Annotated in this window: 56 protein-coding genes (2 of these 56 cut by a window edge); 29 read left to right on the top strand and 27 right to left on the bottom strand. The window is 62.2% G+C overall.

From position 1 onward, the window contains the following. Positions 1 to 658: the 3' portion of a HoxN/HupN/NixA family nickel/cobalt transporter gene (locus AC6CH8_RS07320; protein ID WP_498189651.1), read on the top strand. The gene continues 395 nt to the left of window position 1, outside the view; only the last 658 of its 1,053 coding nucleotides appear in the window; its start codon lies off the left edge, out of view; it ends in the stop codon at positions 656 to 658. Between the two features lie 57 nt (positions 659 to 715). On the opposite strand, the gene AC6CH8_RS07325 is transcribed toward AC6CH8_RS07320, so the two are convergent. Continuing rightward, positions 716 to 1,693 carry a serine hydrolase domain-containing protein gene (locus tag AC6CH8_RS07325; protein WP_498189653.1) on the bottom strand — a complete coding sequence of 326 codons (978 nt, stop codon included), beginning with the start codon at positions 1,691 to 1,693 and terminating at the stop codon, positions 716 to 718. A gap of 147 nt (positions 1,694 to 1,840) precedes the next feature. On the opposite strand from AC6CH8_RS07325, the gene AC6CH8_RS07330 reads away from it, so the two are divergent. Together AC6CH8_RS07330 and AC6CH8_RS07335 are read left to right on the top strand one after the other, a co-directional pair. Continuing rightward, complete coding sequence (locus tag AC6CH8_RS07330; protein ID WP_420179727.1) at positions 1,841 to 2,350, top strand: RNA polymerase sigma factor; 510 nt, start codon at positions 1,841 to 1,843, stop codon at positions 2,348 to 2,350. A 5-nt stretch (positions 2,351 to 2,355) separates the two neighbouring features. Next, complete coding sequence (locus AC6CH8_RS07335) at positions 2,356 to 3,360, top strand: hypothetical protein (protein ID WP_498189655.1); 1,005 nt, start codon at positions 2,356 to 2,358, stop codon at positions 3,358 to 3,360. A 67-nt stretch (positions 3,361 to 3,427) separates the two neighbouring features. On the opposite strand, the gene AC6CH8_RS07340 is transcribed toward AC6CH8_RS07335, so the two are convergent. After that, entirely contained in the window at positions 3,428 to 6,217 is a 2,790-nt protein-coding gene (locus AC6CH8_RS07340; RefSeq protein ID WP_498189657.1) for an alpha-amylase family glycosyl hydrolase, read from the bottom strand. A 319-nt stretch (positions 6,218 to 6,536) separates the two neighbouring features. Between AC6CH8_RS07340 and AC6CH8_RS07345 the strand changes: the two genes are divergently transcribed. Further along, complete coding sequence (locus AC6CH8_RS07345) at positions 6,537 to 6,734, top strand: hypothetical protein (protein WP_054808810.1); 198 nt, start codon at positions 6,537 to 6,539, stop codon at positions 6,732 to 6,734. Beyond that, positions 6,731 to 6,961 (top strand): hypothetical protein, encoded by a 231-nt coding sequence (locus tag AC6CH8_RS07350; RefSeq protein ID WP_054808809.1) that lies wholly within the window; start codon positions 6,731 to 6,733, stop codon positions 6,959 to 6,961. Before AC6CH8_RS07345 ends, AC6CH8_RS07350 begins: the two co-directional genes overlap by 4 nt. A gap of 74 nt (positions 6,962 to 7,035) precedes the next feature. On the opposite strand, the gene AC6CH8_RS07355 is transcribed toward AC6CH8_RS07350, so the two are convergent. From AC6CH8_RS07355 to AC6CH8_RS07375, 5 genes are all read right to left on the bottom strand, one after another. After that, positions 7,036 to 8,079, bottom strand: coding sequence for a lactonase family protein (locus AC6CH8_RS07355; RefSeq protein WP_498189660.1), 1,044 nt, complete (start codon positions 8,077 to 8,079; stop codon positions 7,036 to 7,038). Between the two features lie 5 nt (positions 8,080 to 8,084). Continuing rightward, on the bottom strand, positions 8,085 to 8,915 hold the full coding sequence (locus AC6CH8_RS07360; RefSeq protein ID WP_498189662.1) for an aldo/keto reductase: 831 nt from the start codon (positions 8,913 to 8,915) through the stop codon (positions 8,085 to 8,087). Between the two features lie 61 nt (positions 8,916 to 8,976). Beyond that, positions 8,977 to 10,014 (bottom strand): NAD-dependent epimerase/dehydratase family protein, encoded by a 1,038-nt coding sequence (locus tag AC6CH8_RS07365; protein ID WP_498189664.1) that lies wholly within the window; start codon positions 10,012 to 10,014, stop codon positions 8,977 to 8,979. Further along, positions 10,011 to 10,982: an aldo/keto reductase gene (locus tag AC6CH8_RS07370; RefSeq protein WP_091464631.1), complete on the bottom strand. Its 972-nt coding sequence runs from the start codon at positions 10,980 to 10,982 to the stop codon at positions 10,011 to 10,013. Before AC6CH8_RS07370 ends, AC6CH8_RS07365 begins: the two co-directional genes overlap by 4 nt. A gap of 13 nt (positions 10,983 to 10,995) precedes the next feature. Next, on the bottom strand, positions 10,996 to 11,817 hold the full coding sequence (locus AC6CH8_RS07375) for an aldo/keto reductase (protein WP_498189666.1): 822 nt from the start codon (positions 11,815 to 11,817) through the stop codon (positions 10,996 to 10,998). Between the two features lie 186 nt (positions 11,818 to 12,003). Between AC6CH8_RS07375 and AC6CH8_RS07380 the strand changes: the two genes are divergently transcribed. Continuing rightward, positions 12,004 to 12,879 (top strand): helix-turn-helix transcriptional regulator, encoded by an 876-nt coding sequence (locus tag AC6CH8_RS07380; RefSeq protein WP_498189668.1) that lies wholly within the window; start codon positions 12,004 to 12,006, stop codon positions 12,877 to 12,879. 62 nt (positions 12,880 to 12,941) lie between these two features. On the opposite strand, the gene AC6CH8_RS07385 is transcribed toward AC6CH8_RS07380, so the two are convergent. Both AC6CH8_RS07385 and AC6CH8_RS07390 read right to left on the bottom strand, forming a co-directional pair. Next, positions 12,942 to 13,151, bottom strand: a complete 210-nt coding sequence (locus tag AC6CH8_RS07385) for a dodecin (protein WP_011773002.1) — start codon at positions 13,149 to 13,151, stop codon at positions 12,942 to 12,944. A gap of 108 nt (positions 13,152 to 13,259) precedes the next feature. Continuing rightward, positions 13,260 to 14,066 carry an SDR family oxidoreductase gene (locus AC6CH8_RS07390; protein ID WP_498189670.1) on the bottom strand — a complete coding sequence of 269 codons (807 nt, stop codon included), beginning with the start codon at positions 14,064 to 14,066 and terminating at the stop codon, positions 13,260 to 13,262. Between the two features lie 160 nt (positions 14,067 to 14,226). Between AC6CH8_RS07390 and AC6CH8_RS07395 the strand changes: the two genes are divergently transcribed. Then, the gene (locus AC6CH8_RS07395) at positions 14,227 to 14,658 is read left to right on the top strand and encodes a universal stress protein (RefSeq protein WP_054808808.1); all 432 of its coding nucleotides are present in this window, start codon (positions 14,227 to 14,229) and stop codon (positions 14,656 to 14,658) included. A gap of 87 nt (positions 14,659 to 14,745) precedes the next feature. Here AC6CH8_RS07395 and AC6CH8_RS07400 read toward each other — a convergent pair whose 3' ends face one another. From AC6CH8_RS07400 to AC6CH8_RS07440, 9 genes are all read right to left on the bottom strand, one after another. Beyond that, positions 14,746 to 15,324 carry a hypothetical protein gene (locus AC6CH8_RS07400; protein WP_498189672.1) on the bottom strand — a complete coding sequence of 193 codons (579 nt, stop codon included), beginning with the start codon at positions 15,322 to 15,324 and terminating at the stop codon, positions 14,746 to 14,748. Positions 15,325 to 15,396: 72 nt separating this feature from the next. Next, positions 15,397 to 16,542 carry a zinc-dependent alcohol dehydrogenase gene (locus AC6CH8_RS07405; protein ID WP_498189674.1) on the bottom strand — a complete coding sequence of 382 codons (1,146 nt, stop codon included), beginning with the start codon at positions 16,540 to 16,542 and terminating at the stop codon, positions 15,397 to 15,399. Between the two features lie 99 nt (positions 16,543 to 16,641). Next, entirely contained in the window at positions 16,642 to 18,318 is a 1,677-nt protein-coding gene (locus tag AC6CH8_RS07410) for a thiamine pyrophosphate-binding protein (RefSeq protein WP_498189676.1), read from the bottom strand. Then, positions 18,315 to 19,106, bottom strand: coding sequence for a cyclase family protein (locus tag AC6CH8_RS07415; RefSeq protein WP_420179739.1), 792 nt, complete (start codon positions 19,104 to 19,106; stop codon positions 18,315 to 18,317). The genes AC6CH8_RS07410 and AC6CH8_RS07415 overlap by 4 nt, the downstream gene beginning before the upstream one ends. Positions 19,107 to 19,113: 7 nt before the next feature. Beyond that, positions 19,114 to 20,748 carry a phytoene desaturase family protein gene (locus AC6CH8_RS07420; protein ID WP_498189678.1) on the bottom strand — a complete coding sequence of 545 codons (1,635 nt, stop codon included), beginning with the start codon at positions 20,746 to 20,748 and terminating at the stop codon, positions 19,114 to 19,116. A gap of 42 nt (positions 20,749 to 20,790) precedes the next feature. Continuing rightward, positions 20,791 to 22,545, bottom strand: coding sequence for a flavin reductase (locus AC6CH8_RS07425; RefSeq protein WP_498189680.1), 1,755 nt, complete (start codon positions 22,543 to 22,545; stop codon positions 20,791 to 20,793). A 27-nt stretch (positions 22,546 to 22,572) separates the two neighbouring features. After that, complete coding sequence (locus AC6CH8_RS07430) at positions 22,573 to 23,814, bottom strand: styrene monooxygenase/indole monooxygenase family protein (protein WP_498189682.1); 1,242 nt, start codon at positions 23,812 to 23,814, stop codon at positions 22,573 to 22,575. A gap of 44 nt (positions 23,815 to 23,858) precedes the next feature. Further along, entirely contained in the window at positions 23,859 to 24,647 is a 789-nt protein-coding gene (locus AC6CH8_RS07435) for an SDR family oxidoreductase (RefSeq protein ID WP_309073910.1), read from the bottom strand. Between the two features lie 123 nt (positions 24,648 to 24,770). After that, positions 24,771 to 24,920 carry a hypothetical protein gene (locus AC6CH8_RS07440; RefSeq protein WP_420179743.1) on the bottom strand — a complete coding sequence of 50 codons (150 nt, stop codon included), beginning with the start codon at positions 24,918 to 24,920 and terminating at the stop codon, positions 24,771 to 24,773. Between the two features lie 195 nt (positions 24,921 to 25,115). Here AC6CH8_RS07440 and AC6CH8_RS07445 point away from each other — a divergent pair, with 195 nt between their 5' ends. Further along, positions 25,116 to 26,039 carry an AraC family transcriptional regulator gene (locus tag AC6CH8_RS07445; protein ID WP_420179744.1) on the top strand — a complete coding sequence of 308 codons (924 nt, stop codon included), beginning with the start codon at positions 25,116 to 25,118 and terminating at the stop codon, positions 26,037 to 26,039. Positions 26,040 to 26,102: 63 nt separating this feature from the next. Here AC6CH8_RS07445 and AC6CH8_RS07450 read toward each other — a convergent pair whose 3' ends face one another. From AC6CH8_RS07450 to AC6CH8_RS07465, 4 genes are all read right to left on the bottom strand, one after another. Next, the gene (locus AC6CH8_RS07450; protein WP_498189684.1) at positions 26,103 to 27,251 is read right to left on the bottom strand and encodes a Fic family protein; all 1,149 of its coding nucleotides are present in this window, start codon (positions 27,249 to 27,251) and stop codon (positions 26,103 to 26,105) included. Positions 27,252 to 27,388: 137 nt separating this feature from the next. Beyond that, a complete protein-coding gene (locus AC6CH8_RS07455) occupies positions 27,389 to 28,090 on the bottom strand; it encodes a FadR/GntR family transcriptional regulator (RefSeq protein ID WP_498189685.1) in 702 nt (233 codons plus the stop codon). Between the two features lie 74 nt (positions 28,091 to 28,164). After that, entirely contained in the window at positions 28,165 to 28,587 is a 423-nt protein-coding gene (locus AC6CH8_RS07460) for an alpha/beta fold hydrolase (protein WP_498189686.1), read from the bottom strand. After that, a complete protein-coding gene (locus AC6CH8_RS07465; RefSeq protein WP_498189688.1) occupies positions 28,554 to 28,985 on the bottom strand; it encodes an alpha/beta fold hydrolase in 432 nt (143 codons plus the stop codon). Before AC6CH8_RS07465 ends, AC6CH8_RS07460 begins: the two co-directional genes overlap by 34 nt. A gap of 129 nt (positions 28,986 to 29,114) precedes the next feature. Here AC6CH8_RS07465 and AC6CH8_RS07470 point away from each other — a divergent pair, with 129 nt between their 5' ends. The 5 genes from AC6CH8_RS07470 (at position 29,115) to AC6CH8_RS07490 (ending at position 34,441) form a co-directional block, all read left to right on the top strand. Further along, the gene (locus tag AC6CH8_RS07470; protein WP_498189690.1) at positions 29,115 to 30,623 is read left to right on the top strand and encodes a four-carbon acid sugar kinase family protein; all 1,509 of its coding nucleotides are present in this window, start codon (positions 29,115 to 29,117) and stop codon (positions 30,621 to 30,623) included. Positions 30,624 to 30,651: 28 nt separating this feature from the next. After that, the gene (locus AC6CH8_RS07475; RefSeq protein WP_091464645.1) at positions 30,652 to 31,554 is read left to right on the top strand and encodes an NAD(P)-dependent oxidoreductase; all 903 of its coding nucleotides are present in this window, start codon (positions 30,652 to 30,654) and stop codon (positions 31,552 to 31,554) included. 101 nt (positions 31,555 to 31,655) lie between these two features. Then, complete coding sequence (locus tag AC6CH8_RS07480; RefSeq protein WP_498189692.1) at positions 31,656 to 33,122, top strand: GntP family transporter; 1,467 nt, start codon at positions 31,656 to 31,658, stop codon at positions 33,120 to 33,122. Then, positions 33,122 to 33,997, top strand: a complete 876-nt coding sequence (locus tag AC6CH8_RS07485; RefSeq protein ID WP_498189694.1) for a class II fructose-bisphosphate aldolase — start codon at positions 33,122 to 33,124, stop codon at positions 33,995 to 33,997. The genes AC6CH8_RS07480 and AC6CH8_RS07485 overlap by 1 nt, the downstream gene beginning before the upstream one ends. A gap of 51 nt (positions 33,998 to 34,048) precedes the next feature. Continuing rightward, positions 34,049 to 34,441, top strand: a complete 393-nt coding sequence (locus AC6CH8_RS07490) for a DUF1304 domain-containing protein (protein WP_498189696.1) — start codon at positions 34,049 to 34,051, stop codon at positions 34,439 to 34,441. A gap of 24 nt (positions 34,442 to 34,465) precedes the next feature. Here AC6CH8_RS07490 and AC6CH8_RS07495 read toward each other — a convergent pair whose 3' ends face one another. Beyond that, positions 34,466 to 34,885, bottom strand: a complete 420-nt coding sequence (locus AC6CH8_RS07495; RefSeq protein WP_420179752.1) for a VOC family protein — start codon at positions 34,883 to 34,885, stop codon at positions 34,466 to 34,468. Between the two features lie 153 nt (positions 34,886 to 35,038). Between AC6CH8_RS07495 and AC6CH8_RS07500 the strand changes: the two genes are divergently transcribed. Together AC6CH8_RS07500 and AC6CH8_RS07505 are read left to right on the top strand one after the other, a co-directional pair. Next, positions 35,039 to 36,394 carry an acyltransferase family protein gene (locus AC6CH8_RS07500; protein WP_498189698.1) on the top strand — a complete coding sequence of 452 codons (1,356 nt, stop codon included), beginning with the start codon at positions 35,039 to 35,041 and terminating at the stop codon, positions 36,392 to 36,394. Further along, a complete protein-coding gene (locus AC6CH8_RS07505; protein ID WP_476113546.1) occupies positions 36,391 to 36,747 on the top strand; it encodes a GNAT family N-acetyltransferase in 357 nt (118 codons plus the stop codon). The genes AC6CH8_RS07500 and AC6CH8_RS07505 overlap by 4 nt, the downstream gene beginning before the upstream one ends. Before the next feature lie 33 nt (positions 36,748 to 36,780). Here AC6CH8_RS07505 and AC6CH8_RS07510 read toward each other — a convergent pair whose 3' ends face one another. After that, positions 36,781 to 37,158 (bottom strand): hypothetical protein, encoded by a 378-nt coding sequence (locus AC6CH8_RS07510; RefSeq protein ID WP_474660104.1) that lies wholly within the window; start codon positions 37,156 to 37,158, stop codon positions 36,781 to 36,783. Between the two features lie 288 nt (positions 37,159 to 37,446). On the opposite strand from AC6CH8_RS07510, the gene AC6CH8_RS07515 reads away from it, so the two are divergent. From AC6CH8_RS07515 to AC6CH8_RS07565, 11 genes are all read left to right on the top strand, one after another. Then, positions 37,447 to 39,009, top strand: a complete 1,563-nt coding sequence (locus AC6CH8_RS07515; protein WP_498189701.1) for a pyridoxal phosphate-dependent decarboxylase family protein — start codon at positions 37,447 to 37,449, stop codon at positions 39,007 to 39,009. Continuing rightward, a complete protein-coding gene (locus AC6CH8_RS07520; RefSeq protein ID WP_498189703.1) occupies positions 39,006 to 40,346 on the top strand; it encodes a lysine N(6)-hydroxylase/L-ornithine N(5)-oxygenase family protein in 1,341 nt (446 codons plus the stop codon). The genes AC6CH8_RS07515 and AC6CH8_RS07520 overlap by 4 nt, the downstream gene beginning before the upstream one ends. Next, positions 40,343 to 40,933: a GNAT family N-acetyltransferase gene (locus tag AC6CH8_RS07525; protein WP_454809141.1), complete on the top strand. Its 591-nt coding sequence runs from the start codon at positions 40,343 to 40,345 to the stop codon at positions 40,931 to 40,933. Before AC6CH8_RS07520 ends, AC6CH8_RS07525 begins: the two co-directional genes overlap by 4 nt. After that, positions 40,930 to 42,771, top strand: a complete 1,842-nt coding sequence (locus AC6CH8_RS07530; protein ID WP_498189705.1) for an IucA/IucC family protein — start codon at positions 40,930 to 40,932, stop codon at positions 42,769 to 42,771. The genes AC6CH8_RS07525 and AC6CH8_RS07530 overlap by 4 nt, the downstream gene beginning before the upstream one ends. A gap of 186 nt (positions 42,772 to 42,957) precedes the next feature. Beyond that, positions 42,958 to 44,001, top strand: coding sequence for a LacI family DNA-binding transcriptional regulator (locus AC6CH8_RS07535; protein WP_498189706.1), 1,044 nt, complete (start codon positions 42,958 to 42,960; stop codon positions 43,999 to 44,001). Further along, positions 43,998 to 44,981: an ABC transporter permease gene (locus AC6CH8_RS07540; protein WP_256870471.1), complete on the top strand. Its 984-nt coding sequence runs from the start codon at positions 43,998 to 44,000 to the stop codon at positions 44,979 to 44,981. Before AC6CH8_RS07535 ends, AC6CH8_RS07540 begins: the two co-directional genes overlap by 4 nt. A 7-nt stretch (positions 44,982 to 44,988) precedes the next feature. After that, positions 44,989 to 45,948, top strand: coding sequence for a carbohydrate ABC transporter permease (locus AC6CH8_RS07545; RefSeq protein WP_498189709.1), 960 nt, complete (start codon positions 44,989 to 44,991; stop codon positions 45,946 to 45,948). A gap of 76 nt (positions 45,949 to 46,024) precedes the next feature. Then, complete coding sequence (locus AC6CH8_RS07550) at positions 46,025 to 47,632, top strand: ABC transporter substrate-binding protein (RefSeq protein WP_498189710.1); 1,608 nt, start codon at positions 46,025 to 46,027, stop codon at positions 47,630 to 47,632. Positions 47,633 to 47,752: 120 nt separating this feature from the next. Beyond that, positions 47,753 to 49,261, top strand: coding sequence for a glycoside hydrolase family 32 protein (locus AC6CH8_RS07555; protein ID WP_498189712.1), 1,509 nt, complete (start codon positions 47,753 to 47,755; stop codon positions 49,259 to 49,261). Between the two features lie 116 nt (positions 49,262 to 49,377). Then, complete coding sequence (locus tag AC6CH8_RS07560) at positions 49,378 to 50,157, top strand: SDR family NAD(P)-dependent oxidoreductase (RefSeq protein ID WP_454809150.1); 780 nt, start codon at positions 49,378 to 49,380, stop codon at positions 50,155 to 50,157. A 53-nt stretch (positions 50,158 to 50,210) separates the two neighbouring features. After that, positions 50,211 to 50,642, top strand: coding sequence for a hypothetical protein (locus AC6CH8_RS07565; RefSeq protein ID WP_498189714.1), 432 nt, complete (start codon positions 50,211 to 50,213; stop codon positions 50,640 to 50,642). 37 nt (positions 50,643 to 50,679) lie between these two features. On the opposite strand, the gene AC6CH8_RS07570 is transcribed toward AC6CH8_RS07565, so the two are convergent. Next, on the bottom strand, positions 50,680 to 51,738 hold the full coding sequence (locus AC6CH8_RS07570; RefSeq protein WP_498189716.1) for an FUSC family protein: 1,059 nt from the start codon (positions 51,736 to 51,738) through the stop codon (positions 50,680 to 50,682). A 134-nt stretch (positions 51,739 to 51,872) separates the two neighbouring features. Here AC6CH8_RS07570 and AC6CH8_RS07575 point away from each other — a divergent pair, with 134 nt between their 5' ends. Together AC6CH8_RS07575 and AC6CH8_RS07580 are read left to right on the top strand one after the other, a co-directional pair. Then, a complete protein-coding gene (locus tag AC6CH8_RS07575) occupies positions 51,873 to 52,343 on the top strand; it encodes an SRPBCC family protein (RefSeq protein ID WP_498189718.1) in 471 nt (156 codons plus the stop codon). Continuing rightward, complete coding sequence (locus AC6CH8_RS07580) at positions 52,340 to 52,855, top strand: GNAT family N-acetyltransferase (protein WP_498189720.1); 516 nt, start codon at positions 52,340 to 52,342, stop codon at positions 52,853 to 52,855. Before AC6CH8_RS07575 ends, AC6CH8_RS07580 begins: the two co-directional genes overlap by 4 nt. A gap of 14 nt (positions 52,856 to 52,869) precedes the next feature. On the opposite strand, the gene AC6CH8_RS07585 is transcribed toward AC6CH8_RS07580, so the two are convergent. Beyond that, positions 52,870 to 53,271: a VOC family protein gene (locus AC6CH8_RS07585; protein WP_178992925.1), complete on the bottom strand. Its 402-nt coding sequence runs from the start codon at positions 53,269 to 53,271 to the stop codon at positions 52,870 to 52,872. A 73-nt stretch (positions 53,272 to 53,344) separates the two neighbouring features. Continuing rightward, positions 53,345 to 54,265 (bottom strand): DMT family transporter, encoded by a 921-nt coding sequence (locus AC6CH8_RS07590; protein ID WP_498189722.1) that lies wholly within the window; start codon positions 54,263 to 54,265, stop codon positions 53,345 to 53,347. On the opposite strand from AC6CH8_RS07590, the gene AC6CH8_RS07595 reads away from it, so the two are divergent. Continuing rightward, on the top strand, positions 54,264 to 55,497 hold the 5' portion of the coding sequence (locus tag AC6CH8_RS07595) for an aminotransferase-like domain-containing protein (protein WP_091464687.1). The gene runs 182 nt beyond the window's last position; the window shows 1,234 of its 1,416 coding nt (coding positions 1-1,234); the start codon lies at positions 54,264 to 54,266; its stop codon lies beyond the right edge, outside the window. The two genes, AC6CH8_RS07590 and AC6CH8_RS07595, sit on opposite strands and share 2 nt — an antisense overlap.

The following is a 55,497-nucleotide window of genomic DNA, read 5'->3' on the forward strand; positions in this document are numbered from 1 at the left end:
GGCGTTGGGCCTGATCGGCAGTGGTGTTTCCGGGCTGTTCCTGCTGGCTATGGGCTTGTTCAACGGCTCGGCGTTCGTTCGCGCCACGAGCGTCTACCGTCAGGTGCGGCGCGGAAGCGAGGCCCGTCCCGAAGACCTTGAAGCGAAAGGCTTCGTAGCCCGGTTGCTCGCCAAACCGCTGTCCAAGGTGGAGCGACCACGGAACATCTACGTGATCGGTTTCCTGTTCGGGCTCGGGTTCGACACTGCCACCACGATCGGGCTGCTGGTCATCACCACGACGGCGTCACTCGCCGGGGTCTCGCCGCTTGCCTTGATGGCCCTTCCGCTCGCCTTTACCGCCGCCATGACCCTGTGCGATTCCGTCAACGGCGTGGCCATGATGAAGATGTATAAATCGGCCATCCACAACCCGAGACGGAAGCTCGGATTCAACGCCGTGATTACCGGCATCTCAGCAGTCTCGGCGCTGTTCATCGCAGTGATCACCCTGGGGGGATTCGTCAACGCTGCCTTTGAGTTGGAGGACCCCCTCACCACGTGGCTTGGCAGCATTGACCTTGGCGACGCCGGCTTGATCCTGGTGGGGCTATTCGTGATCGTTTGGGCGGTGTCCGCGGTGCGTGGGCGCGTAACACGGCCAGCGACGCCCAACTGAGTCGCAGTACAGCGCGTTTAGAGCCCTCAAAACGCGCTGTACTGCGACTCACTTGGGTTAGGAAGCTGCCACCGCGTTGAAGAGCTCGTTCGTGTCCACACCGCGGTCCGGGGTGTCCAGCACGTTGGTCAGGAACACAACGCAGCGATCCTGCTCCGGGAACATCCACCACTCCGTTCCGGACCAGCCCGGGTGCCCATAAATCCCCTGCGCGAAAAGCTCGGACTCATTGGCGGGCATCTGGAATCCCAGTCCTGTGTGGCGGAGCGGCTGCGGCCGGGTGGTGATGTGGGAAACCTCCCTGGTTCGGGGCCTCCGCATGGCAGCCAGCGTTGCGGGCCGAACAGCTTTTCCGGAATTCCGAAGGAGCTCAGTACCAAGATTGAGGAGATCCGTGGCCGTACCGAACAGGCCGGCTCCGGGATGCCTGTTCTTGTACATTGCCTGGACATCAAGGCCCGCAGTGTCGGTGCCGTGGACGGTGTGCGGGTTGGACTCCGTGTTAAACGTAAGGCCGTGTGCCCCGGTGTCAGTTGCCAAGGCCAGGAGCTGATCCTCGAACGGGCGTCCGTCGGCCCATTCGGCCATTGCCGCTGCGCCCTCGAAAGCGAGGTTGCAGTACTGGACCAGAGAGCCGGAGTAAAAGGCTTGCCCCGCTGAGGTGAGCGCCTCGCGGAGGGGAGTGCCGTCGTCGAGCGCTGGGTCGGAAATTCCGGAACGGTGGCTGAGCAGCTGCTCAAGGGTCACGGTGTCCGTGCGGCCGACGCCAAAGCCCGGCAGCGCGTCACCGAGCGAAGCTGCAAGCGCAAGTTTCCCCAACTCAACCTGTCGCATGACCGTGAGTGCACTGATCGGCTTGGTGACCGAGAACAGCGCGAAGTGGTCGTCGGCTGTGGCATGCCTGCCGCCGTCGGACCCGAAGGCCACAATGTCCTCAATGCCGTGGCTCGAAGCGACGCCCAGAACCGCTACCGGCACACGGTTGTGGGTTACCTGCTTGCGGGCCCAGTCTGCAGCGGGTCCTGTTTCCACCATGGTTGTTTACGCCTTCGTTCGGGGACTGTGCATCGAATCTATCGTGCGGCGCGGCAAACCTTGCCACCCCGTGTAACCCTGGCCGCCCAGCCGGAAACTATACAAGTATCCTGCAGTTCAGGGCTCTAATTATCAGGGGGAACAATCGTGCTTTCAGAGCGCGAATTGGCGTTCATCGCCATTCACAAAGACAGCTACCCATCCGTTTTCAAGTTCGTCTGCCGACGGGTTGAATCCGCGGAAGTAGCTGAAGAGATCGCGGCCGACGTGTTCCGGGTCGTATGGCAAAAATGGACCGACGATTCCCGCCCGGACCTCCCGTACCTCTTGACGGTTGCACGGAACCTGGTGGGAAATGCGTACAGGAGCCGTGACAGGCGCCTGGCGCTACAGGAAAAGCTGCGGACGACGGCGGTCCAACGGTTTGGTGACGACTCTGAGAACGTTGCTGTCCAGGACGCGATGGAACGCCTGCGCGAGAAGGACCGCGACATTTTGCAGATGGCGTACTGGGACGGTTTGGGGAGCGCCGATATAGCGAAAGTGCTGCAGTGCAGCGAATCGGCGGCTAAAGTCCGCCTTCACCGGGCACGGACAGCCTTCAGAAAACAACTGCCTGCAGGGGCCGAATCGACTACACAGAAGATGGGGGTCTGAAGACAATGGATCCGATCAAGAACCAGATATCAGCAATTGACCCGCTCACTATCGATCCAGTGGCGGAACCCAACGGCGAAGAAGCGCTCCACAAAATTCTGTCGGGCACCACGGTGTTCAGCGACAGCTGCCCGTTCGCTTCAGTGACGTCCCTGGAACAGCGCAGGCGACGCAAAGCCCAGATTGCCGGGGGACTGTTGCTCGGCGCTGCTGCCGTTACAGCGGGAGTGCTTGTGGCCGCCAACTTTGGCTCGATTAACACCGCGCCAGCGCCTGCCGTCACGGTTACCTCCACAGAAGCGACACCGACACCCAGCGTTTCGGTAACCCCAACGCCCACTCCCACGCCCTCAACTGCGCCGTCGGCAACGCCCACAGTGGCCGCGCCGATCATCACCCCGCCTGTTGCTCCTACGGTTCCGGCGGTCGCGCCAACAACTGCTCCGACGAAGCCGCCCGTTCCCGCTGCTACTTCCCAGACCTACACCTTCCCCGACGGACACATCTCCTTCACCTACCCGGTGGGCTGGACCGTCCGCCCGGAGCAAGGGCCTTCCGCGGGTGCCACCATCTTGGACAGCACCGGTGCCGAGGTTGCCTTTATGAACAGCGGCTTCTACGGCGACGGAACCGGTGGCCCTGTTACCAGGACGGTGTATGACCGCGCAGTGGTGCCAAGTCTCACGGACACATCCGGCAATCCCGTGGAGTTCGGCTTCGCGGCCAATCAGGCCAGGTATGTTCCTTACGGAGCACCCGCGGATAGTGCCCCGGTGCTTGATCCGCCGAGCTACTTCATGGACCTGCGGATTGCTTCCGAACTCCAGCCCGGTGAGACAGGGTCAGGATCCAACCAGATCCTGATGCCCAACGGGTACATGTCCGCACGTGTCATCTTCGACGTCAACGAGCAGCCAGCCTTCGCTACGCCGGAAGCTGCCAAGGCGTGGATGGGCAGCGCCCAGTATGGCCAGCTCAAGTCCATGCTCATGAGCGTGAGCTACAAATAAGCCCATCTGGGTAGCAGTTGAGGCCGTTCTGACAGCTCAAAACGGCCTCAACTGCTACCTACTTGGGTTAGCGGACGGTGACCAGATGGCTGGCGGGGTCGTACCGGAAGGTGACCGGTCCGCCGTCGTGCTTCAACGCGATGTTGCTGCCGTTCGGGGCTCCGGCCAGGCCGTAGTTCTCGGCCCATGAGCCGTTGATGGCGGCCTTGAACTCGTAACTTCCTGCGGCGAGATCGGGCACAGTGAGCTTCCAGAGTCCATCAGCGGCATCCAATGCCAGCTGGGCCTGGGCGCAGTCCGGCATCCAATCACCCGCGCAGCCGATCTCGGAGTTCAGGCTTCCCGGCACGGAGACCGCCGCTGGCTGCTGGCCCGGAACCGCTGCGCTGATCACGTTGGTGGCGTGGTCGTACAGGAACGTGACAGCGCCGCCAGCGTGCTGGAACACCACGTTGGGTCCGTCCAACTCGCCACCCGCACCGTAGTTTTCGTCCCAGGTTCCGTTAAGCGCAGCCTTGAACTCGTAGCTGCCCGCCGGCAGGTTGGGGACGTTCAGTTGCCACAACCGATGCGTCGGCTCGTAGCTCATGAGCGCTTGCTCGCAGCCCGGCTGCCAGTCCTCGGTGCAACCCAGTTCGGTGTTGAGGCTGCCAGCGACGGTGACAGTTTCGGGTTGGGTTGGTTCTCCCACGACGCCGCTCTTCGGCTCGCTCGTCGACGTCTGCCCGCGGTTGTCCAACACCACTGCGCGATACTCCACTGAGGACCCCGCCTCCACGGACGATACGTCGTGGAACACCTGGTAGGGCGCGTTGTCGTCGGTGCCGATCGGAGCCCACTCGCCGCCGGCCGTACGCGCCTGGAAGGTGACCTCGTAGAACGAGTTACCGTCGACGTCGGCCGTCACCTTCAGGCGGCTGGCGTCACCAGCTGCGGTGACCGGCTTCTTAAGCACGACGCCGGGTGCTGCCTTGGATTTGGCAAGTCGCCCCGCTGCTTCGTAAACCACAGCCGAAAGCGGCGGGACGGTGACGGCCAGGTTTGCCTGGGAGTCGGTCCTGGCGTGCTTGGCGGCGTCACCGTAGATCAGCTTGAACGGCTGCTTGGCTTCGTACGTGGGGATCGCCGCGGTCTGGGCGGTCTCGCTGTTGTTTACGGCAACGATGTACTCGCGCTGGTCCTTGGCGTCGATGCGGGAGAAGGCGTAGATCCCTGCACCATCCGCTGCGTAGCGGTTCTGCTGGGCACCGCTACGGAGCGTTGGATGCTCAGCCGTGAGGGCCGCGAGTTCGCTGATCTTTTTATACAGCGGGTGTTGGGTGTCGAAGTTGTCCGTGGCGTGGGTGGAGCTGGTGCCCAAGAGATCGTCATCCAGGTATTCCTGGACCTTGCTCGCGAACATCGTCTGCCGTGAATCCTGGTCCCCGCCGGCACCGGTGAAGCCCTGCTCGTCGCCGTAATAGATCACGGGGTTGCCGCGCGAGAAGTACATCAACTCATGGGCGAGCTCGTCGCGTTCCACCAGTTCGCCCTCGGTTGCTCCCACGTTGTCCTGGGCAATGAAGGTGCCGATGCGGCCCATGTCATGGTTGCCCAGGAAAGTAGGCAGTTGGTAGACGTTGGAGTCGGCATCCGTGTACCAGTCATCCCCATTGAAGAAGTCCGCCAGGCCGGTTGCCTTGCTGCTCTGGGACGCGAAGCTCCGGGCCGCTCCTTGGAAGCCGAAGTCCAGCACCGCCTGCATCTGGTTCTTGGTGGTGAACTTGGACGTGATGCTCTTGGAAGTGTCGAAGACCTCGCCGAACATGAAGAACTCGTCCTTGCCTTGTTCCTTGGCATAGCTGAGAACCTGGGGTCCGAACTGCTGCCAGAATTCGTCGTTGACGTGCTTCATGGTGTCGATGCGGAAGCCGTCGATCCCGAAGTCGCGGATCCACGTTTTATAGACGTCCATCATCCCGTTCACCACTTTCGGGTTCTCGGTGAACAGGTCGTCCAGCCCAAAGAAGTCGCCGTAGAGGGAGTCCTCACCGGCAAAGTTCGTGTTGCCGCGGTTGTGATAGAGCGTGGGGTCGTTCAGCCAGGACGGAACCTTGACGTCCTTCTCTGCCTCGGGGACCACTGGCGTGTACGGGAAGGACGTCGCCGGATCCAGCGTGGGGAAGTCCTGCGTCCCGGCATAGTCGCGGTCATCGAAGACCTCCCCGGCAGCGGTCAGATAGGGTTCCGCTTCCTTGGAAATGTAGGGAGCCGAGGCGGTCTCCTCATACTGGATCACGTCCGCGGTGTGGTTGGTGATGATGTCGAAGTACACCTTCATGCCACGGGCGTGTGCGGCATCGATGAGGGTCTTCAACTCGGCGTTGGTGCCCAAGTGGGGGTCGATCTGGGTGAAGTCCGTGACCCAGTATCCGTGGTAGCCGGCCGAACTGTTCGCCAGGGTGCCGTCACCCTGGACCGCCTTGTTCTTGAAGCTCGGTGTGAGCCACAGGGAATTGGTGCCCAGCCCTTGAATGTAGTCCAGCTGGTCCTGGAGGCCCTTCAAGTCGCCGCCGTTGAAGAAGCCTTTGCGGGTGGGGTCAAAGCCGGACACCATCGGATCGGTACCCAGCCCGCCGTCGTCGTTGGTCTTGGTGCCGTTGTTGAAGCGGTCGGCCATGACGAAGTAGAAGTTCTGGTCGCTGACACCGCCTCGGATTGAGTGCTGGGCGGCCGGATCGGGTGTGCTGGCTGGTGCGGCACCTGCGGGGAGGACGGCCGAGGCGGTGAGTGCCGCCGTCGTCAGCACAATTGCTGCGATTCGGCCGAGTGGTGGGCGCTGGGGGCAGAGGTGGTGTCTATTGCTGCGAGATAACAAGTGATGGAACCTTCCGCTAAGCGACGGTGCTGTGGGACAAGGATGCTGTGTGGCACGTCACAACTGTAAGCGCTTCCGTGATCTCATGCCATAGATAGCAGGCATTTCGGATTGCGACGGACTGCTTCGGGTTCCGTTTGTTGGAAGCGCTTGCACAGTTTCTAGCTGAAATTGCGCGGAATTTTCACTGTGCCTCTGCATGGCTCTGACAGGAAACGCTATGCACTTGCCCATAACCAAGACCGCGTGACTTGCATAGGGTTGAAGAGATCTGCTTCACAAAACGCCCCCGATCTACCTCCAAGGATGAGTTTCAACGATGAAGAGCATCGCCCTCCTGCGCGAACGAGCCACCCGCGTCATGCCTACCGGATCCCACTGCCCGGCGTCAGGCCTGTGGAGCCCGGAATCCGATCCCGATGCCGTTCAGGTTTTCGCGGAAGGCCACATCCTGCCGGCGCACAATGGCGTACCCACTGTGTGGCGCCGCCGCACTGCCGCTGAAGTGTCGGCATGACCAGCACCATCCTGAACAGGCCCGCCGATTACCGCCACGTACCGGCGGCAGAGTGGACTGAACTCAGCTCCGGCGATCCCGTGTGGATCTACGACGTGGCGTGGGGTGCCGGGACCGGCCGCGTGGATGATGTTTCGAAGCACCAGGAATTGCTCTGGGTCATCCTTGAACCGACCGGTCGCAGGCTCATCTGCGGAACGGACGACGTCGAGGTCTGGACCGTCTAAATAGACTCGCCGAGGTGGCATTTAATACCAATGTCTGAGCGGATCATACGTATTAAATGCCATCTCGGCGGTAGTTAAACGGCGGGAATCAGCACGCTCGGAGAGCCCGTCTCCACCCGACTCACAACGCCGTCCGGCAGCCCGGTTTCACGGTTCAGTTTGAAGCTCACGACGTCGTCCGAGCCTTCGTTGGCTACGTACAGCCAGCCTTCGCGGACCAGGTGGTGGCGCGGCCACTCGCCGCCGCACGGCACCTCCGCGAGGGGCTCCAGCTCAGCCCCGCCGTGGGACACCTTCAAAACACAAATGCGGTTGGATCCCCGCACGCCCACGTATGCGAAGCGGCCATCGGGCGAGAGCGCAATCTCCGCGCCGGCGTCGCCCTCTTTTGCCCCTGCTGCACTCGCCGGAACCATGGTGGTCAGCTCGTATGTGCCGTCCGGTTCCATCCGTAGGGCGGCTACTTCCACGGAATATTCGGTGTCCACAAAGACTGTTCCGCTGTGATGGCGGGCCATATGCCGGGGCCCGGAGCCCGCCGGCAGGATTACCTGGTGATCCAACTGCAGGCCCTCGCCCGGCGAGTACTGCCACACCCTGACCAGATCATGCCCCAAGTCTGTGGTCATGACACGGCCGTCCGGGAGCATCAGGCTTGAATGCGCCCGACTCGGGCGCGGCTCGTCCGGAGACGTTGAAGTGTGGGGATCGACGGCGGCTGCCGCACTCGTGCGCGAGGTGATGGCGCCGTCGTCGTCCAGTTCGTACAAGATCACTTGGCCGTCACCCCAACAGGTGGCCACAATAAAGCGTCCCTGCGGATCGGCGGCTACGTGGCAGGTCGCTTCGCCTGCGGGCCAGGGATCGCCAAAAGCCTCCAGCCCAGCATCCCCCGTCCGGCGATACGCGCGTACGGTCTTGCCTTCCTCGGCTACGGCGTAGACCACCGGGAGTGAAGGGTGCAGTGCAAGGAACGATGGTGAGTTGGCGGCAGTCGCCAAACCAAGGGACGTCAGCTGACCGTCATCATCGGCCGAAAGTGCGACGATGCCCTCGCCGTTGCCATTCCTGTCGGCTGTGTACGAACCAACCCAGATGAGCGTCTTTTGAGTAGCCATGGTGATCAGTGCCCCTGTACGTCTGAGTCCACACCGGCGTCCGGTCCGGCGTCGAGGGTTTGCAGCTTGATGAGGTCGTCGTGGTCCAGTTCGAAGTCGAAAATGTCCAGGTTCTCTTTCATGCGCTGCGGATTTGCGGTTTTGGGTATGGCCACCAAGCCCTGCTGGATGTGCCAGCGGAGGACCACCTGGCCCGGCGTCTTGCCGTACTTATTGCCGATGCCGGCCAACACTGGCGCGTTCAAGAGGTCGGTGCTGGCACCCAGCGGGCTGTACGACTCGGTGATGATGCCATTCGCTTCGTTGAAAGCCCGGGCGGCGGGCCGCGGGATGGAGGGGCTGACCTGGATCTGGTTGACCGCAGGAACAATATTAGTCTCCCTGAACAGCTGGTCCAGGTGGGAGGGCTTGAAGTTGGAAACACCAATGGACCGTGCTTTGCCGGAGGCCTGCAGTTCCTCGAAGGTCTTCCACGTGGACACGAACTCACCGCGGCGGGGGAGCGGCCAGTGGATCAAAAGGAGATCGACATACTCCAGCCCCAAGCGCTCCAACGAGCCGTCCAGCCCTGCCACGGCTTTGCCGGAACCTTGGAATTCCCCGTCCAATTTGGTGGTGATGAAGAGTTCTTCGCGATTCACCCCGCAGGCCCGGATGCCGTTGCCCACGCCCTTCTCGTTGCCATACTTCTTCGCGGTGTCCACGTGCCGGTAGCCGTGAGATACCGCCTCCACCACGGCATCGGCAACCTGGACATCATTCAACGGCCACGTGCCGAGCCCCAGTTGCGGGATCTTGTGGCCGTCGTTGAGTTCAATGAGCGGGGCAATTGTCATGCGCGTGATCTCCTTTGGGTCTGTTGCTGTTCTACGCTTGCCGCTTGCTGCTTGGCAACAGCTACCGCCGCGACCATTCATGGAACCGATCACTCAACTCCATAAAATCCTCGCTCACTATCTGCAGCTCAGGGTGGGCGTCGTGCCACGCGACGATCTCCCTGGCGCCGTCCGCGAACGGAATCGTGGCCCTGTAATCAGGGACGAGCGCCTTGATTTTAGAGTTGTCGAACACCACGGAGTGCGAGCGGTCGCCCAACAGATTGGGGCCGAGCTCGGAGCTGTGGGCTGCGATGGTGTCCGAAGAAACATGGAACAGTTCCGGTTCCTCCACCCCGGCCGCACGCGCAAACAAGCGGTAGATCTGGTTCCACGGCAGGAACTCGTCCGAGGTAATCGTGTAGCTCTCACCCACGGCTTGCGGCCTGCCCAGAAGACCGACGAACGCCTTGGCGAAGTCCCGGCTGTGGGTCAGTGTCCAGAGAGACGTTCCATCGCCGTGCACCATGATCGGCATTCCGGCCCGCATCCGGTGGATGTCGGTCCAACCGCCCACCATGGCGATCTTGGTCCGGTCGTAAGTGTGGGATGGCCGCACTACGGTCAGCGGGAAATCCTGCTCACGGTAGGCCTCGAATAGCAGCTCCTCGCAAGCGATCTTGTCCCGCGAGTACTGCCAGAACGGGTTCTTCAGCGGCGTCGATTCCAGAATCGGCAGCGTCGTGGGTGGCTTCTGGTAAGCCGAAGCGGAACTGATGAAAACGTACTGTCCGGTCCGCCCACGGAACATTTCCAACCCGGCCCGCGCCTGATCCGGTGTGTACGAGATGAAGTCCGCGACGGCGTCGAACTCTCTTCCTTGAAGTACCTCGCGCACGGCGGCGGCGTCCCGGACGTCCGCATGGAGTACTTCCGCGCCTTCCGGCACCGGCCTGCCGGCCGACCTTCCCCTGTTGAGGATGGTCAGCCGGTGGCCCAATGCGACGGCGCGTTCAGCCGCCGCCGCACTGATAACCCCGGTCCCGCCGATGAACAGGAAGTTCCGAGGCGAGACGGTGTCCGCCGCCGGTCCGAGGGCGTCGGGGAGGGAACTGCTCACCAGGCGTAGTCCTCGGGGGCAGTGCGGTGACCCGGGAAGATGTCGTCGAGGCGCTTGAGGGCGTCCTCGTTCAGGGTGACGTCCAGGGCGCGGATAGCGGCATCGAGCTGTTCCTGGGTTCGGGGCCCCACGATCGGGGCTGTCACCGCAGGCTGGTGAAGCAGCCACGCCAGCGCTACATCTCCGGGGGCGTGGCCCAACTCATCCGCAAAATCCTCGTACTGGCGGATCTGTTCCTCATGCTTCTTGAGGGTCTCAAGCGCCCGGCCCTCGGCACGGCGAACACCCTGCTCTTCCTTCTTCAGCACACCACCAAGGAGCCCACCCTGCAGCGGGGACCAGGGGATCAGGCCCAGACCGTATTGCTGTGCAGCCGGAATGACTTCAAGCTCAACTTCGCGCCTGAACAGGTTGTAGATGGACTGCTCGCTGACCAGTCCCGTGTAGTTCCTCCTCCGGGCGGCTTCCTGGGCTTGGGCGATGTGCCAACCAGCAAAGTTGCTGCTGCCCGAGTACAGGATCTTGCCCTGCTGGACAGCTACCTCGATAGCCTGCCAGATCTCGTCCCACGGCGTATCCCGATCGATGTGGTGGAACTGGTAAATGTCGATGTAATCCGTCTGCAGCCGCTTCAGGCTCGCATCGAGTGCGCGGCGGATATTGAGCGCCGACAGCTTGGACTCGTTGGGGCGGTCCGTCATGGTGCCATACAACTTGGTGGCCAGGACGGTGCGCTCGCGGCGCTCGCCGCCCTTCGCGAACCATCGGCCGATGATTTCCTCGGTCCAGCCGCGGTGCCCGGTTCCTCCGTACACGTTGGCGGTGTCGAAGAAGTTGATGCCGGAATCCAGTGCGGAGTCCATGATCGAGTGGGCTGTCGCTTCATCCGTCTGCGGACCGAAGTTCATGGTGCCCAGGCAAAGACGTGAAACTTTCAGGCCCGAACGGCCCAGATGCGTGTACTGCATGTTTGTCCTTTTCTTAGAGCTGGGTGAAAGCAGCGACGGCGGGATCGGACCCTATGCGGGCGCCCGCCTCAAGTGCCGTAATGGCTGCCAGTTCGGATTCGGTGAGGGTGAGATCGGCGGCGCCGAAGTTCTCGCGCATCCTCTTCGAGTCCGCGGACTTGGGGATCACAATCGTCCCCTGGGCGAGATGCCAGGCCAGAATCACCTGTGCAGGGGTAGTGCCGTGGGCAGCAGCCACCAGGGCCACCTGCTCGGAGTTCAGGTCCTTGCCCTGGCCCAGCGGGCTGTAGGCCTCCACTGCGATGCTGAGGTCGCGGCACTTGTTGGCCAGTTCGCCCTGCTGGTATGTGGGATGGACTTCAATCTGGTTTACGGCGGGAACCACATCCACTTCTTTTAGCAACGTGTCCAAGTGGTCCGAGAGGAAGTTGGAGATGCCGATGGCCCGGACCTGCTTGTCCTGGTACAGCTTCTCCATTTCCTTCCATGCCTGCGTGTAGAGGCCCTGCGACGGGACAGGCCAGTGGATCAGGTACAGGTCGATAACGTCAAGGCCCAAGGCGTCGCGGCTGCGCTGGAAGGCATCATGGGCCTCTCCTTGCTCCCCGTTGCGGAGCTTGGTGGTGATGAAGAGTTCTTCACGGGGAATGCCCGAGGCCGCGACGGCAGCGCCGACTCCTGCCTCGTTGCGGTAGGCAGCCGCGGTGTCGATATGGCGGTAGCCGGCTTCCAGGGCGTCTTCCACTACCTTCTGCGTTTCCTCAGCTGGTACTTGGAAGACCCCGAATCCGAGCTGGGGGATGGTGACGCCGTTGTTCAATGTCAGCTCTGGCATGACGGTCTCCTTCGACGGAATGGTTATGGTGGTGACACTCCAGAAAGCGTTTTCGGAGGCTCTGTACTGAGCCTATGCACTTTTGGTGGCAGAGTCAGCAATCCAACCTGATCCTGTTTTTCCTAGGTCTGGTAGTCCTACCCAAAATGGTGGTCTTTCACACGCCCCGAACGGCAGAATGGACGGATGGGTCAAAGCGCCGAGTTCGGTAAATTCCTCAAGGTCATGCGTGCCCGCCTCTCACCCGAGGACGCTGGAGCGCAAGAGTCCAGCGGTGCCCGCAGGGTGCCCGGACTCCGTCGCGAAGAAGTTGCCCGACTCTCCGGAGTGAGCACCGACTACTACACCCGTCTGGAACAGGGACGCAACATCCACCCATCCAAGGCGGTCCTCGACTCTGTTGCCCGCGCACTGCGACTTGACGCGGGGGAGCAGGCGCACATGATGGACCTGCTGGAGCACTGTGCGGGTTCTGCAGTCAACCCCGGCCCCGTGCAGAAGGTGAGGCCCGGGCTCCGGCAGCTGCTCGACGCCGTAGGCGATGTTCCGGCCATGGTGCTGGGCAGGCGCGCCGATGTCCTGGCCGGAAACCGGATGGCTCACCTGCTTTTCACCGACTTCACTGCGCTGCCTGCCGCGGAGCGAAACCTGACGCGCTGGATCATTCTGGACCCGTCCGCCGGGGCATTGTTCAGGGACTGGAAAACCGTGGCTGCTGAAGCCGTGGGCGCCCTCCGGATGGACGTGGGCCGGCACCCGAACGATCTGCAGACCAACCAACTCGTGGGCGAGCTTGCCGTACACAGCGAGCATTTCCGGCAGTGGTGGGCCGGGCACAGGGTGGCATCGCGATCCGCTGGAACTGTTCGCCTGCACCACCCGATTGTGGGTGACCTGGAACTGAACTTTGAGACGCTAAGTCTCCCGGACGACCACGACCAGATGCTGAGGGTCTATTCCGCGAAGGCCGGTTCGCCGTCGTCGGACGCTTTGACGCTGCTGAGCTTCGGTGAGGCGGCCGCCGTGCCCGAACCCGAACCCGCCCGCCGAGACGACAGTTAACGCCCATGTTTTCGGAAAACATGGGCGTCAACTGCCATCTCGCGGGGTGGGTAGAGGGGTGATCAGCGCTCCAGGCGGAAACCAAGCTTGATGGTGACCTGCCAGTCGGCCACGGCGCCGTCCTCAAGGTGGCCGCGGATTTCCTTGACCTCAAACCAGTCCAGGTTCCGCAGGGTCTGGGAGGCTGTTGCGATGCCATTCTTGATCGCGTCGTCAACGCCTTCGGTGGAAGTTCCTACAATTTCGGAAACGCTATATGTGTGGCCAGCCATGGTGCTCCTCATCAACGTCTTACGAATCTCTGGAAAATCAGGCCCGCCAGGCAGGCCGTCCATGCAGACTAGCCCACGGATCACCGTGCGGCCAGAGTCTGCAGGGGCTTAGCTTTCGCGCCAGTCGTTGCTGGTGATGTGTGAACCTGCCTGTGGTCCCATCTGCAACATTCCGCCGTCCACCGGCCACGAAGCACCGTTGACGTAGCTGGAATCCGGTGATGCCAGGAAGGCGATGACGGCGGCGATTTCCCGGGCATCGCCGGGGCGTCCCAGCGGAACTCCTGGCCGTTCCTTCTGAGTGGGATCCTCGTCCTCCTGGCCTGTCATGGGAGTAGCGATTTCGCCCGGCGCCACGTTGTTGGCAGTGATGCCGTGCTCAGCGAGTTCCAGGGCCATGGTTTTGATGAGGCCACCCAAGCCGTGCTTGGACGCGTCATACGCCGAGGCTCCAACCCTTGGTTGGAACTCATGGACGCTGGTGACCGCGATGATCCGCCCACCGCGGCCGGCCCGCACCATACGCTTGGCTGCTGTCTGCATTGCCACGAAAGCCCCGTTGAGGTTGGTGTCCAAGGTGGACATCCACGTGTCGTAGTCCAGCTCAAGGAACTTTGTGCCGTCGCCGGTTCCGGAGTTGTTGACGAAGACGTCCACGCCGCCAAGTTCCTCAGCGAGCTTGTCGATGGCCACGGCCGTTCCCCGGACATCCGTGGTGTCCAGTTGGTGGACCACAGCTTTCCGGCCCAGGCCGCGGACCTCCTCCGCGGTTTCCTCAGCTCCCTGCTGGTCCGAGTGCCAGGTGATTCCTACGTCCATGCCGGCCTTGGCCAACGCCACCGCAGTGGCCTTTCCGATGCCGGAATCCGATCCCGTGACGATGGCGGTCTGCGGGGAAAATGGTGCGTCGCTCATTGTCTTGCCTTTCGGTCGTGTGATCGCTCCGATACTTAATCACTACCCAGTGATTCCGGCCGTAAACACTCCCGGCGCAAAAGGGTCATCCCGGCGGATGGGGATGGAGTGTAGATTTCTTGCAGCAGCACCCAGTGAATCCCCACAACCAGGAGTACTCATGTCAGAAGTTATTGTGGTCGGCGTTGACAGCAGCGAGACGGCCAAGCGCGCAGCAGTGGCAGCAGCGAAGCTCGCCACCGCCCTCGGCGCCGAACTGCACGTGATCAGCGGCTTCTCCGATGACCGCATTGAAGAATTCGGCAGCGGCAGCGACCGCATCACCGTCTCCTCCGCGGACTCCGCAGAATACGTGGCCCGCAAGGTTTCCGAAGAGCTGGACGTTCCCGCCGGCAACATCAAGTACTTCGCAGCCCGCGGCACACCTGCCAACGCCCTCATCAACTACGCCGAGACCAACAACGCCTCGCTGATCGTGGTGGGCAACAAGCGCATGAAGGGCCTCGGCCGCGTACTCGGCAGCATCGCCAACAGCGTGGCGCACGGTGCTCCCTGCGACGTGTACATCGTGAACACGGACGTCGACGCATAACCAACCCATGTAGGTAGCAGCAGATGCCGTTTTGAGCGCTCAGAACGGCATGTGCTGCTACTCAGTTGTGGCTGTCACCCGGTTGGGTTAGCGGCGGGTTGTCCGGGCAGCTTTGGCGACGCTCTTGAGAACAAGGACGACGCCGGTCCCCACCAGGAGCCACGGCCCCGCCACGATGATGGGGTCCATCCACTGGTGCTTGGTGTCTGCGCGCTTCCTGCCCCACCGCGAAGCCATGCCGTGGTTCTTGAACTCGCTCAGCACGCCGGTTTCCGTGATCGGGTTGTCCGGGTGCAGCGTGCCAAATGACCGCAGGTGGCTCTCCCAAGCGTCGACTCGGTCACCTGCGATCAGGAGCAGCCAGTGCGCTGCCCGTCCTTCGCTGTATTTGTAAGCGTACTTCCGGATGGCTCCCGAGACGCCCTTCGGTGGGGTGGATGTTCCGAAAACCGGTGTCAGGAACTTGTGCTCAATAGAGCGTTCCCGTGGCCACTTTTCCTCCTGGCGCTCCGGAAAGTCCCAATGCGCCCCAGTGATAATCCCGCGCTGCTCGCGTGGAAAAGCAGGCCGATCCTTGGGGTCCAGGTCCACGCCCCAGCCCGGGATTTTAGCCCGGAGCTCCTCGGGCGTCGGCCTTGGTTGGGGCCGTTCTGCTGTGTACGGCATGATGTTCCTCCTTGCTATGCCTGATCCAGCTGGCACTAGGCTTATTCAGCTGGCGCTAAGCCTGATCAGCGTCTAGGCGGCCGTGGTCACGATCGGCTTGATGCAGTCATCCAGCTTGGCCGAGAAGATGTGGTAACCCTCGGCGATGTGTTCCAGCGGAATCCGATGGGTAATGATGTCGCTGGGCTTCAGGTAGCCGTTCTGGACATGCTCGAACAGTCGGGGCCACTGCCTCTTGACCGGGCACTGGTTCATCCGCAGCGTCAGCCCCTTGTTCATGGCATCGCCAAACTTCACTGCACTGAACATCGGGCCATAGGCACCCACCACCGACACCGTTCCGCCTTTACGGACGGAATCGATGGCCCAGTTCAACGCAACAGGAGAACCGCCCTGCAGCTTGAATTTCGACGACGTGATGTGTTGGGTCAGGTTGCCGTCAGCTTCAGCCCCGACGGCGTCAATCACCACATCAGCGCCAAGGTGATCCGTGGCCTTCTTCATCTCCACCACAATGTCGTCGTATTCGGTGAAGTTGTATGTTTCCGCGTGGGCAAACGTCCGGGCCTTCTCCAGCCGATACTCGAGATGGTCGATGACAATGACCCTGCCCGCACCCATCAACCAGGACGACTTCGCCGCGTAAAGCCCAACGGGCCCCGCACCAAAAACCACCACCGTGTCGCCCTGTTCGATATCACCCAATTGGGCTCCGAAGTAGCCAGTGGGGAGGGCATCAGTGAGCATCACCGCGTCTTCCTGATCCATCCATTCGGGAATTTTGGTGGGTCCGACGTCGGCGAACGGCACGCGCACGAACTCCGCCTGGCCGCCATCGTAACCACCGGTGGTGTGGGAGTAACCGTAAATGCCGCCCACCGCCGTCGCATTTGGGTTGACGTTGTGGCAGTTGGAATACAGGCCACGGGCGCAGAAGTAGCAGGATCCGCAGTAGATGTTGAAGGGCACCATCACGCGGTCCCCGACGCTCAGGTTCTCCACCGACGAGCCAACCTCATGGACCTCTCCCACGAATTCATGCCCGAAGGTCATCCCCACCCGCGTATCCGGCATCATGCCGTGATACAGGTGCAGGTCTGAGCCGCAGATCGCGGCTCCGGTTACCCGGACGATAGCGTCATTTGGATGCTCAATCCGGGGGATATCTTTTTCTTCGACCCTGATTTTATAAGGGCCGCGGTACACCATCGCTCGCATTTTCGCCGCCTCCAACAGCTAGCTGTCGATACAGGTAAAAATGCTAAGCCTCCTTATTATGCGTGTCCAGTTCTTTTTCAAGTTGGGAGAGCGCGGTGCCTAATGGCCTTGAAAGGCCTCAGCCAGCCACCACGAGCCGCCGTCGGAGGCTATCTTCGCGTCGATGACCAGTGGCCGGTCCTGTGTCCCGGCTCGGTAAGCGGCGATCCATGGGTGCACGGCTTCCAAGTCCGCTACGGTCCGCACGGTCACACCCTCAGCTCCGAATCCGCGGGCGATGGCGGCGATGTCGGTATCGGGGAACACGACGCTGGAAAGCTCTGCTTCCGTGTGCTCCGAAGCGAAGTGGTGGACCTCGGCTCCGTAGGCGGCGTCGTTGTAGACGATGCACACCAGCGGGAGTTTCAGCCTTGCGGCGGTCTCCAGCTCGCTGATGCCCATGAGGAATCCGCCGTCACCTGCACCGAGGACCGGCAAGCGGTTCGGCTGGGCAAGTGCTGCGCCGATGACCGTGTACAGTCCGAGCCCGATGGCTTGGAAGGCTTGGGTGAAGCAGAACCCGAATTCGTCCGGCACGGCGAGGTATTGGCTTGGGTAGCCCATGAAGTTGCCCGAATCGACCGCCACGATCCTTTCGGCCGGGAGCAGGGTGTCGAGTTCGCGGGTGAGGACGCGTGGATCAATGGAGGTCGCCGTGGACAAGTCTTCAGTCTCCACGTCCCGCCACCGCGAACCCTGTTTGATGGCCAGCGCGTTGGCTTCGGTGCGGTACTTTTCCGCCGGCTCGGGCTCCACGGAGCGCAGCACCTCCAAAGCATCAACTGCAGTCAGCGCCGAATCGCCAAGCACTCCCAGCGAGATGGGCCGGTTCGCGCCGAGGGCTGAATCTTCGACGTCGATCTGCACCACTTTGGTGCCCGGAGAGATCAGCCGGCCATGTCGCATGGTCCACATGTTCAACGCGCAACCCCATCCCACAATCAGGTCCGCACCGCTGATGAGCTCCGCCGTAGTCGGCGATGAGAAACCGCCCGAAATACCCAGATTGTGGGAGTCGCCGTTGAACAGCCCACTGGCCACAGCCGACGTCGCCACCAGCGCCCCGGCATGGTGTGCGAGTTCCAGGATCTCGTCCCGTGCACCGCGCCCGCCGCGTCCGGCGACGAACACAGGCCGTTCCGCGGCCGCTATCAGCGCCACCAACTGCTCTATGGCCGAAGCGTCCGGGCGCACCTTCAACGGTTCAGGCACGACGACGGCACTCACCTCGTCCGCGGCGGCTCCGCTTTGAACGTCCAGCGGCAAGCTCAACACCACGGTGCGGCGTTCATTCACCGCAGTCCGGAAGGCCCTGACGGTGTCCGCGACGGCTGTTGCGGGGGAGTGGATGCGTTCGGCCACGGCTCCGACACTGCGGGCCAGGGCGTCCTGGTCGATCTTGAAGTTGGACCGGATGGCCGCGGCCTGGGTATCGGCGGTCAGCACGATCATCGGCGTCCGGCTCTTCGCTGCCTCACCGATGCCGGTGATGGCGTTGCTCAGCCCGCAGCCTTGATGCGTGGTGACCACCCCAACTTTCCCGGACATCCGGGAGTACGCGTCGGCCATGGTCGCCGCACCGCCCTCGTGCCGGGTGGCCGTGAACGGGATGCCCTCGGCCATGAGAGTGCCGGTGACATCGAAGTTGCCGCTGCCCACCACCCCAAAAACGTGCCCGACGCCGAGCTTCGCCAGCGTCCTGCCCACCAACGTGGAGACCCGCACTTGCCCGCTCATGCCTTCTCCACCGCGCCCTTTTCCACCAGCGCGTACACGCGGCTCGGGCTGCCCGTCCCGCCGACGATCGGCAACGGAGCAACTACCAACGTCGCACCGGTGACGGGGAGTCGGTCCACGTTCCGGAGCGACGTCACGCCGTACTTGTCCGCGCCGAGCAGGAACGAGTGGACGGGGAACATCGGATCCAGGGCGCCTGCCTGTCCGGCGTCGATGCCCACGGTTTCCACACCGAATCCACTGATCGAGGCGTTTCCGGCGAGCCACTTGGCACCTGCGGCAGAGACGCCGGGAGTGTGGGGTCCGGCGTCGTCCGCGTTGACGAAAGCGGCAGCGTCAGCGCCTCGGGCCGCCCAACCAGTTCGGAAGATCACCCAGCAGTTCTCCGGGAACGCGCCGTGCTCTTGCTGCCACTGCTCAAAATGTTCCGGTTCTAAGAGGAAATCAGGGTCATCCGCTACCTCGAGCGACTTGTCGATCACTACAATCGGGCCCACCAGTCGGTGTGGTTCGATCTGGTCCACCGACTTGCCGTCCTTGCCCGTAATCCAGTGGACCGGGGCGTCCAAGTGCGTCCCGGCGTGTTCGCCCACGGTGACGTCGTTCCACGCCCAGGCCGGACCGGCGTCGTCGAAATTGCTCACCGGCGAAACGGACAACCCCACCGTGTTCGCGAACGGCTGCGGCAGGTTCAGGATGGGGGTTTCGGAGCTCAGGGGCGTTGTGAGGTCGATGATTTCCACCGAACCACTCGAGAGGGCTGCAGTGAGCCCGGCCAGAACAGACATTGTTCTCCTATCGCTTGCTTGGTTTCAGTGCTGATTGAATACGGGAAAATCGTGAGGGTTTCGCGGTCAATTTCCGCGCAACCAGATGTCCGGAACCGCCGGAAAGCCCGGGACCGGGATGGGTTGAAGCGCCGATGTGCCACAGCCCTTGGGCGGCAGTCCGGTGTCCGGCGGCGGAGGGGAAGGGCCGCCACAGCAGGTTTTGGAAGAGCTCCGCGGAGCCGCCATACGGGTCGCCGTCGACGGCGTTGGGGTTCGCGGACAACAGGTCCGTGGGGGCAAGGATGTCTGAAGCAAGAACAGTAGCCCGGGTTCCCGGGGCGAACTGCTCCAACCGGTCCAGGACCCGTTCCAGATATCCCTGCTTCAGTTCGTGGGTCCAACCTTCGGCAACCGACAATTGGCCCGCCGCGTCCCCCACGGGAGAGAACGGCACTTCCTGCAACTGCAGCCACAGCGTTGCCTTGCCCTCCGGAGCCCGCGACGGATCCAGTACGCACTGCTGTCCCACCACCACGGTGGGTTCGCTGGGCAACAGGTCGGCTTCGGCCTGGGCGCAGGCAATTCCCGTGCTGTCCGAGCCGTTGCTGATGTGAACCAGCGGAACGCTGTTGAGCCTGGGATCGAGCCACTCGACAGGACGGTCCAGGGCCAGGTGGATCTGCATGGCCCCGCGGCCGTTTTGGTAGCGTTCAGCGGCTTCGGCAGTACCGGCCGGTGGCTGGCGAAGGAGTTGGGTGTAGAGGGCCTGGGGCGATACGTTCGCGAGCACCGTGTCTGCGGTGACCACACCTTGCGATGTCTGCACTCCGGCCACGGCACCGGATGAGTCCACCAGGATCTCGTCGGCCTCCGCACCCAGCATGATCCGGACGCCGTTGTCCCTGAGCAAAGACTCAAAGGCAGCCACAAACTGCGAGGCGCCGCCCTTCACAACAGGAAGCCCGAAGCCGTGCATGCTCATGGCCATGACCGGGAGCATGACGCCACCGGTGGCTTGGTCCGGGCCTAGTCCTGCGTGCAGGAGCCAGGGAGACCACAGCTGGTCCGCTTCCCACCCGTCAAAGCGGCTGCGGGTGTAATTCCGGCCGCTCATCACGGAATCCCGGACAAAGGCCTCCGTCCCTGAGAAACGCCCGCGTCCCACGGCTCCGAAGGCAATCTTCGCCACCTCCCCAAACGACCGAAGTTCCGCCCCGAAAGCCCCGAACACGGTTCCGGCATTCCGCCCAAGATCATCCAGCATGGCCATATAGGCGGCTTGATCGCGAGAGGCCTTGAACGCAGCAGCCGTCTCGGCCGGGTCCCTGTGTGCGATGACCACGCGGTGGGCTCCGGTAGCAGGATCCGCAGCAACGCTGGCCGTCACTGGGCCGGAAGTGTTGCAGTACTCCAGACCCCGGCGGTGCAGTTCTTCTCCCAACGCCGAGTAGGCACCACCGGACACAAACAAAGGGTGCCAGGAGGAGAAGGTGTCGTGGATGAAACCCGGGAGGGTACGCTCCGCGGATTGGATGAACCCACCCAACCTATCCGAGCGCTCAATGATGCACACGCGCTTCCCTGCCAAGGCCAGCTCGGCTGCCGCGACCAGCGAATTGATGCCTGAGCCTATGATCGCGACGTCAAGGGGATGGTCCATATCCGTTCCTTTCAGAAGTGCACAGAAGTCAAAAGGGAGTGCTTAGAAATCCGGATGGCTGGCAGTGGCGTGGTATTTTCCGCCGTGGAACACCAGGGGAGCGCCGTCTTGGTGGTTGTAGCTTTCCACCTCACCCACGTAGATGACATGGTCCCCGGCATCATGTCGCGCAACGGTGCGGCACTGGAATGTTGCTACTGCACCCTCCAGTAGCGGAACACCGGCGATGCCGTCAGCTGTTTCCACGCCGGCGAACTTGTCCGTGGCGGGCGTGGCGAACTGGCGGGACAGGACGTGCTGGTCACTCGCCAGGATGTTGATGGCAAAATGCGTTGCGTCCTCGAAATCGCCCAGGCTGGGGGCGCGTTTGCTGGGGCACCAGAGCACCAGCGGCGGATCCATGGACACTGACGTGAAGGAATTCGCGGTCATGCCCACTTTTCGGCCGTCCGCAGCCACAGTGGTAACCACCGTGACGCCCGTGGCGAACTGACCCAACGCACCCCTGAAGTCCCTCACATCGAAGGCAGCAGCATCGTCCTCTTTCCGGGCCTGCATGAAGTCAGCGGCCGCGGTGGGATCGAACCACCAAGGGTATGACGTCCGGGGGTCATCGAAGCCGCTGACGATGCTTGCCGCCAGTGCCGGATGGTCAGCGGCTTCACGGAGGAGCGTCTTCTGATGATCGCGGCGTGGCTTCAGGAGATCGTTGGTCCACTCCACCGCCCATTGCCCCCAGCCGCGCCAAAATTCGTCGAAGGTGCGCTCCATCCAGGCACGGTCAAAAGGCTGCTGGCCTCGGCGAACTATCGAATCAAGGTAGTACTTCGCGGCCAGGGTGGCGTTGTTGGAACCCTGCCCGGTGAGGGGATCGTTGAGGACCACGGCGTCACCGAGCCCGAACACCAGCTTCCCGTTGCCGAGTTCCCCGACGGCGGACCTCACGGTGGGCGTGATGCGCCCCAGGAGCGTCGCGCCGCTGTCGGTCAGCTCCGCGGTGGCAAAGTTTTCTGCCTCGTGCGGGAAATGTTCTCGCAGGATTTCCAGCGAACGCTCGAGCTGCTCTTCGGGGGTTCCGACGTCGGTCCAGCGGTCCATGGGGCCGCCCACCACGCCCTCGAACACCATCATGCGGCAGGGGCCCGATACGGTCAGGCCCGGGAACGTGAAGAATTCGCCGACGCCGGGGGCCATGGACATGCGGATGGCGTCGCCCGCGCTGCCGGTACCGGCAGCGGACGAGCCGGCGGAAGCACCGTCGTCGGACGTGACGTAGTTCAGGGCCAGTACCCGCTGCGGCCGGTCGAAGGGCGACTTGGCCTTGTCCCGAGGGAAGATCTGGCCGATCTCGCCCTTGCCGGTGCTCACAATGACCAGCTCGTAGTCATGGGCGAGTTCTTCGAGCATGCGCGGTGTGACTTTCTCAATGCGGAAGTCACCACCGGCTGCAACAAATGTTTCGATCCAGAGGGCACTTTTGATGCGCTGGTCAATGGACCGGGCGGGACCGTCCAGGGGTGCTTCCCATTCGATGGGTTCATCAGCATCCACACGTAGCCGGATTGAGGTGATGCCAGGGACGGATCCGGATTCGTAGAATTCGGTGAGCGCCGTTCCCATGTGGGCTTCGGCGTCGAGGGCGGTGGAGAACATGCACTGGCTGGACATGACCTTGCCGGTGCGGATCTGGGCAGCGGAACGGTCGGACAGAAGCGTCACCGCGTAGCCGTCACGTTGCAGGCCCAAGGCCAGCTGGGCGCCGGATTCGCCGGCCCCCACGATTGCTATCTTTCGCATGGTTGAGTCCTTATTAGCAGGGTCGTGCTACGAAACTTTGGCGGCAGACAGGTCCGCGAGGTAGCTCGCGGCTTTATCCGGATACATAAACCACTCCTGGAATTCCGGTGGGTGGTTGAAGCCGTTGGCGAAGCGATGAGCGATAGCCGGCTCGCTGTTCGCAGCCCCCAAGAGCTCGAGGACATGGGGCGGAGGCGGAGCCAGGAGGGCATTCGTCCAGTGTGCAACGTGCTGCGCGTAATCCCAATAGCGCTCAAAAGTGGCCTGCATAAAGTTTGCATCGTAGGCTCCACCGCCGTACCGAGTGATGCTGTCCAAGTACGACGCCGCGCATTTGCTCGCGTTGTTGGAACCCTGCCCCGTGATCGGATCGTTCAAAACCACGACGTCGGCCAGGCCAAGTACCTGCCGGCCGCTCGGCAAGGTGGCAATTGGGTGGCGGACGGTGGGCGCAAACCTGCCCTGGAGAACGCCGTTGGGATCAGTGAGTTCCACATCAGTGGCGCGCTCTGCTTCCCACGGCAGGAAGGCCTTGAGGATGTTCTTGGAGTTTTCCAAATGCTCCTCGGGTGAGAGTCCCTTCCAAGAGTCCATTGGCCCGCCCGGAACCCCTTCGAAGACCATGATTTCGCAGGGGCCGGTGGTGGTGAGCGCCGGGAAGACGAAGTACTCGCCAACGCCGGGGATCAGGTTGAACGAGACCGCCGAGTAGTCCTCGCGCGGCTTCAAGCCCTTCACGTAGGTTAAGGCCAGGGCGCGCTGCGGTGCATCGTAGGTGCTGCGGTTCGCGTCACGGGTGAACAGTTGCGCGATCTCGCCCTTGCCGGCGGCCACAATCACCAGGTCCGAGTTCTGCGTGTACTTCTCCAGCTCGGCTACCCCCGCGTCTTCGAAGACGAGCTCTCCGCCGCGTGCTGTGAACTCCTCCATGAACCGCGGGAACTTCACGCGCTGGTCGATCGACTTGGCGTGGTTATCCAGGCGTGAGGCCCAGCTGATGGCTTTCTCACCCGGCAGTTCGGGGTGGGGGATGGTGAACGAAATGCCGTCCACGGTGGGAGCATCGGGCCAGAAGTCCAAGCCGAGCGCCCGCTCGTGCTCCAAGGCGTTGTGGAAGATGCACTGGCTGGAGGCAACCTTGCCTTCGTGAATCTCTTCCGGTGTGCGGTTGGAAATGGTGGTCACTTGGTAGCCGGCGTCCAGCAGTCCGATGCCGAGCTGCAGCCCGGACTGGCCGGCACCGACGATGGTGATGTGGCGTTGCGTCATGGCGTTGCCTTTCTCTGTGGTGGAAGTTGTTCTGAAGCTTGGCGTTAGTTTGCTGCGAGCAGGGGAATGGTCTCTTCGGCGCGTTCCGGGCCCAAGGCGGAATAGCCGCCGTCGACGGCCCAATCTGCGCCGGTCACGAAACTTGCTTGGTCGCTGGCGAGGAACGCGACGACGTCACCCACCTCGTGGGGGCGGCCGACCCGCTTGAGTGCGTGGAAGGGGGCCGCCACGGAGTCTGTCTTTTCGAGGTTCCCGTTGCTGAGTGAGTCCATGATGTTGCTCCAGACCCAGCCGGGGCTGACGGAATTCACGCGGATACCGTCTTCTGCGAAGTCCACGGCCATGCTCCGGGTGACTTGCACCAGCGCGGCTTTGCTCGCCGGGTATAACCAGCGGCCGGTTTGGGCTACTGAGCTGGAGATTGAGGTGAAGTTGATGATGGCGCCGTGCCCGGAGGCCTTCAGGTGGGGGCGGGCTGCGTTGCTGGCCACCACTGCGCTGACGAGGTTGACGTTGAGTGCCTCGAGCCAGTCGGCGCGCCCGGAGGCAGCGCCGTCGTCCTTGTAGGTGCAGGCAAGGTTCACCAGGATGTCGAGGCTTCCGTGCGCGGCGACGGTTGCGCTGACCAGCCGATTCACGGCGTGGTCATCGGTGATGTCAGTGTGGGAGTAGTGGATGCCTTCGCCCAGTCCGGTGGTAAGTGATTCGCCGTCGGGATCTATGTCCGCAACCACCACCGCGGCGCCAGCGTCCCGCAGCGCGGCCACCACGCCCTGCCCGACCTTGGTTGCACCGCCGGTAACGATTGCCGTCCTGCCCTGAAGTCCTGACATGGTCCAAGCCTTTCCCGTACTTGTCACGTTGTGAAAATATGACGTGCGTCATAGTTCTTCTAGAAACGACTCTAGGCAGTCGCTGAAATCCGGACTATCCATTTGGCGCAAGGGCCATCCGAATTACGCAGGGTCTTCCTCTTCTTCGTGCCAACCAACCCAAGCCGCGGAGGTGAGTTGAGCGTTCTTGGCTTGAAGTTCCGCCGCCCAGAGTTCGAAGTGGTTTTCATCCCACTCCTCCCGCCGGTGGTGCACGAGCTCGATGTTCTTCACTGGTCCTCACCTCGCTTTCGGCGCTGTTATGGTGATGTGAGCTGAGTCATACTTGTCCTAAGGGCGACTCTAGGCGGCCGATGAAATCCGGAATATCCACGTGGCGCGAGGATCATCCGAAAAGCGCAAAACTGTGGAGTAGGTGCCGAAATGGTGAAGATTCTTCCTCGTGATGTTTTGCGGGGACGGCCAACAATGGCCACAACTGACGTGGACGAAGCACACGCCAAGATCGCTGAGCTGTTCTGCAGCCATGAGCTCGCGCCACGCACCCGGACGTCGTCAGTGGACATGAAACTGCGCTCCTTGCATCGGGGCGATGTGGGGATCGAGTTCCTGGACTACGGCGCGGATGTTCGGATTGAGCCCGAGGGCCTTCAGGACTTCCATCTGGTGCAGATCCCGCTGGCAGGACACGCTTCCATGCAAGTAGGTGCGAACACCGTGGAATCCAGTCCGCGTATGGCCACGGTTCCGCCCATCGACCGGCCCTTTTCCATGAGTTGGGACGGCGGAAGTCCGCACCTGATTGTCTACGTGAGGCGTTCGGCGCTTGAACGGGTGGCCGAGCAGTTGTACGGCGACAGCGCTGTGGACCTTGGCTACGGCATGGACCTCTCAGGTGGAGCGGGCCGCGCGTTCCTGAGGTCCGTCGTCGAACTTCATGACGACATGATCAGTCAGCCCGCCTCCAGTGCCCCCGCGTTCGTTCAGGGGCTGCTGGCGGACAGCATGGTGTCCCGACTGCTGATGGCGATGCAACCGCCCGGCGGGGAAGCGCGAAACGCGGAAGCGGAGGGTCGGTTGGTCCGCGAGTGCAGGGAGCTGCTGGAGCGGCACGCCTTTGAAGAACTCACGGTGCCGGACATCGCCGAGTGCTTGGGTGTTTCGGTGCGGACTCTCCAAACCGCGCTCAGGGCGGAAGCCGGTGCGACGCCGTCGGAGTTGTTGCGGAGTATCCGGCTGGATCGCGCCCGCGAGATGCTCCTGGAGGCGAGTCCGCGGGAGCAGAGCGTCACGGCAATCGCGGAGTTGTGCGGCTTCACGCATCAAGGGCGCTTCTCCGCCCTGTATCTGAAGACTTTCGGCGAGCTCCCGTCGGAGAGCCTGCGCCGCTGAGGCAAGACATTGAGATCTACTATTGTGCGTTCAGATGCACAATAGTAGATCTGCCGGTGCGGACTATTCTGTATCGCGCAGAATGCGCGGGAGGAATCCCAGCCGGTCCAATTCCCGAACCAGGAGGGGCGTTAGTTCGCTCGGGGCGAGTCGAAGCCGGTAGGATCTCTTTCCTTTCGCCACCGGTTCTATGACTCCGCGCTCCAACAGTTTTCGAATGTCCTGGCTTCGAGTCGCGGGTGAACCCGTGAATGCTGAACTAAGGTCTGCGGCCTTCACTTCAACTTTGCGGGCGATGATTTTTAAAGCGAAGGCTTCTTCCGCTGTGAAGCGCGATGACGCAAGGCCTCTTTCGATTGCAGGAACTAAAAGACCTTCTGTAACGAAGTCCTTATCGCCGAGTTTCACCAACCTGCTTAGGTCCGTCAGTAGACCTTCCAGGACATAAGTCGACCAGCGAATGAGAGATTCAGGTTCGAGGGAGTCGGCATCTTCGAGCCGCTCGTAGTAGAGGTCGCGATTCTCCCCAAATACTGCCGTTGGGTTTAGAGCCCTGTATCCGGCGGTGTCGGAAAACCCCTGCCGTCGCATGGCTGCGTACGTCAGGAGTCTCCCGACTCGACCGTTGCCATTCCCGAAAGGATGAATCCAGACGAACCGACGGTGGGCGAGGGCGATCTTGAGCAGTTCATAGTTCTGAGCTACATCCGCATTGATGAAGTCCAGGAGTGCCGTCATATCACCGTGCACGCTCCCATGCGGTGGTGGCCGGTGCGACGAGCCGCTGATGGTGACATCGGCGAGTCTATAAGCGCCAGGAGTGCGGTCCCCTTCGCGTTTCAAGCCGGCAACGGAGATGCGGTGCAGCTCCCGGACAAAACCATGCGTTAGTGCCGTCCCCCGGTCAATGGCGGAGTCGACGAAGGCTGTTGCTTCTTGGAGCTGGACGATTTCTTGGACCCCGTCGTCCGGCATGACGTCAATCCGATTCGCGTGTTGAACACCGGCAACCGCATCGACAATTGAGGTGCGATTGCCTTCGATGCGTGCGCTCATGATGCTCGACAACAATTGAAACAGCGTGCGGAGCTGCGTGAAGACCTCGGGAGGGGTGGTTCCATCCCCTAAATCTGCGCGAACCCGTTCAAGCTGGATGATGGCTCTCGCCAACGGAGACCTAAAGGGAAACTCGGGAAACTCAAGTGGTCTCACGCGCAGAATTTTCGGACGGCACTGGCAACAATTAAGAGCATGATGCGAATCTGCCCTAAAAATCAAGGATTCCAACTGTCCGCACCCATGCAAGATTTAAATTCATTGTGCCTAACAATTAAGGCGTTCTCTACCTGCTACGCCTCCAGCACGTACGTCTTCAGGTCGTCCAGGGTCTGCTGCATGTGCGCATCCATGGCGAGCCGTGCCTCGTTGGGATTGCGCGACTCCAAGGCAGCCGCGATCTTCCGGTGGTGGCCGATCGCGTGTTCCTGGATTTCCGGGAACGCCGAGGTCTCGGTGCGCCTGGCCTCGAGGACCCGGTGCAGCGGCTCGAAGAGCACGGCGACAAAGACGTTGCCTGAGGCGTGAAGGATCACGTCGTGGAAGGCAAGGTCGGCTTCCACGAAGGCGCCGAGATCATTGGTTTCGTGAGCGGCCTGCATCTTTTCCACATGCTCTTTGAGGGCCGTCAGTTCATCATCGGAGATGCGCTCCGCGGCCAGCTCGCATGCGCCGGTTTCAAGCATGCGACGCAGTTCGATCAGCTGGATCGCGGCAGCCGCATCCTTGGTTCCCTCTGAGGCCGCGCGCAAAACGGCTTCCAGCGACGCCCATTGGTTGAGGGGGTTGACGAAGGTTCCGCGGCCGCGTTCAACACTAAGTATCCGCTGCGCCTCGAGGGTTTTCATGGCCTCGCGCACAGTCATCCGGCTCACCTCGTGTTTGGCGCTGAGCTCCAGCTCTCCAGGGACTACCGTTCCGGGCGGAAACTCGCCCGCGATGATCCGGTCCAGCAACTCGTCAGCGACGACGCCGACCAGCGACTTGCGTGCCATGTATCCCCGTTTCCTATACTTCAGACCGCCCGGCTCCCCGTGTATTTCCCTCGGACGGGCGGTTGTCAGACATCTTACGCTGGCGGTGGCCAGCTTGTTTTCCAAAACCCGGTTAGCGCCGTGGCGCATTTTTCCGGCTGTTCCCAGTGGACGTTATGGCCAGCGCCGAGGATGGCGCTTAGCTGCCGATTCGGGCTTTCGTCCACGAATGCGCGCATTTGCTCCATGGGCCGCACCCGGTCATCGGTGCCGGCTATCACCAGCATTGGCGCGTGGACCCGCCCGGGCACTGAAGGTTCGACGCCGGTCATGGCAGCTACGGCGCTGGCGGACAGAATCGGGAACGGCGCATCAAACCCTGTGCTGAGCCGCGACATGTCGGCTGCGGACAGTTCCCCGTACCAAGCATTCATGAGCTTCGCTACGGTCTCGGGATCAAAAAATCCCTGATCCAGTTGCGAGCTCAGCAGCTTCTTGAACCCCTGATTCTGCGGCACGGGCGCCATGCCCACCAAGGTGCCATGCCCACCAAGGTTATGGTGGCCACCAGTTCGGGGCGGGCTGCCGCAAGTGTCAACGAAACACTGCCTCCCATGGAATGCCCCACCAGGTGCACCGGTCCGCTGTTCCTGACTTCAATGGCTGCCGCTACCGAACCGGCCACCGAGTCCAGCGTCCACGGGAAGTCCGGTGGCACTTCTTCGCCAGGGTGGTAGCCCGGGAGGTCGAAAATCCAGACCGTCCGGCCGGCGTCGAGCAGTTTTTTCGCAAGTGGTTCCCAGTACACAGAGCCGGAGGCCCAACCGTGGATCAGTGCCACGGGAACCGCCTCACCTGCGGAAACGGTGGGCGCGAGGACGTTCACGAACGGGAGCGCAACAACACTGTCAGCCATGCCCCCAGCCTAGTGATGCACAGCACCTTGCGCGCGGTAGGGCCGTGTGTCACACTAATTCAAATGTTAGATGTCTGACATCTTACATTCACCAAACCGCTACAGAGATTTCCCACGATGGAGTGCACAGTGACCCTTGAAGCCGACGTTCTGGCCGCTTTCCCGGCGGAAGTCCAGATTCCTGCTCAGTTGGTTGCCGACGCCGTTGCGGCGTCCTCGGCAACGTCTCCCCGCGTCCTGGTAGTCCTCGACGACGACCCCACGGGAACGCAGTCCGTTGCGGATCTCGCCGTGCTAACCCAGTGGGACGTCGCAGATTTCGCATGGGCCTTCACCCACATCCGGCAGAACCAGACCAAACCTGCCGTGTACGTCCTCACCAATACCCGCAGTCTGGACCCGGCCGAAGCCGCAGCCCGAAACGAGGAAATCGTCCGCAATGCCCTGGTCGCGGCCGCCGGAAATGTGAGGCTCGGTTTTGTCAGTCGCAGTGACTCCACCCTCCGTGGCCACTACCCCTTGGAGCCCGACGTCATTGCAGCCACCGTGGCTGCCGAGACCGGTGAAGCCACCGACGGCGTGGTGATCGTTCCCGCATTCCCCGACGCCGGCCGAGTCACCATCGGCGGCGTGCACTATATGCGGGGCACCGGTGAAGACGCAGGCACACTCACCCCCGTGGCCGAGACGGAATTCGCCAAGGACGCAAGCTTCGGCTTCAAGAACTCCGAGATGGCCAAGTACGTGGAGGAGAAGTCGCGGGGCCGGTTCCCTGCAGGCGATGTGATCGTGCTTGACCTCAACATCATCCGCGCCGGCGCCTCCGCGCAGGACCCCACCATCTCAGCGAAGGCCATCGCCGACGCCCTTGAGTCCGCCACCAACTCCACGCCGATCGTGGCCGACATCGTCACCGAGAATGATTTCCGCGCCTTGGCCCTGGGCCTCGAAGAAGCCGAGCGCCGCGGCAAGAAGCTCCTGTACCGTGTGGGCCCGCCCTTCGTGAGGGGCCGCATCGGCCAGGAGATCCGCACCGCGTTGACCTCCCAGGAGGCTTTTGCAGGCAACACTCCCTCCACGGCCGGCGGCCTGATCGTGGTCGGCTCGCACGTCGGCGTCACCACCCGTCAGCTCAACGCCCTGACCGCAGAACACAGCTCGGCACGGACCATTGAGATCGACGTCGAGAAACTCATTGCCGGGACCGAAAGTGCGGGCGAAAGCGAGGCCGAGGCCTACATCGCAACGGTCGTGTCCGACGTCGTCGACGCACTTCGCAAGGGTGACGTCATCGTCCACACCAGCCGCCTGCTCATCAAGACCGACGACGCCGCAGCAAGCCTGAAGATCGCACGCACCGTCTCGGCGGCCGTCGTCGCAGTTGTGAACCGGACGCTGAAGACCTTCCCGCCGCGGTTTGTCATCGCGAAGGGCGGCATCACGTCCTCGGACGTCGCCGCGCACGGGCTGGAAATCCGCCATGCAATTGTCCGCGGCCCCATGCTGCCGGGCATCGTCTCGCTCTGGGAGCCGGTGGACGGCCCCGCCAAGGGCATTCCGTACATCGTTTTCGCGGGCAACGTCGGCGACGACCAATCCCTGACTGAGGTCACCCGCAAGCTCAGCGCCACTTTCTAGAACCCCAAGAAATTCAATGGAGAACACCATGACCAGCAGCAACTACACCGTCACCGTCCTGGGCCTGGGCGCCATGGGCCTGCCCATGGCTACCCGGCTCGCGTCCGAGCTGACTGTCCACGGCTTTGATATCGCCGAGCCCCGCTTGGAACTCGCCGCAGAAGCCGGCATCAAGACCTTTGCTTCTGCACGCGAGGCATCGGACGGCGCCGACGCGCTGCTCTTGGCCGTCCGCAACGGCGAGCAGCTCAACGACGTCCTTTTCGGCGAGAACGGCGTGGCTTCGGTACTGAAGCCGGGCGCCGTCGTGATCCTCGGCAGCACCGTTGGTACTGAAGCCATCCCTGCCACGGTGGAAAAGCTTGCGGAATACGGTGTGGCCCTGGTGGATGCGCCGCTGTCCGGCGGCCCGAAGCGTGCCGGCGAAGGCGATCTGCTGATCGTTGTCGGGGCGGAGCCCGAAGCACTTGAAAAGGCGCGTCCTGCCTTGGAACTGCTGGCCTCCACCCTGAGCATCGTGGGCGACAAGCCCGGCGACGGCCAGGCCCTCAAGACCGTCAACCAGCTCCTCTGCGGTGTCCACATCGCCGCTGCTGCCGAGGCCATGGCTCTTGCCGACGCCCTGGGACTCGATCAGGCCAAGACCCTCGCCGCCCTCGAAGCCGGAGCCGCCGGATCCTTCATGCTTTCAAACCGTGGCCCGCGCATCCTCGAGGCCTACTCCGAAGACGGCGCCGAGGTACTCAGCCGCTTGGACATCTTCGTCAAGGACATGGGCATCGTGGGTAAGGCAACCCGGGCCGCCGGTCTTGCCGCACCCGTTGCCGCTGCTGCCGAGCAGCTTTACCTTCTCGGCCAGGCCCAGGGCCTCGCCGCCGCCGACGACTCCGCCGTCATCAAGGTTGTTGCGCCCGCAAAGCGCACCGCCTAAGCACCCCACCAGAACGCGCGACGACGGCGATCCCCCCTTCGCCGTCGCCGCCACCTCCCGCCGGTCTTCTCTAGACTGGTATGTCAAAGGAGACACCCCCAATGAATCCCCTCAATAACTCTTTGATGGTTCAGATGGCGGACGCCCCCGCCATCAAGCCCGCAGTGGAGCTGGGCACACCTCTGCTGCTGACCATCGCCGCAGCGGGCATCGCCCTGTTGCTGGTGCTGATCATCCGCTTCAAAATCCAGGCTTTTGTTGCCCTGCTTGCCGTCAGCATCCTGGTGGGCGTCGCCGCGCAGACTCCGCTCAAGGACATCTTCACTGTTGTGACCACGGGCGTTGGCAGCACCATGGGCAAGGTCGCATTGCTGATCGCCCTTGGCGCCATCCTCGGCCGCATGATTGAAGTTTCCGGCGGCGTGCAGTCGCTGGCCACCCACTTCACTGAGAAGCTCGGCGCCAAACGCGTTGCCATTGCGCTGACGGCCGTCGGCTTCCTCGTGGCGATCCCCGTGTTCTTCGAGGTGGGCGTGATCGTCCTCGTTCCCATTGTTTACGCGTTCGCGAAGATCGCTAACGTACACCCGATCAAGTTCGGCCTGCCCATGGCCGGCATCATGCTGTCCATTCACGTGGCCGTCCCGCCGCACCCGGGCATCGTTGCCGGCGCCGGCGTGTTCGGTGCGGACATTGGACTCATCACCCTGATCTCACTGATCATCTGCGTGCCGCTTGGCTTCCTGTCCTACTGGGTTGCCAGCATCATGAACCGAAAAGAGTACGAACTGCTTCCAGGCGTCAAGCAGCAAGTGGACGAGTTCGGTTCCGAATCACTGGTCCACGTTGGCCATGACGGCCCCGGTGCGCACGCCATCGCTCCTCCGCGGCCTGGTCTGATCATGTTCCTGATCGCCGCTCCCATCGTCCAGATCCTCCTCGGCACCGTGGGAACGCTGACCCTCCCCAAGGACAACTACTGGTACGGCGTGGCCGCCTTTGTCGGCAACCCGTTCTTCGCACTCCTGGTGGCTGTGGCTCTATCGTTCTTCCTGCTCGCCGTCCGCCGCAACTGGTCCCTCAAGGAAACCGGCGAGATTTTCGAAGGCGCACTTCCTCCCATCGCTTCCATCCTCATGGTGGTGGCCGCTGGTGGTGTGTTCGGTGAAGTCCTCCGTGCATCCGGAATCGGCGCAGCTCTGTCCCACACTTTGGATAGCCTCGGCCTGCCGGTCATCGTGCTCGGCTTCATCATCTCCCTGGCACTGCGCGCCGCCCAGGGTTCTGCCACTGTCGCAATCGTGACGACGACTGGCCTGCTTACCTCTGCCGTGATGGAAGGTGGCTACACGCCGGCCCAGATCGCGGTAATCGTCATTGCCATTGGCTTCGGTTCATTGGGCCTTTCCCACGTGACCGACGCCGGGTTCTGGACGGTCGTCCGCTACTACGGCCTCACAGTGTCTGACGGCCTGAAGACCTGGACCGTCCTCACCACTATCCTGGGCCTGGCCGGCTTCGCGTTGACTTACGTTGCCTGGATCCTGGTGGGAGGTTTGGCCCACTGATGCGCGCCAACCTCGACCATGTGGTCAACACTGCCCTGGCCTCCGGCTCGGCTGTTCCGGCCTTCACCTGCTACGACTTCACCACAGCGCTGGCTGTTGTTGGCGCAGCGGAGGAAGCCCGGCTCGGCGTGATCCTGCTCGTCGCTCCGAAGACCGCGTCCACGCCTAACGGACTGCGCCTCATCGCGGCCCTTCGCGGCCTGGCCAACGACGCCAGCGTCCCGGTTTCGGTGCAGTTGGACCACGCCTCCGATCTCAGGGTCATCCTGGAATCCGTGGCGGCCGGTGCGGATGCGGTGCTCGCTGACGGTTCATCATTGCCCTACGAGGACAACATCGCCCTCGTCCGTGAAGTCCGTGCGGCGCTGGACGCGGCAGGCGCTGCCGACGTCGTGATTGAGGCGGAGTTGGGCGGCCTTGCGGGCGACGAGGACAAGGCGTTCGGTGCCGAAAGTTCAGCGCACGACGCCGGAGCGTCCGTTTCGGGACTCACCAACCCGGCACAGGTGGCCGACTTTGTGGAGCGCACGGGTGCCCAGCTACTGGCTGTGGCCGTGGGCAACGTGCATGGGAAGTACAAGGGCGAACCAAACATCCGTTGGGACGTACTGCAGGAAGTCGCTGCCAAGACAGAGGTGCCGCTGGTGCTCCACGGCGCCTCCGGCATTCCGGCCGACGAACTAGCGAAGGCTCCCTCCATGCAGGTGGGCAAGGTCAACTTCAACACGGAACTGCGCACAGGCATTCTGTCGATGCTGGAGTCGCAAACCCCAGCCCACCGCGCCGATGGCGAGAATCTTCAGGGTTTGCTGGCCCAGTGGAATGGCTCGGCTTCAGCTTTTGCGGGCGCCACACTGGAGTTGCTCAGCGCCTGACGGGCCGCGCGACAACCAAGTCCGGCAACACAGGGAGGCTAGGATCAAAACATGATCCTGGCCTCCCTGATTTTCGCAACGATTGCAGCCTTGCTCCACGTCTATATCTTCACCATGGAGTCCATTACCTGGACAAAGCCCAAAACCTGGAAGACATTCAGCATCACCTCCCAGGCCGACGCGGAAACCACCAAACCGCTCGCGTACAACCAAGGTTTTTACAACCTCTTCCTGGCCATCGGCGCACTGATCGGCATTATTGCAGTGGCTATGGGTGCGCCCCAAGTGGGCTGGACCCTTGTCTTCAGCAGCTGCGGTTCCATGCTCCTGGCCGCCCTCGTGCTCGCAGCAAGCGGCAAGAAGTACCTCCGCGCAGCTACCCTCCAAGGCACCATGCCGCTTCTCGCCGTCGTTCTTGGCGTGCTGGCAGTGACGCTGGGCTAAGCCAAGATGGCCTAAGCCAATGGGCTAGGACTCCGGCGGACCATCCTGGGCCGCGGCGTCGTCCATCCACACAACTTCCCAGTGGTGCCCGTCCAGGTCGCGGAACGCGCGGCTGTACATGAATCCCATGTCCATAGGGTCGTAAGTTTCGGAACCGCCGGCTTCAAGTGCCTTGGCCGCCAGTGCATCTACGTCCTCACGGCTGTCGGCAGAAATGGCGACAATTGCCGCCGTCGAGTTCTGCGTGTCCGCGATGGGCTGCTTGGTGAATTCGCTGAACTTGGCGTGGGTCAGAAGCATTGCGTAGATCGTGTCGCTGAAGACCACGCAGGCCGCAGTTTCATCGGTGAAGTTCGGGTTGATGGAGTAGCCAAGGGCCGTGTAGAAGGCCTTGGATGCCTCGAGGTCGCTGACGGGCAGGTTCACGAAAATCGACGTAGTCATGGGTCTGATCCTGCCGGTGTTTCGGCGGCTCGTCCAGAGCCAATCTCGGGTTTGTGGATAACGGCTGGGTACTCGCCCGGCCTGCTGGCCCAAGCCCTCGCGCGGGCGGACAATGGAGTCAGCACGCAGGCGCGTGCCATTGTAGGGAGAACCATGGAGATGGACGCGCATCCTCCCGCCAGCCAGGAAAGGGCTGTGCAACGGGACCCGGCGATCGACCTTGTCCGCTTCACCTGCCTGCTCCTGGTCGTCGCGGCGCACTGCATGATGGTCAGCCCTGTCCTGCACAAGGATGGCACTGTCACTACCCTGAACGTGCTTATGGAGCAAAGCTGGTTCACCCCTGTGGCATGGGGGCTCATGATTGTGCCCCTGTTCTTCGTCCTGGGCGGCGTGACCGGGCTGCAATCGTGGCGGCGCCTGAAAGCGCACGGCGGCAACGGGTTCGACTTCGCCCAGTTACGGCTCCTGCGACTGGTCCGCCCGGCCATGGCTGTGCTGGCCGTCATGTGGGGAGGGCTATGGGTCGCGCTGCTGCTTGGTGTCCACCCGGCAGTCATCCAGTTAATGACTGCCGGGGCCGCGATGCCCCTGTGGTTCCTGGCGGCCTACCTCACGGCCCAACTCAGCATCCCGCTCATGGCCCGGCTTCACGAACGCGTGCCTCTGCTGACTTTCGCTGTGCTGGTGGCACTGATCATCACGGTGGATTCCCTCCGCGGCGCTGTTCCCGTCGTGGCGTTTGCAAACATGATCTTCGTATGGTGCGCTGTCCAGCAACTGGGATTCCTCATGGCCGATGGCTTCTTCGAGAAACGTAGTCGCAGCTGGCTTCTTGGTGCCGTGGTTTCCAGCAACCTTCTGCTGGGATTGGTGACCGGCGTGGCCGTGTATCCGGGGAACATGGTGGTAAACCTGAATCCGCCCAATTTTTGCCTGCTTCTCTTGGGCATTTCCCAGGTGGCGACGCTTCAACTGCTCCACAAGGGCATTCGGTGGATCGCGGACCTCCGATGGGTCCAGGTAGTCATAGCTGTAACGGGGCGGCGTTCCATGACCGTCTATCTGTGGCACCTTCCACTGCTGGTGGGCATGTCCGGGTTGCTGTTGCTCACCGATGTGCCCCAGCCATTCGCAGGGACTGCAGAGTGGTGGTGGGCGCGGATTCCGGTCTTCTTCGCTGTGCTGACTCTGCTGGTCCCGGTGGTGTGGCTTTTTGGTCGTTTGGAGAACCGTCCGACGGCGGCCAGCCATGCGCGGGGACCGTCACGTACCGCTGTGGTGACCGCCGCCGTCGTGGTTTTGGTCCCGCTGGCGGACGCCGCCTTCAACGGATTGACCCTTGCCCTGTTGGGTGGGGGAGCGGCGTGCTTTGCCCTTTCGGTCCTCTTGCTTGGCAGGGTTCCGACGCCGGTGCTGACGCGGCCCACGCAGGAAGGCGCGGAATTCCGCGGGGGGCGGTGGCGCACGTTGCCAGAGCCGGATTTACGTGCCAATCTCGAAACATGACCGAGTACACGGATTCACTGGCAGAGTCGTTCCGAGCTGGCGTCACCACGGTGCGCAACGACAAATTTCACCGCTATGAGCTGCACGTGGACGGTGAGCTGGCCGTGGTCTCCCAGTTCATGGACAAGCCCGGTCATATTGATTTCATTCACACTGAAACGAAACCCGGGTTCAACGGCCAAGGCCTCGCAAAAGTACTGGCGCACTTTGCGTTGGATGACGTGGTGGCCTCCGGAAAGCGCATCATCCCGCATTGCCCGTACATCGCCGCGTACCTGACGAAGCACGAGGGCTACGAGCAGGACGTCGACTGGCCCGCGGAAAAGCCCGTGGGCGAACCCGAGAACGAGTAACTTGCCGTTCCCTTCCCTGGGGAAACCGGTTCGCTAGGGAAGCAGGGTCCGCTTTCTTTGCCATTGCACTGCATGCCACAAGAGCAAGGCGGCAGTGATCAGCAACGCAGCCAGGATTGCATAGGGTGCGTTGGAGAGCATGATGAAGTTTATTTGGGCTGTCTGGGCTGATTCGGCGGACTGAGCTTGCGCAGTGCTCACTATCGCGCTGGCCGCCGTCGTTAGGGCCCATAGTCCAAACCATGCCAAACCGGCGTCCAGGGCCCACAAGGCAATGATGAATGGGTTGAGCTGGACCCGCTTGCGTTCCGGGCCCGCGGTCTCCGGCACGTGGGGGCTGACGGCGGGCTGGGTGTTGCCATGCTCGTCGATTTCGCGGAAGCCGATTCGCTCGTGGGCGTGGTCCTTCATGTGGTCCCCCAACCGTGGGCAGCGGATAGTCCTAGCACTCTACCCCCTGGAGACCGGAAGACAGCAGGTCGTGCACACACGGCCCAGCGAAGCCTTCGGTCCCGAAAAGAGTGCCATATTTTGCACCCAAAGCGGTCCCGAAGAAAAGTCAATGACGTATATCCGCGCGGCGCAGCCACGAGAAACCGCCTTCTCGGCGAAATACATCACAAAAGTTTGACGGAAAGGATTACCTAAGTAAGGCTTACCTTGCTAACAAGCGCCCCAACGCAATGGAAGGAAGCTGACGTGACGTCACCTAGTGTCGAAGAGCGGATCGCTCAGGAGCAGGATTTTGGCTCCAAAGTGGAACTGGCCCTCGCTGCCACAAACCAGCTGTTCAACGCACGAAATTCACCCAGTTACGTCGCTCAGGTTCTCCAGGGGGTCAATGCGGTCTCAACCAAAGTCCAGCGGACAGCCCAGCCGTTCACCGGCGTCGGGCATGCCGAACTGAAGGCCAAGGTTGGTGCGGTGGATCTTGAACGCCCGCTTCCGGACACGACTGCGGCGTTGGAAGAGCTCGATGAGCTCTACCTCAAGGACGCCATCTACTTCCACGATTCCCGCTACGCGGCGCACCTCAACTGCCCGGTTGTCATTCCGGCCCTGGTAGGTGAAGCAGTGCTCTCGGCGGTGAACTCCTCCATGGACACTTGGGACCAGAGCGCCGGTGCCACCATGATCGAGCGCCGCCTTATCGATTGGACGGCGGAACGCATCGGCTTCACGGAAGACGCCGATGGCGTATTCACGTCCGGTGGCAGCCAGTCCAACTTCCAGGCTCTGCTGATCGCCCGGAATCATGCCGTAGCCAAGCTGCGGGCCGCGAATGGGGACGCGCGCCTGCCGCACCTGCTTGACCGCCTCCGGATCTTCACGTCCGTGGACAGCCACTTCAGCATCCAGAAGTCCGCTTCAATGCTGGGCCTGGGCTTCGATGCCGTCGTCGCAGTGCCCACCACCGAGGACCACCGCATGGACCCCACCGCCCTCGCGGCTGCTTTGGCGGAAGCTCACGACGCCGGACTGGTGCCGATGGCGGTTGTGGCCACCGCCGGGACAACGGACTTCGGTTCGGTTGACCCATTGTCCGAAATGGCAGCGTTGGTTCGCGCCTACGATTCGTGGCTGCACGTGGACGGCGCCTACGGTGGAGGGCTCATCGTTTCCGGCAGGCACCGTCACCTCCTGGACGGGATCCACCTGGCGGATTCCGTCACAGTGGACTTCCACAAGACCTTCTTCCAGCCCGTCAGCTCCAGCGCAGTCCTGGTCCGCAACGGCTCCATGATGGGGCATGTCACCTACTACGCGGACTACCTGAACCCGGAGAGCGCGGCAAAGGCAGAGATCCCCAACCAGGTGGATAAGAGCATCCAGACCACCCGCCGCTTCGATGCCCTGAAGCTGTGGCTGACCCTCCGCATCATGGGTGCAGACGCCATCGGCGCACTCTTTGACGAAGCGATCGACCTCGCCGCCCGGGTGGGAACCTTGCTGGCTGATGACGCTGAGTTCGAGCTCGCTGCCCCACCCCAGCTGAGCACCTTGGTTTTCCGCTACCGCCCAGTGGTTGACGGCGCAGCCCTCGATGAAGATGCTGCAGACGTTCTCAACCCGGCTATCCGCGCCGCGATCTTCGCTTCCGGCCAGGCCGTTGTTGCCGGCACCAAAGTGGCTGGCCGCCACTACCTCAAATTCACCCTCCTCAACGCCGAGGCGAGCCTGAGGGACATCCAGGAAATCATCGAACTTATCCGCCGGACGGGCGACAACCTGTTGGCGAACACCACGGAGGCCGCAGCGTGAGCACCCAAGACAACGGCAAGATTTACGACGTCGCAGGCATCGGCGTCGGGCCTTTCAACCTGGGCTTGGCCGCGCTGAGCGAGCCCGTGGAAAACCTCGACTGCGTTTTCCTGGACCGCCGCGAGTCCTTCGACTGGCACCCCGGCATGATGTTGGAGCCGGCGCACCTGCAGGTCCCGTTCATGGCGGACCTCGTAACGCTCGCCGACCCGACGTCGCCGTTCTCGTTCTTGAACTTCCTGAAGCAGACCGGGCGCTTGTACCGTTTCTATATCCGCGAGAACTTCTACCCGCTGCGTGCCGAGTACAACCAGTATTGCCAGTGGGTGGCCGGACAGCTTGAGTCCGTGCGTTTTAGCACGGATGTGCTGGATGTGACATACGACGGTGTGTACCGCCTTTCGGTACAGGGGCCGGAGGGTGCTGAGGTGCTTCGCGCCCGCAAGCTGGTCCTGGGCACCGGGACTTCTCCGTATGTCCCGGACTCCTGTGCAGGAATAGTGGACGCCGGTGGACTTGTCCTCCACAATGCCGATTACCTGTCGAGGAAGAGTGAGCTGCAGTCCAAGCGCAGCATTACCATCGTGGGCAGCGGCCAGAGTGCCGCGGAACTTTACTACGAGTTGCTGCAGGAAATCGATGTCTACGGTTACCAGCTCAACTGGGTCACTCGTTCGGGCCGTTTCTTCCCGCTTGAGTACACCAAGCTCACTCTGGAGATGACCTCGCCGGAGTACGTTGACTACTTCCACTCGCTCCCGGGCGAGCAGCGTGATTCGCTGATCAAGAGCCAGAAGAACCTGTACAAGGGCATCAACTCGGACCTGATCGACGACATCTACGATCTCCTTTACACCAAGAGCCTCTCCGGAATGGTGGACACCCAACTGCACACGCACTCCTCCCTCGCCGCTGCAGAGTGGGATGCCACCACCGGCACCCATACACTCCGGTTGCACCACGAGGAACACGGGCAGGGCTACTCCTTGGAATCCGAAGCCGTGGTCCTCGCCACCGGCTACACGTACAAGGAGCCCGCCTTCCTGGCAGGCATCCAGGATCGGATCCGTCGTGACGCCAAGGGCCGCTTCGACGTCGAGCGCAATTACGGAACCGGCGTTGAACCCGGCGAAATCTTCGTCCAGAACGCTGAGCTGCACACGCACGGCTTCGTCACCCCGGACCTCGGCATGGCCGCCTACCGGAACTCCTGCATCCTGCGTGAAATCACCGGCCGTGAGGTCTACCCGATCGAGCGCAGCATCGCGTTCCAGCAGTTCGGCGCTCCGGCTCCCGTGACTGTTGCCGTCCCCGAAACCGCTGGAGCCACCGTATGAGCTTCACGTTCCGGCCCGTTGATCCCTTAGCGGACGCACCCCTCCTCCACAGCTGGGTCAGCCAAGAATATGCGCGGTTCTGGGGCATGGTTTCGGCCACCGGGCAGGACGTTGTGGAGGAGTACTCGAGGATCGCTGAGTCCGGCCATCACCAAGCGTTCCTGGGGCTCGACGACGGAGTCCCCGCCTTCCTGATGGAGCGGTACCGACCGGAGTCATCGCCGTTGGCGGACGTTTACGAGGTCCAACGCGGTGACGTCGGCATGCACCTTCTGGTGGCGCCGCCCAACGGGGAGCCGCAGCCTGGTTTCACCACCGCCGTCATGCAGTCCGTCATGACGGAACTCTTCGATGACCCGGCAACCCGGCGTGTCGTCGTCGAGCCTGACGCCCGCAACCACAAGATCCATGTCCTGAACGAGAAAGTGGGCTTCCGGCCGCACGGCGTGGTGACCCTTCCCGCCGTCGACCCTGCCGAAGACCACAAGCAGGGGCTGCTCAGCTTCTGCACCCGCGAGGATTTCCTGGCGACCCTGACCCCAATTCTGGCCGCGCCTGCCGCGGCGACCAGAGGAGAATCCCTGTGACCACAACTGCCGACAACGCGACTATCACCGCCGTTGATTCCGTATCGCACCTGACCCCCGAGCGCTGGGCCATCGCCAACCGGCACTTGGTCCGCAAAGCGATCGCTGAGTTCTCACACGAGCGCATCCTGGTGCCGGAAGTGATCCGCGTGGAGGAAGCCGGCGTCAGTCTGTACAAGGTAGTGAGCGATGACGCTGCTACTGAATACCGCTTCCGCGCCCGGTTGCTGCAACTGGAACACTGGTCCGTATCCGCGGAATCCATCGTTCGGATGCGGGACGGTGAAGAGCTCCCTGTGGATGCCTTGGACTTCATTGCCGAGTTCCATGAGGCACTGGCAATCCGCCAGGAAATGCTGCCTGTGTACCTCGAGGAAATCAGCAGCACGCTGGCCAGCCACGCCTATAAGCAGGGCAAGCCGTTTAGCTCGGCCCAATTGGCTGCGGGCATCACCGGTGGCACTGACCGCGCCGCTGACTTCCAAGCCATTGAGCACAGCATGACCGAGGGCCACCCGTGCTTCGTGGCCAACAACGGCCGGCTTGGGTTCGGGATCGCCGACTACCATGCATTTGCACCGGAAACCGGCGCAGCCATAAAGCTGCAGTGGATCGCCGTGCATCGCAGCAAGGCGGTATTCACCTCCAGCGCGGGGCTGGATTACCGGACGCACTTCGAGGCCGAACTTGGGCCCGCGACTCTTGCGTGGTTCAACGCGGAACTGTCCGCATCCGGCCTGGATCCGGAGGACTACCTCCTCATGCCCGTCCATCCGTGGCAGTGGGACAACAAGCTCACGGTGACGTTCGCGGCAGAAATCGCCCAACGCCACATCGTGAACCTTGGCACCGGTGAAGATTCGTACCAAGCGCAGCAGTCCATCCGTACTTTCTTCAACACCGACTACCCGGAAAAGGCCTACGTCAAGACGGCCATGTCTGTGCTGAACATGGGCTTCATGCGTGGTCTTTCTCCGCAGTACATGAAGGCAACGCCAGCTATCAACGACTGGTTGCAGGAATTGATCGGCAATGACCGGGAGCTCCAGGACCGGGGCCTGGCCATGATCCGTGAAACCGCGGCCATCGGCTACCACAACCACTACTACGAGGCTGCTTCGGCCAAGGGGTCCCCTTATCGGAAGATGCTCTCGGCCCTGTGGAGGGAAAGTCCGTTGCCGTTGCTCAAGGACGGGCAGCAGCTGGCCACCATGGCGTCTTTGCTGCATGTGGACTCCTCCGGAGAGTCGGTGGTGTCTACCCTGATTCAGCGCTCCGGCCTGGCACCCACCGAGTGGCTTGGCCGCTACTTCGAGGCCTACCTCGTGCCGCTGGTCCATTGCCTCTACCAGTACGAGCTCGCTTTCATGCCGCACGGCGAGAACGTCATCCTGATCCTCGAAAACGGTGTGCCCGTCCGGGCGATCATGAAGGACATCGCCGAGGAAATCGTGGTCATGGGGGACCGGCTGGAACTCCCGGAGGAGGTCTCCCGCGTCAAGGCTGAGATCCCTGCCGAGGAAATGGTCCTGGCCATCTTCACGGACGTGTTCGACTGCATCTTCCGCTTCCTCGGAGCCATCCTTGTGGAGGACGGGACGCTGCGCGAGGACGAGTTCTGGGGAACTGCGGCCGCAGTGTTGCGGGAATATCAGCAGCGCCACCCGGAGCTTGCAGAACAGTTCGCCATGCACGATCTCTTTGCTCCGGACTTCGAGCTTTCCTGCCTCAACCGCCTGCAGCTCCGGAACAACCAGCAAATGCTCGACATCTCTGATCCCTCCGGCGGGCTCCAGATGGCGGGCCGCTTGGCGAACCCCTTGGCCAAGTTCGCCTAATCGGTTCCGCCGAGGTGGCAGTTAATACCAATCCTGCTCGCAGACATGGGTATGAACTGTCACCTCGGCAGAGCGGGTGCTTCCTAACCCTTGACACTCCAACGTGACGCGGGATACATTTAGGCGCGTTATACGAATAACTAATACGAATAACCCGTATGTTGGAACGGCCCAAGGAGGTGCCCCATGGCTAAGTCGAAGCCGCATTCCAAGCCGACCATGCACGACGTTGCTGCTGCTGCCGGTGTTTCGCAAGCCACTGTCTCCCTGGTGCTGAACTCAGCGGGCGGGTCGCGGTTTTCCGACGAGACCCGACGCAAGGTCAAAGATGCCGTCGCGCAACTTGGTTACCGCACGAATGCCCACGCAAAGATGCTTCGCGATGGACTTGCCGGCATGGTTGGTTTCATCGGCGACTCCGTGGCGACCTCCCCGTTTGCCGGGGCGATCATCGAAGGCGCGCAAGAGCGCGCTTGGGAGGATGGGCTCCTCCTGGTGACCATGAATACCGGCGGGGACAAGGAGCTTGAAGCCGCCTCCCTGGATGCCATGCTTTCCTACAATGTGGCAGGCATCGTTTATGGCTCCATGTACCACCGGCTGCTGGAGGTGCCCAAAGCCCTGGCCGGTGTCCCCTCGGTGGTGCTGAATTCCCAGGACCGGGACGGTCACCTTCCCAGCGTGGCGCCCAATGAGGTGAGCGGCGGCTATTCAGCTACATGTCACTTGATCGATGCCGGGCATACCCGTATTGGGATGATCAACATCGAATTGCTCGAAAGTGGGCTCCCGGCCGCAGTGGGTCGCTACGAGGGCTTCAGGGGCGCTCTTGAAGAAAGGGGATTGGACGTAGATCCGGCCTTGGTGCGTTTCGGTAGGGGTGGCGAGGATGACGGCTACAAGTATGCAATGGAGCTGATGACCGCCCCAAAGCGACCTACGGCGATCTTCTGCGCCAACGACCGCACAGCGTGGGGCGCCTATCAGGCTGTGGCTGATCTTCGGCTTTCGATTCCCCACGACGTGTCGATTGTGGGTTTTGATAACCAGGCCATCGTTGCGCCCCATCTTCGTCCGGGGCTGACAACCTTTGAGCTGCCCTTTGTTGCCATGGGTAGGCGTGCAGTTGACCTGATCCTCCAAGGTGCCGAACCCGATGGTCGGGTGGAGCTCATGGAATGCCCCCTTGTTGAACGAAAGTCAGTTACACACCCTAAGGAGATGCCATGAGCCGCACTATGCCGGCGAAACGCGGGCGTCCGTCTGCGGCACCGGTGCCGCAAGTTCCGCAACGAAAAATTTCTGCTTCGCTCCGCCTCCGCCGCATTTTTCGGGCCTGGCAGTTATACGTATTACTAGCACCTGCTCTTGTGTACATCCTGGTTTTCAAATACTGGCCGATGTATGGCGTGCAGATTGCTTTCAAGAATTACAACCCGGTGGACGGCTTCACGGACAGCCCCTGGGTGGGGCTGGACCACTTCGTCCGGTTCGTGAACTCTTACCAGTTCGGCCAGGTGGTGGGAAACACTCTCTGGATTGCGGTTCTGGGCCTTCTGGTGGCCTTTCCGATCCCCATCATTCTGGCTCTGCTGGTCAACCAGCTCCAGAGCGAGAGGTTCAAAAAGTTCACCCAAACGGTGCTCTACTCACCGGCCTTCATTTCCACGGTTGTGGTGGTGGGAATCATGTTCGTGATCCTGTCGCCGCGGTCAGGGCTGGTAAACAACGCCATCCAACTCACCGGAGGCGAGCCGATCTTCTTCATGGGCTCGGCTGAGTGGTTCCGGCCGGTGTACGTCATCTCGGATGTCTGGCAGAACGCGGGGTTCTCCATGATCGTTTACCTCGCAGCTTTGGCCGCTATCGACCCCGCACTTCACGACGCCGCGAAGGTGGATGGTGCGTCAAAGCTCCAGCGCATCCGCCACATCGACCTGCCGGGCATCATGCCGGTGGTGACCATCCTTTTCATCCTGGCTATCGGCAACCTGCTGAACGTGGGCTTCGAAAAGGCATTGCTGATGCAGACACCGTTGAACCTGTCCACATCAGAGATCATCCAGACCTACGTCTACCACGCTGGTTTGCAGCAAGCGCAGTTCAGCTACTCGGCCGCCATTGGCCTCTTCAACTCCCTCCTCAACCTTGCGCTGTTGCTCGTCTTCAACACGATCGCGCGTCGGGCCAACCAAGCGACCCTGTGGTGATGCCGAAATGTCCCTGACAACCGAACCCTCAACCATCCGCCAGGCCAACCGCGCTCCCAACCCGGGGCGCCGCAAGCAGACGCTGCGCGACAAATACGGCGATCGCGTCTTCAACGTCGCCGCGACGGCAGTGCTGCTGTTGTCCATCCTTGCCGTGGTCTACCCCCTCTACTTCATTGTCATCGCCTCCATCAGCGACCCCAATGCTGTCTATGAGGGGAAGGTCTGGCTGTTCCCATCCGGTGTTACCACCGAAGGCTACGAACGGATCTTCGCTGACAGCAGGATATGGAACGGCCTCGGCAACACCCTCCTGTACACCGTGCTGGGAACCGCCATCAGCGTTACCACCATCCTGTGCGGGGCTTACGCGCTGTCCAGGAAGGACATGCCGGGCCGCAAGATCCTGATGCTCCTGTTCGTGATCACCATGTTCTTCGACGGCGGACTCATCACCAAGTATCTGGTGGTCCGGGACCTGGGAATGCTGGACACCATTTGGGCGGTGGTTCTGCCGGGAGCCGTGGGCGTCTGGAACTTGATCATCGCCAGGTCATTCTTTGAGCACACCATCCCGAACGAACTGCGCGAGGCTGCCCAGATGGACGGGGCAACGGACTTCAAGTTCTTCTTCAACATGGTCCTGCCACTATCCAAGCCATTGATCATGCTGATGATCATGGTGCACGTGGTGGCCCATTGGAACTCGTTCTTCGACGCCTTGATCTTCCTCAACGACGACACCAAGTACCCGCTGCAGCTTGTGCTGCGGAACATCCTGATCCAGTCAGACGTCTCCTCCACCGGAACAACCGGCGGGGACATCGAATCCTATGCGGCAGCGCAAAGGATCGCAGAGCTCACCAAGTACGCCATGATCGTCGTCTCGAGCCTGCCACTCATGATTGCCCTGCCATTCATGCAGAAGCACTTCACCAAGGGCGCCATGATCGGCGCCGTCAAATAATCGCCCACCTCTAAGAAACGGTCCAAGGCATTCGGCCTCCGGACTTCATCCAAAACACCTCAGAACAGGAATGACCATGGCAATCAGCCGCAAACTCGCCGTCCTTGGCGCCGTGCTGGCCGGAACGTTGACGTTCACCGCCTGCTCGGGCTCCAACTCGGGCACCACGGAGATCAAAGATGCCTCCGCAGACTTCGGCTTCCAGGAAAAAGGCTTCCCCATTGTCAGCAAGCAGCTGACCTTGAAGTTCTCCGGGACGAAGGCGGCCCTGGCTCCGGACTACAACACGATGACCGTAGTCAAGGAATGGGAAAAGGCCACCAACGTCCACATCGAGTGGGAAAACCTTCCCGAGACGGTCTTCCAGGAAAAGAAGAACCTGATCCTGGCCAGTGGCGACCTGCCGGACGCGTTCTTCAACACAGGTTTGACGGACGCCGAGATCGCCACATACTCCGCCAGCGGCACATTGATCCCGCTGGAAGGACTGATCGAGAAAAACGCGCCGAACCTGTCCAAACTCCTCTCCGAACGCCCCGACATCAAGGCGGCGATCACCTCTTCGGACGGACACATCTACTCCCTGCCGTCCGTGGAAGAGCTCGGCCTGGTGCAGTTCCCCAATGAACTGGCCATCAACACCTCCTGGCTCAAGAAGCTCAACATCCCCATGCCCAAGACCATCGATGAGTTCCACGACGCCTTGGTGGCTTTCAAAGCCCAGGACGCCTCCGGCACAGGCAAAACCATCCCCCTGAGCTTCATGCCCGGCTCGTGGTGCGGCGACATCGTGGACCTGATCGCTGCCCTCGGCGGAACCCCGGACAACATGGACCACCGCATCGTCCAGGACGACAAAGTCATCTTCACGGCCACCCAGGATGGCTACAAGAAGGCCATCCAAACCCTGCACGAGTGGTACAAGGAGGGCCTGATCGATCCTGAGTCCTTCTCCCAGGACGACAAAGCCTATTTGGCCAAGGGCAAGGCAGCCACGGAAAACCTCGGCTCATTTGTCTGGTGGGAAATTCCTGAAATGGTTGGAGCGGACCGCGCCGGCGACTACGCCTTGGTGCCCGTCCTTGAGGGCGTCGACGGCAAGCGAATCGCCAGCCAGTCCAACAACCAGGAAATCGCACGCGGCGCATTCGCCATCACCCGGGCCAACAAATACCCGGCAGCCACCATGCGCTGGGCCGACAACCTGTACGATCCCATCCAGTCCGCCCAGGCCAACTGGGGACCCATTGGTGAGACCCTCCAGAAGGACTCCAGCGGCATCCTGACCCAAATCCCGGCGCCCGCCGGAACCAGCGAAGGCGAACGCCGCCAAAAGGTCGCCCCGGGCGGACCGAAGGCAAACACCGCCGAGAACTTCACCTCCGTCGTCGCGCCCGAACCACGCGCCGCGGCCCGCCAAAAGACGGTCACTGAAAACTACAAGCCCTTCGCAGGTAACGACGGCTACCCGCCCGTTGCATTGTCCAACGAAGAGCTGCAGCAGATCGGTACCATTCAGGCCGACGTCACCTCGCTGGTCAAGCAAAACACCGCGAAGTGGATCGTCTCCGGCGGCATCGAGCAGGAATGGGACGGTTACGTCACCCAGCTCAAGAACGTGGGAGTCGACAAGATGATCGAGGTCTACCAGGCGGCCTACGACCGCTTCAAGAAGAACTCCTAACTGCCAACACCCAAGGTGGAACCGGCGCCCAGCGCGCTGGTTCCACCTTGACCGCTCTTCCGTCTGCGGGACTCCCACGAGAACTGCAGAAATCACCTGCCAAGAAAGAGACTCACTTTCATGACTGCCGCCGCCGCCACGACAACCGACATCTTCCGGCCCGCCCTTCATTACAGCACCGGAGGCACCTGGCTCAACGACCCCAACGGCCTCATCTTCCATGACGGCGCCTACCACCTCTATTACCAGAACAACCCGTTCGGCAGCGAGCACGCCAATCTGTCCTGGGGCCACGCTACGTCCACCGACCTCGTGAGCTGGACTGACCATCCCGTCGCCATCGCCTGTGACGAGAACGAAGACATCTTCTCCGGCAGCATCGTCTTCGACAGGCAGAACACCAGCGGCTTCGGCAAGGACGGAACAGCACCCCTGGTAGCCATCTACACCAGCGCCTTCAAACCCGCATCCGGGCTGGAAGGGATTCAGGCCCAGTCGCTGGCCTACAGCCTCGATGGTGGGTACACCTGGAGAAAATACGCGGAGAATCCCGTTCTGGATCGTCGTTCAGCTGATTTCCGGGACCCTAAAGTGTTCCGCTACGAGGGTGACGCCGGCAGCTACTGGGTCATGGTGGCCGTTGAAGCGCAGGACTTCCAAGTCATCCTCTACAAGTCCCGGGATCTCAGGAACTGGGAGTACCTGAGCACCTTCGGTCCTGCGAACGCGACAGGAGGGATCTGGGAATGCCCGGACCTGTTCCCCCTGCCCGTCGACGGCGACCCCGAAAACGTTAAATGGGTGCTCACCGTCAACTTGAACCCGGGCGGTCCAAACGGCGGCTCGGCCGGACAATACTTCGTAGGTGACTTCGACGGCGCCACGTTCACCTCAGCCACGACAGTGACTGAAGGCCTTCAAGACCCTGACCGGCTGGGCGAGTACCAGTGGCTGGACTGGGGCCGGGACTACTACGCCGCCGTCTCCTTCAGCGATGCACCAGAGGGCCGACGACTGATGATCGCGTGGATGAACAACTGGCAATACGTCAACGAACTTCCCACGGCATCATGGCGAAGCCCCATGTCACTGGTCCGGGAACTGACACTCCAAACAATCGGCGGCGAGACGCACCTGGTGCAGCAGCCGGTGGGGGACTGGGCTGCCGTACGTGCCTCGGTCTCAAACTTCAGCCTCCCTGAAACCACCATCCCGGCGGGCACCACGATTCTTGACGGTGCGGCTGGAACGGTCCAACGCATTGACATTTCCTGGACGCCAGGAGCAGCCGAAGAATTCGGGCTCGTTGTCCGGGGCGGAGGTTCGCAAGGAACCCGCATTGGCATTCGGCCTGCCGAGGGGACCCTGGTCGTCGACCGCCGCGAATCGGGGCATACAGACTTCCATGAAGCCTTCGCATCCATCGACACCGCCCCCATCCGGTTGGTGGAGGGTCAGTACCAACTCACCCTCTTCGTGGACCGCTGTTCAGTGGAGGTATTTGCTCAAGGCGGCCAAGTCACCATGACGGAACTAGTCTTTCCGTCCTTGACGAGCAACGACGTCTCCCTTTACTCGGTAGGCGGTTCAACCACGCTCAACAGCCTGCACATCACCCAGTACGCGTAGACAACCGGCACATCCCCTTCCGCCGAGGTGGCAGTTAATACCAATCCTGCTCGCAGACATGGGTATTAACTGTCACCTCGGCAGAGCGGGAAAAGGGGAGGGGCTAGTCTAGGCGCATGACCACTCGAGCCAACGAACTCACTGCCTTGGTTACCGGTGCCACCGCCGGGCTCGGTGCAGAATTCGCCCGCCAGCTTGCCGAAGCCGGACACCACCTTGTCCTGGTAGCCCGCGATGAAGAGCGCCTCAAAGAGAAGGCCGAGGAACTTGAGCGCGACTTCAGTATCTCGGCGGAGGTCCTTCCCGCGGACTTAACCACCGACGTCGGCGTCTCGGCAGTCGCTGACCGCTTGCGGGACGCTGCGCGGCCTGTGGATGTCCTGGTCAACAACGCGGGCATCGGGCTGTTGAAGTCGTTCGAACGGAATGACTTGGACGAGGAACGTCGCCATCTGAGGCTCCACGTCCAGACACCCATGGAATTGAGCCACGCTGCACTTGAAGTCATGCTGGCACGCGGCAAAGGGCGGATCATCAACGTCGCCAGCGTGGCAGCGTTCGCCAACAGAGGTACTTACTCCGCCGCCAAAGCATGGCAAGTGACATTCAGTCGGTGGGCCAACATCACCTACGCGAAATCCGGAGTGCAGGTCACCGCTGTTTGCCCAGGTTTCACCCACACCGAATTCCACGACCGTATGGGCATGGACAAAACCGTTGCTCCCCGGTTCATGTGGCTCACAGCCGAGCGTGTAGTGCGCGAGGGGCTGGAGGACAACGCCAAGGGCAAGGGTGTCTCCATCCCTACGCGACGGTACAAAGTGGTCAGTTTCTTTGCACGTATCCTGCCGGCGAAGCTGACGTCCGGCCCACCCCGGCGGCCGCTCGAACCGTAAATCTGAGGTCCGGGTTACTATGACAGTTCATTCGAGCCTGAGGGGGCAGCGCCGTGAGGAACAAATCTTTGGCATTCATTGTGGCCATGGTCGTAAGCGGAGTGCTGCTGAGCGGCTGCACCGGAACGAGCAACACGGGCTTCAAGGCGCTGGAGCGAGAGGCAACGGAAACCGACACTCCGCCGACGGGCCTGAAACTCGAGCAATTCGAACTGGAAAAGGTGCTGTTGGTCGCCGAAGCGAACGGGAAGAAGTACTACTTGGGGCAGGGCAAACAGGGCCGCCCGTCCTGCTTGATCGTAGAAGCTGCGGAACCATACTTCTCGCATAGCGGCTGCAGCGATTCCATCCAGGGAGAGATGCTGAGAATCAGTGGTCCCGACCAAAAATCTGCTGTTCTGGTCTCCGACGGCTATGACACCAAGGAGCTTGAGTCGAGCGGCTTGACGAAAATCCACCCGAACATCCTCGTCGTTGCGAACTGAAACAGTTACGAACTGAAACAGTTGCGAACTGACCCTGTTACAAACTGACCCGGCCCCGCGGTGCCCGCACCAGCACCGCCACCGCGATCCCAACAACGGCCCCCACAAATGTCTCGATGGCACGCTCCATGACCAGCACGCCTGGGTCCATGGGAGCAGCGAGTTGGGCGATCAGCAGGATCACGGGAGTAAAGAACACCATGGCCCAACCGTAGTGTCGTGCCATGAACAGCTCGGTGGGGAACTGGCACAAAACCACCAGCACAGCGAGCACCACTGCGGTTTGGCCCGGGAAGTACTGAAGCGGCGATAGCGGACTGGGGAAAAGCACGACGGCGACTATCCCCAAACCGAGGAACGTCCCCACGATGCGGTGGATACCTCGGTGGACGCGGCTTGGGAGGTCGGCTCCTGCGAGGGGCACGGCCGCGGCGGCCATGGCCCAATGTGGGTGGCCGCTGCCGCTCAGCACCCCGATGGCCCCGGCCACGCCGACCGCGAGCGAATAGCGTGCAGCATGGACCAACGCGGCCTGGCGCTGCGGGCCGCGAAGGACGAGAACATCGCGGCCTGCCCCGGACACCCAAGTGCGTCGCCGGAACCAGCCGCTGAAACCCACCGCCAAGGAAAAGGCGGCGGACGCGACGCCGATGAGTACCGCCGTCGTGAATGGCACGTTGGTTGGGACGGAGGCGCAGGCGCCCAAGGCGAGGATGCCGAAGAACGGGCCTATGGGCCGGAGGCGTACGGCGTCCGCATAGAGGGAACCGGCGCCGGCAAAGAAGGTTGCCACGAGTACCAACCACCAGGACTGGATGTGGTTGACGGAGAGGAGCACCCCGATGGTGAGTCCGCCAACCAGGAACAGGGCGGCCTGGGCCTGGTGTTTGAGTCTGAGCTGATGCGTTTCGTTGCGGCCGTACATGCCGGTTAGTGCACCGAATACGGCGTACATCATCAGGTCCGGGCGGCCGATGAGAATGAGGAACAAGCCAGGCACTGCGACGCTCAAGGCCACCCGTACAGCCGAGAGGTGGTCGTTGTTGGCAGGACCCATCCGGTGGAGTTCACGGGCATGCGAGATGAGTGCGGGCATGCGGGAACACCACCAATCGGTCAGGGCTTGTCTCTGGAAATTAGCATCATCGCGGCCCAGGCCGCCATTAGCCCGGTCACAACCCGTAGCGGACTTGGGCGCGCGGACGGGGGAAGTTCTGGGAAGATCAAGGTATGCCCGTCGCTTTCGTCTGCCGCACCCGCTCCAGCATGCCACCGCAGGAGCTATTTGACCTTTCCCGCAACATCGATGCCCACGTAGGGTCCATGACGCAGAGCCGGGAGAAGGCAATCGGCGGCGTCACCAGTGGGCTCATTTCGGAAGGTGAGACTGTCACCTGGCAGGCATGGCACCTCGGAGTCCGGTTCCGCATGACCAGTCGCATTACGCGGATGGAGGCGCCGTCGTCGTTCTCTGATGAACAGGTGAAGGGCCCTTTCAAGTACCTGCGCCACACGCATGAGTTCCGGCCGGACGGCAGCGGGACCCTCATGGTGGATACCGTGGAATTCGCTGCACCGTTCGGCCCGCTGGGCCGTTTGGTGGAGAAGCTGATTCTGGCCCGATACCTGCAGAACCTGATTGAGAAGCGCAACGCGTTCCTGGTGGCCCCAACCCCTCCCGCCCTGGATTCGCGGCAATGATCAGGCTCGCGCACGCGGACGACCTGCTGATTCTGCAGGACATCGAGCGTGCCGCGGGCGAGGCTTTCCGGGCTCTGGGAATGGAGTCCATCGCGGACGACGAGCCCCTGTCCTTTGATGAGCTGAACAGTTATGCCACGGCCGGGCGCGCCTGGGTTTCCGTCGATGGGCTCGACTACCCGGTGGCATACCTGTTGGCGGACATCGTTGACGGCAACGGTCACGTGGAGCAGGTCAGCGTCCATCCGGATCAAGCACACCAAGGCCTGGGCCGTGAGCTCCTGCATGCCGCGCGCGTATGGACGCGCGGACACGGGATGCAGCGGCAAACCCTGAGCACGTTCCGGGACGTGCCGTGGAACGCCCCGTACTATCGCCGCCTCGGCTTCGAAGTGCTCGACGCCGGCAGCTGGGGTCCGGAGCTGACCCGCCTCATGGAGCACGAGGCTGAGTTGGGCCTGACCCGTTGGCCCCGCGTAGCCATGTGGCGCCCGGCAGTTCCGCCCAAGTAACCCAGCCGGTCGGGTTAGCCTGCCACCAACTCGACCTCATAGCTGTCCGTGTTGAGCAGGTATGCCGCGTAGTGGTCCGGGCCGCCGGCGTGCGGGTACTTCGACTCGAACATCTCGTACCAACCGGCATCCGCCCCGAGTGCCCGGATCCTGTCCACGTTCTCCCGGGTCCCGGCGTGGAAGGCTATGTGGTTGACCCCGGGATCAGTGCGTCGGTGGGTTGTGGCGGTGGTTGCATCAGTCTGCTCCACCACCACATACGTGCCGTCAAGCTTCCAGCTGCACCCCGTGGGCCACTCCTGGAATGGCTCATAACCCAGCTCACCCAGCAGCCAGCCCCACTCTTCCCTTGCCCGGTCAAGGAACGGCACCCAGATCTCAAGATGGTGGATTGATCCCACCGGAACCTCACGCATGCGCCGATTCTACGAGGTCCGCACCCGTTGCACATCGGTTGCGCTCGCCGAGTCGCAACGGGCACACGGGTTCCTACTTCCTGAGCCTGACGCGAACGGCAGCACCGGCGCACAGGATCACCGCGAGGCCGCCCACCACGGTGGTCCAGGTCATCGACTCACCTAACAGGAGCCCGGCCCAGGCGATGCTCATGACCGGTTGGACAAGCTGGATCTGGCTGACCTGCGCCATGGGTCCGATGGCCAGGCCCCGGTACCAGGCGAAGAAGCCAAGGAACATGCTCACCACTCCCAGGTACGCGAAGGACAACCACTGGACGGGAGTGGCAGAAGGTGCGCCAAAGCCCAGCGATGCCACCGTTAGCAGGATCATCACTGGCGCGGCCACCACTAGCGCCCAGGAAATGGTCTGCCATGCACCGAGTTCCCGGGCCAGCAGCCCGCCCTCTGCGTAACCGATGGCGGCAGCCACCACGGCACCCAGCAGCAGAAGGTCCGCCCAGTGAAGCGCACCAAATCCGCCGGACTGAACCAAAGCGAATACCACCGCGGCGATCACGCCCACCACTGTCAGTACCCAGAACAATGGACGAGGATGTTCCCGTCCCCTGATCGCCGCTACAGTCGCTGTGGCTGCGGGCAGTAGCGCGATGACCACAGCTCCGTGACTGGCGGAAGTACTGGTCAACGCGAACGTGGTCAGCAGCGGGAATCCGGCCACGATTCCCCCGGCCACCACGGCAAGGCGAATCCATTGCCGGCCGCGCGGCAACCGTTGTCGAGTCAGCGCGAGGGCAAGGGCTGCGAGGATGGCGGCAACAACTGCACGGCCAGCGCCGATAAACAGGGGCGACATTCCCTCCACAGCCACCCGTGTCAGTGGAACAGTGAAGGAGAAAGCGACGACTCCAAGGAGGCCCCACCAGATACCAGTCGATGTCTTGGTGGATACCACTGGCCGCAAAAGTGTAGTAGCGCTACTATTAGGACTCATGAACAACGATAGCAGTTCCCGAATCGTCTCGCGAGTAAAAGAATGGATCGCAGGGGCTGCGCCGGGAGCCAAACTGCCATCTACGCGCCAACTCGTTGCTGAGTACCAGGCCAGCCCCGTCACGGTTCAGAAGGCCCTCAGGACACTCACGGCACAGGGCCTGATTGAGAGTCGGCCCGGCGTTGGAACTTTCGTCCGGGCTTACCGCACGGCCAGGCCCTCTGACTACGGCTGGCAAACAGCAGCCTTGCGGGCAGCCCAAGTCGCGCGACCACTGACCTCTGGCGCAATGCGGAGCGCTACCAACGACGTCATCGCATTTCATTCCGGATACCCGGACCGCGAACTCCTCCCCGAAAGACTCGTCCGCGCCGCCCTCACACGGGCCGCAAGGGGAGACGCTGCCCTGTCCCGGCCGCCGGCGCAAGGACTTCCCGAACTCCAGACCTGGTTCGCGCAGGAACTCAGTACCTCAACGCCGGTGGGCGTCACGCCGCCCCAGCCGAGCGACGTCGTCGTTCTTCCCGGTAGCCAGAGCGGACTCAGCTCGATTTTCCGAGGTCTGGTGGGGCACGGCCAACCGCTGTTGGTGGAGTCGCCCAGCTACTGGGGTGCGCTGCTGGCGGCGGGCCAGGCGGGCGTCAATGTCATTCCTGTCCCGAGCGGCCCGGATGGCCCCGACCCGGAAGAACTGGACCGGGCCTTCGAGGAATCGGGCGCGCGGCTGTTCTACGCGCAGCCCAACTTCGCCAATCCCACGGGAGCGCAGTGGTCGGCCGACCGAGGGGAAGAGGTGCTCCGGATAGTCCAGCGGCACGGAGCTTTCCTTGTGGAGGACGACTGGGCGCACGACTTCGGCATCACCGCGCCGTCGGTCCCGCTCGCCGCCAAAGACGATTCCGGGCATGTGGTCTACATTCGCTCGCTGACCAAGAGCGTCTCACCGTCCATCCGCATCGCAGCCGTCATAGCGCGAGGTCCGGCACGCGAACGCATCATGGGGGCGCAGGCCGCCGAGTCGATGTACGTCAGCGGCCTGCTTCAGGCAGCAGCGCTCGACGTCGTCACGCAGCCGGGTTGGCATACGCACCTGCGCGGCCTCAGCCATCAGCTGCAGTCGCGGCGAGATCTGCTGGTCACCAGCCTCCGCGAGCATGTTCCGCAGGCACATCTCAGCCACTTGCCAAAAGGCGGTTTGAACTTGTGGTTGCGGATGCCGGACGGGTTCGACG

It is taken from the genome of Paenarthrobacter sp. GQ52 (assembly GCF_059759005.1).

Excerpts from the sequence above, each read along its gene's own strand:
- AC6CH8_RS07435 (WP_309073910.1), bottom strand. The coding sequence starts at position 24,647 with ATGTCAGGACTTCAGGGCAGGACGGCAATCGTTACCGGCGGTGCAACC.
- AC6CH8_RS07360 (WP_498189662.1), bottom strand. The coding sequence starts at position 8,915 with ATGACAATTGCCCCGCTCATTGAACTCAACGACGGCCACAAGATCCCG.
- AC6CH8_RS07375 (WP_498189666.1), bottom strand. The coding sequence starts at position 11,817 with ATGCCAGAGCTGACATTGAACAACGGCGTCACCATCCCCCAGCTCGGA.
- AC6CH8_RS07540 (WP_256870471.1), top strand. The coding sequence starts at position 43,998 with ATGAGCCGCACTATGCCGGCGAAACGCGGGCGTCCGTCTGCGGCACCG.
- AC6CH8_RS07415 (WP_420179739.1), bottom strand. The coding sequence starts at position 19,106 with ATGTCTGTTCTGGCCGGGCTCACTGCAGCCCTCTCGAGTGGTTCGGTG.
- AC6CH8_RS07485 (WP_498189694.1), top strand. The coding sequence starts at position 33,122 with ATGCGCGCCAACCTCGACCATGTGGTCAACACTGCCCTGGCCTCCGGC.
- AC6CH8_RS07480 (WP_498189692.1), top strand. The coding sequence starts at position 31,656 with ATGAATCCCCTCAATAACTCTTTGATGGTTCAGATGGCGGACGCCCCC.
- AC6CH8_RS07580 (WP_498189720.1), top strand. The coding sequence starts at position 52,340 with ATGATCAGGCTCGCGCACGCGGACGACCTGCTGATTCTGCAGGACATC.
- AC6CH8_RS07380 (WP_498189668.1), top strand. The coding sequence starts at position 12,004 with ATGGGTCAAAGCGCCGAGTTCGGTAAATTCCTCAAGGTCATGCGTGCC.
- AC6CH8_RS07500 (WP_498189698.1), top strand. The coding sequence starts at position 35,039 with ATGGAGATGGACGCGCATCCTCCCGCCAGCCAGGAAAGGGCTGTGCAA.
- AC6CH8_RS07525 (WP_454809141.1), top strand. The coding sequence starts at position 40,343 with ATGAGCTTCACGTTCCGGCCCGTTGATCCCTTAGCGGACGCACCCCTC.
- AC6CH8_RS07410 (WP_498189676.1), bottom strand. The coding sequence starts at position 18,318 with ATGAGCGGGCAAGTGCGGGTCTCCACGTTGGTGGGCAGGACGCTGGCG.
- AC6CH8_RS07385 (WP_011773002.1), bottom strand. The coding sequence starts at position 13,151 with ATGGCTGGCCACACATATAGCGTTTCCGAAATTGTAGGAACTTCCACC.
- AC6CH8_RS07550 (WP_498189710.1), top strand. The coding sequence starts at position 46,025 with ATGGCAATCAGCCGCAAACTCGCCGTCCTTGGCGCCGTGCTGGCCGGA.
- AC6CH8_RS07425 (WP_498189680.1), bottom strand. The coding sequence starts at position 22,545 with ATGCGAAAGATAGCAATCGTGGGGGCCGGCGAATCCGGCGCCCAGCTG.
- AC6CH8_RS07445 (WP_420179744.1), top strand. The coding sequence starts at position 25,116 with ATGGCCACAACTGACGTGGACGAAGCACACGCCAAGATCGCTGAGCTG.
- AC6CH8_RS07355 (WP_498189660.1), bottom strand. The coding sequence starts at position 8,079 with ATGGCTACTCAAAAGACGCTCATCTGGGTTGGTTCGTACACAGCCGAC.
- AC6CH8_RS07475 (WP_091464645.1), top strand. The coding sequence starts at position 30,652 with ATGACCAGCAGCAACTACACCGTCACCGTCCTGGGCCTGGGCGCCATG.
- AC6CH8_RS07420 (WP_498189678.1), bottom strand. The coding sequence starts at position 20,748 with ATGGACCATCCCCTTGACGTCGCGATCATAGGCTCAGGCATCAATTCG.
- AC6CH8_RS07400 (WP_498189672.1), bottom strand. The coding sequence starts at position 15,324 with ATGCCGTACACAGCAGAACGGCCCCAACCAAGGCCGACGCCCGAGGAG.
- AC6CH8_RS07535 (WP_498189706.1), top strand. The coding sequence starts at position 42,958 with ATGGCTAAGTCGAAGCCGCATTCCAAGCCGACCATGCACGACGTTGCT.
- AC6CH8_RS07350 (WP_054808809.1), top strand. The coding sequence starts at position 6,731 with ATGACCAGCACCATCCTGAACAGGCCCGCCGATTACCGCCACGTACCG.
- AC6CH8_RS07585 (WP_178992925.1), bottom strand. The coding sequence starts at position 53,271 with ATGCGTGAGGTTCCGGTGGGATCAATCCACCATCTTGAGATCTGGGTG.
- AC6CH8_RS07555 (WP_498189712.1), top strand. The coding sequence starts at position 47,753 with ATGACTGCCGCCGCCGCCACGACAACCGACATCTTCCGGCCCGCCCTT.
- AC6CH8_RS07575 (WP_498189718.1), top strand. The coding sequence starts at position 51,873 with ATGCCCGTCGCTTTCGTCTGCCGCACCCGCTCCAGCATGCCACCGCAG.
- AC6CH8_RS07510 (WP_474660104.1), bottom strand. The coding sequence starts at position 37,158 with ATGAAGGACCACGCCCACGAGCGAATCGGCTTCCGCGAAATCGACGAG.
- AC6CH8_RS07370 (WP_091464631.1), bottom strand. The coding sequence starts at position 10,982 with ATGCAGTACACGCATCTGGGCCGTTCGGGCCTGAAAGTTTCACGTCTT.
- AC6CH8_RS07335 (WP_498189655.1), top strand. The coding sequence starts at position 2,356 with ATGGATCCGATCAAGAACCAGATATCAGCAATTGACCCGCTCACTATC.
- AC6CH8_RS07560 (WP_454809150.1), top strand. The coding sequence starts at position 49,378 with ATGACCACTCGAGCCAACGAACTCACTGCCTTGGTTACCGGTGCCACC.
- AC6CH8_RS07570 (WP_498189716.1), bottom strand. The coding sequence starts at position 51,738 with ATGCCCGCACTCATCTCGCATGCCCGTGAACTCCACCGGATGGGTCCT.
- AC6CH8_RS07395 (WP_054808808.1), top strand. The coding sequence starts at position 14,227 with ATGTCAGAAGTTATTGTGGTCGGCGTTGACAGCAGCGAGACGGCCAAG.
- AC6CH8_RS07490 (WP_498189696.1), top strand. The coding sequence starts at position 34,049 with ATGATCCTGGCCTCCCTGATTTTCGCAACGATTGCAGCCTTGCTCCAC.
- AC6CH8_RS07545 (WP_498189709.1), top strand. The coding sequence starts at position 44,989 with ATGTCCCTGACAACCGAACCCTCAACCATCCGCCAGGCCAACCGCGCT.
- AC6CH8_RS07405 (WP_498189674.1), bottom strand. The coding sequence starts at position 16,542 with ATGCGAGCGATGGTGTACCGCGGCCCTTATAAAATCAGGGTCGAAGAA.
- AC6CH8_RS07430 (WP_498189682.1), bottom strand. The coding sequence starts at position 23,814 with ATGACGCAACGCCACATCACCATCGTCGGTGCCGGCCAGTCCGGGCTG.
- AC6CH8_RS07325 (WP_498189653.1), bottom strand. The coding sequence starts at position 1,693 with ATGGTGGAAACAGGACCCGCTGCAGACTGGGCCCGCAAGCAGGTAACC.
- AC6CH8_RS07345 (WP_054808810.1), top strand. The coding sequence starts at position 6,537 with ATGAAGAGCATCGCCCTCCTGCGCGAACGAGCCACCCGCGTCATGCCT.
- AC6CH8_RS07495 (WP_420179752.1), bottom strand. The coding sequence starts at position 34,885 with ATGACTACGTCGATTTTCGTGAACCTGCCCGTCAGCGACCTCGAGGCA.
- AC6CH8_RS07590 (WP_498189722.1), bottom strand. The coding sequence starts at position 54,265 with ATGAGTCCTAATAGTAGCGCTACTACACTTTTGCGGCCAGTGGTATCC.
- AC6CH8_RS07505 (WP_476113546.1), top strand. The coding sequence starts at position 36,391 with ATGACCGAGTACACGGATTCACTGGCAGAGTCGTTCCGAGCTGGCGTC.
- AC6CH8_RS07465 (WP_498189688.1), bottom strand. The coding sequence starts at position 28,985 with ATGGCTGACAGTGTTGTTGCGCTCCCGTTCGTGAACGTCCTCGCGCCC.
- AC6CH8_RS07390 (WP_498189670.1), bottom strand. The coding sequence starts at position 14,066 with ATGAGCGACGCACCATTTTCCCCGCAGACCGCCATCGTCACGGGATCG.
- AC6CH8_RS07455 (WP_498189685.1), bottom strand. The coding sequence starts at position 28,090 with ATGGCACGCAAGTCGCTGGTCGGCGTCGTCGCTGACGAGTTGCTGGAC.